The organism is Pseudomonas sp. LM13, from assembly GCF_041381355.1.
GTDB classification, from domain to species: Bacteria; Pseudomonadota; Gammaproteobacteria; order Pseudomonadales; family Pseudomonadaceae; genus Stutzerimonas; species Stutzerimonas frequens.
The window spans coordinates 56,619-113,409 of record NZ_JACBXH010000010.1 but is presented as its reverse complement, the minus strand read 5'-3'; the positions used below and the strand labels follow the sequence as shown (position 1 = coordinate 113,409).

Below are 56,791 nucleotides of genomic sequence, written 5' to 3'. Positions count from 1 at the left end.
TCGCATATGCTGGTCGGGGGTTTGCTTTTGGGGCGCGGAAAGGCTGCAGGATCACCGATTTTTTGATGCCGACAAGTTACCGCAGCTGCTCCCTTTGGCGGTGACTGCCCTGCGTAGCAACCTCTGTGCATGAATCACGCGAGCAAAGCGCGTAAAATTGCGCGCTTCGTCGCGATCAGATTACGAGTGCATACAGTGGAAATATTCAAAGAATTCACATTCGAGTCGGCGCACCGTTTGCCGCACGTACCGCAAGGACACAAATGCGGGCGGCTGCATGGCCACTCCTTCCGTGTTGCCTTGTATATAAGTGGGCCAGTGGATCCACATACTGGTTGGATTCGGGATTTCGGTGAGCTGAAATCCATCTTCAAACCGCTCTACGAGCGTTTGGATCACAACTATCTGAACGACATCCCCGGTCTGGAAAACCCCACCAGCGAGAACCTGGCGAAATGGATCTGGAACGAGCTGAAGCCGCTGCTTCCAGAGCTTTCCCGCGTCCGCATTCACGAGACCTGCACAAGCGGTTGTGAATACCGTGGTGAGTGATCATCGCGTTGGGTTTTGTCTGCTCAGTAAAAAGCTGGTACCGCTAACGCCGAGCCAGTGATAGGGAACGGCTACTGACAACTCAGATTACGCTCATTCGTCTTGAATGTGCCGTTCCGATTTTGACAGTTCCGCGCAGTTGCTGCAGAGTGCGGCGCTTTTCTACGCGACTTGGTCGATTATACGGAGATTTGAAATGAACGCAGTTGTTGCGGCGGTCGGCATCATGCTGGTCTTGAGCCTTTGCCGCGTGCACGTGGTCGTTGCACTTATTGCCGGGGCCATGGCCGGTGGGTTGATTGGCGGGTTGGGTATCGAAGGCAGCCTCGCCGCTTTCAACAAGGGCCTGGGTGGTGGAGCGACAGTGGCGTTGTCATATGCTCTGCTTGGTGCGTTCGCCGTAGCCATCGGCAAGAGCGGTCTGGCCCACGCGCTTGCCGACAAGGCTCTGGCTTTGGTCGGAAAGCAAGGCGGCCAGGGCACCGGTGCGGTGAAGTGGATGATGATCGCACTTCTGCTGGCGGTAGCTATCTCGTCCCAGAACATCCTGCCGATTCATATTGCGTTTATTCCTTTGCTGGTTCCGCCGCTACTTTACGTACTGTCGAAGATGAAGATCGACCGGCGCCTGATTGCCTGTGTGCTCGCGTTCGGGCTGATCACTCCTTACATGTTTCTTCCGGTTGGGTTCGGCAACATCTTCCTCAATGAGATTCTGCTGGCCAACGTTGCCAAAAGCGGTGTGGATGTAACCGGCATCAAGGTCACCCAGGCGATGCTGATCCCAGCTTTGGGCATGTTGTCGGGGCTGGCGATCGCCTTCTATAGCTACCGCAAGCCGCGTGAATATGACCTTGCTCGCATCGAGCAGGTAGAGCCCAGTTCGGTACGTTACAGCCCTTTGACCTTGGTGGTGGCAGGCATTGCCGTTGCTGCGGCGTTCGTTATTCAGCTGTGGCTGGACTCGATGATTCTCGGCGCACTCGCAGGGTTCGTGATCTTTTCGGTTTCCGGTGTGGTGCGCTGGCGGGAAGCGGATGACCTGTTTACCGACGGCATGAAAATGATGGCCATGATCGGCTTCATCATGATTGCTGCTGCCGGTTTCGCTGAAGTGATGCGTGAAACCGGTGAGGTGGCACTGCTGGTAGACGCATCCACCGCGTGGATCGGCGACAGCAAGGCCATTGGCGCTTTGTTGATGCTGCTGGTCGGCTTGCTGGTGACGATCGGTATCGGTTCGTCGTTTTCGACCGTGCCGATCATTGCTGCCATCTTCGTGCCGCTTGGTGTCGAGCTGGGATTCAGTCCGCTGGCGATTGTGAGTCTCGTTGGCACTGCAGGCGCGTTGGGTGATGGCGGGTCTCCGGCATCCGACTCCACGCTAGGGCCCACGGCCGGGTTGAATGCCGATGGCCAGCACAACCACATCTGGGACACCGTCGTACCGACATTCCTGCATTACAACCTGCCGCTGCTCGCATTCGGCTGGCTGGCTGCGATGACACTGTAGCGATAAAGCAAGTGGGCCGCCGTCAGGACAACGACGGCCCTATCCCTGATCATCTGTCTGGCCCGCACTCGCGCGCTCGCTCGTTGACTAAACAGTACGAAACGCAGCGACAGGGTCAATAATGGTCAACTCGACGCTCGAGCATAAAGTCTTCCTCGTCCTGCTGGTGGTGGTTTCCCTTGCATTCGGCTGGATCCTTTTGCCGTTCTACGGGGCAGTCTTCTGGGCGGTCATTCTCGCCATCCTCTTCGCGCCTCTGCAGCGCTACCTCTACCGGCGATTCAGGCAGCGCCGTAACCTGGCGGCGCTGTTTACCTTGCTGGTTTGTCTGCTGGTTGCCGTACTGCCGGTCATCTTGATTACGGGCATGCTGGTCCAGGAGGGCGCGACGCTCTACAAGCAGATCGAGAGCGGCGAGTTGGACATCGGCCGTCTGGTATCGGGCCTGAGAGAGCTGTTACCACCATCGGTGCAAATGCAGCTGCAGCGTTTTGGTTTCGGTGACCTAGACTCCATGCGCGAGCGGCTGGCGTCGGGCGCACTCGAGGGCAGTCAGTTTCTCGCAACCAAGGCATTCAGCTTCGGCCAGGGAACATTCCAGTTCCTAGTGAGCTTTTTCGTCATGTTATATCTGCTGTTCTTTTTTATCCGGGACGGCAGAGAACTGGTTGCGCGGATCAGGCAGGCCATTCCGCTCAGCGAGGCGCACAAGCGACGGCTTTTCAACAAGTTCACTCGGGTGGTGCGGGCAACCGTCAAGGGCAATATCGTCGTGGCCGTAACTCAAGGTGCTCTGGGCGGCATCATATTCGCCGTGCTCGGCATCTCCGGCGCGTTGCTCTGGGGCGTACTAATGGCGTTTCTATCTTTGCTGCCTGCAGTAGGCGCTGCGTTGATCTGGACGCCCGTAGCGATCTATTTCCTGATGAGCGGTGCCATCCTGCAGGGAGTGATACTCACCCTTTACGGCGTTCTGGTGATTGGCTTGGTAGACAACATCCTTCGTCCTATCCTGGTTGGCAAGGATACGAAGATGCCAGATTATGTCGTGCTGATTTCAACCCTTGGCGGCTTGGCGTTGTTTGGCCTGAACGGCTTCGTTATTGGCCCGCTTGTCGCCGCGCTGTTCATATCGACCTGGGGATTGTTCACTGCGCCGGATGAAACTGGCGCCGAGCGGGCGTGAAAGCGAGGGGCGGGCTCGCAGCCCGCCCCCCCCATTGCTACATCAGGCGTTTCCCATCTTCGCGACTGATGATGACCGTGGCCGACCTTGGCCTGCGGCCCGTTCCATCCGGCCAGCTGCTGGTGAAATTTGTCGATGTGGAGCCTTCACCAGGATGTTGTATGTTCACGAATAGTGTTCTGAAGTCCGGAGTTGCCGTTATTCCTGTCACTTCAGCGCCCAAGGGGCCGACGAGAAAGCGTCTTGTCTCACCATTCCTTGGATCCGAAACCAACATCTGATTATTGCCAAAAGGCCCTGTGCGCAGCTGACTGCCGCTCATATCGGTCTGAATCCACAAGCGGCCCTCATCATCGAACCACAGGCCATCCGGGCTGGCCATGATGTTGCTGCCGTCGAGAGCGCGGCCTGCAGGGGAACGGCTATCGCTTTCCGGACCGGCGAGCAGATAGAGGTCCCAGTTGAATCGGGTGCCGGCGAAATCCCGACTGGCTTCGCGCCAACGGATGATATGGCCGTAAGCATTAGGCGTCCGTGGGTTGGACGGAATGGCCTGCTCGCGACTGCTGTTGTTGGTCAGGGTGAAATAGACATCGCCGGTATCTGGGTGGACCGCGCCCCATTCTGGCCGGTCCATCTTGGTCGCGCCGACAATGTCGGCAGCCAGCCGCGTATTGACCAGTACTTCTCCCTGGTCCGCGAATCGGATGCCGGCCGCTTCGCAAGCGCGTTGGAAGTCCAGGTTGTCACAGTCCAGTGCCAGCCAGTCGCCACTGCCATCGGGGTTGAAGCGCGCAACATAAAGAGTGCCGTCGTCCAGCAGGCGACCATCGCTACGCTGTGGCCGATAACGATCTCGGCTGACGTACTTGTAGATGTACTCGTTCTGCGAGTCATCTCCGGAATAGCAGACAACGGGACGGCCAGGCTTTACTGGGGCGAACACCAGGCCTTCGTGAGCGAAGCGGCCTAAGGCGGTGTGCTTGACGGGAGTAGCGGTAGGGTCGAATGGGTCGATCTCCACGATCCAGCCGAAGGTGTTCGGCTCGTTTCGATAATCACCACTGGCGTCTGCTGCGGTCCGCGTTGCGTTGAAGCGCTCGAACTCGTCGCCCGCGACCGTCTCCCATCCGTAGCGGCCACTACCACGCACGCCGTAGCGGCTGAGCTCACGTGGAAGCTCGGAATCAGCACTGGCGAAGTAACCGGCCCAGTTTTCTTCGCAGGTCAGGTAGGTGCCCCAAGGTGTATGGCCATTGGAGCAGTTGTTGAGCGTGCCACGGGTTGATGTCCCACTCGGGCTGTAGCGAGTTCGCATCAAGGCATGGCCTCGTGCAGGTCCTTCGATGCGCATCGGCGTCGCACCGGTAATACGTCGATTGCGTGAGCTGGGCAGCACGGACCAATCGCCCCGGGGACCACGACGAATCTCGACTACCGAGACGCCGTGGGCATTGATCTCCTTGCGAACCTCGTCGACATTAGCGCGCTTGCCATCCACGACGGTCGGACCGTTAGGGTGGAGCAGGGGGGCATCGATGTACTCGTGATTGAGGACCAGCAAGCCGTGGTCGCTCTGCCGACCGCCCAGCCTCGCATTCATGGGGAAGAAGTGCATTCCGTCGTGGTGCATGCCGACCTGTTGGGCCTGATCTTCCGCACTGTTGCTGGCGTCTTCCAGCCAGGCTGGGTAGAGCCCGGTAATAGGGGTACCCCAGGGAATGAAGGTGGTCGCGGTATAGCCAGCGGGTACAGTGATGGTGTCGGCCCGGGTAACAGCCACTGGCGCAAAGGGCAGGCGGGTACGACGTCTGAACGGAACATCCTTGATGCCACGGGCCATCGGCTCTGCCGCTTGCGCGAGGCCGGGAAGGGATGCGCCGAGAAAGGCCAGGGCGCCCATGGCTGCGCCGCCCGCGAGGACTTTGCGTCGGCCGAGGGAAATCACATCCTGGATATGCGGATTCGTCGAATGGTTACTGGGCAACTCGTCCCCGTTGCCGAACAGAATGTCGTTGTTCTCAGTAATCACGGCGCAGCTCCATAACGATTGTTGTCGGAGCCATGACGCTAAGGTTCGTATGCGACAAGAGAATGACAGTGGGGCGCGGGCCGACGAAGCGTAACCGTACATTACTCAACCAGTCGAAAAAAAAAGCCCCGGCGAATGCCAGGGCTTCTTCACACCTGCAGCCTGTGAGGCTGCGAACCGGTTCTTAGTGGAACTGGTTCATGGTGTTGTCTTTACCGCTCGCCTTCAGAGCAGCTTCGCCAGCGAAGTACTCCTTGTGGTTGTCGCCGATGTCGGAGCCCGCCATGTTCTGGTGCTTGACGCAGGCGATACCCTGACGCAGTTCCTGACGCTGCACGCCCTTCACGTAGGCCAGCATGCCTTCTTCGGCGAAGTAGCCCTTGGCCAGGTTGTCGGTGGACAGCGCGGCGGTGTGGTAGGTCGGCAGGGTGATCAGGTGGTGGAAGATGCCGGCGTGAGCGGAACCGTCCTTCTGGAAGGTACGGATCTTCTCATCAGCGATCTGAGCCAGTTCGGTCTCGTCGTACTCGACGCTCATCAGCTTGGTGCGATCGTAGGCGGACACGTCCTTGCCTTCGGCAACCATGGCATCGAATACCTGCTGACGGAAGTTCAGGGTCCAGTTGAACGACGGGCTGTTGTTGTAAACCAGCTTGGCGTTCGGGATGACTTCGCGGATGCGGTCAACCATGGCCTTGATCTGGCCAACGTGCGGCTTCTCGGTTTCGATCCACAGCAGGTCAGCGCCGTTCTGCAGGGAGGTGATGCAGTCCAGGACGCAACGGTCTTCGCCAGTGCCCTTGCGGAACTGGAACAGGTTGGACGGCAGACGCTTCGGACGCAGCAGCTTGCCTTCACGCTTGATGACGACGTCGCCGTTGCCCAGTTCGGCTTCGGAGATCTCTTCGCAATCCAGGAAGGAGTTGTACAGGTCGCCCAGGTCGCCCGGCTCTTTGGTCACGGCGATCTGCTTGGTCAGACCGGCGCCCAGGGAGTCAGTACGAGCAACGATCACGCCATTGTCGATGCCCAGCTCGAGGAAGGCGTAACGAACGGCAGCGATCTTGGCGAGGAAGTCGGCGTGCGGAACGGTCACTTTACCGTCCTGGTGGCCGCACTGCTTCTCGTCGGAAACCTGGTTCTCGATCTGGATGCAGCAAGCGCCTGCTTCGATCATGCGCTTGGCCAGCAGATAGGTGGCTTCTGGGTTGCCGAAGCCAGCGTCGATGTCTGCGATGATCGGGACGATGTGAGTTTCGTAGTTGTCGATCTGGCTCTGGATCTCAGCAGCCTTGGCGGAATCGCCGGCCTCACGAGCAGCATCCAGAGCGGTGAACAGCAGGTCCAGCTCACGGCTGTCAGCCTGACGCAGGAAGGTGTACAGCTCTTCGATCAGGTCGGAAACGGCAGTCTTCTCGTGCATCGACTGGTCCGGCAGCGGGCCGAACTCGGAGCGCAGAGCAGCAACCATCCAGCCGGACAGGTAGAGGTAACGCTTGTTGGTGGTCTTCAGGTGCTTCTTGATGGAGATCAGCTTCTGCTGACCGATGAAGCCGTGCCAGCAGCCGAGGGATTGCGTGTAGACGGACGAGTCGGCGTCGTACTCGGCCATGTCCTTGCGCATGATGTCGGCGGTGTACTGAGCGATTTCCAGACCGGTCTTGAAGCGGTTCTGGGCGCGCATGCGAGCGACGGACTCAGGGTTGATGGCGGCCCAGCTGCTGCCGTATTGCTCTTTCAGGGCGGCAACTGCCTTGATGTCGTCTTGATATGCGGACATGTTCAATCCTTCAAAAATAAGTGTGGTTGAGCACCGACTTTTTCCCACCGAACCTACGTTGCTATCGCTGATCAGTGCGGGCAACACGCGGCAGAGCGTCGAAATATCGACCGGGACGAGGATTGAACCAAGGAGAAGGGGAGATACGACCGCCGGGCTGGCTGGTTCCGGTTGCTGCGCCCACAGCCGGCGTGGCTGCCGTGTGCGCTACAACAACTAGAAGCTGGTCAGACTGGCTGATGCGTCAATCGCTACCCCGTCCCTCGGGACGACTCGTTCCAGTCGCAACCTCGTCAGTCCGCCTTGTGGGCAGTACAGTCACGGAACGGCTCGGCTGGTTGGCTGGAGCACGCCCCGGAGACCCTTGCCAGGGCCCCTGGTTAGCGGGAGCGGGCCAATAATGCGCCGCTGTTTTTTCACCGTCAATGGTTTTGTAGTGTTTTTTTTAGGCCACTACATTCTTCTGCGCGTCAGCAGTGTTTCAGTCGAGAACATCCACTTTCAGGCGCATCGAAAGGTTCTGGCTGCCCTGGGTGGAATAGCGACGCAGCGTGCCGCGCTGATCAGAACTCGCGCTTTCATCGACACCGCCCACGGTGATCCATTCGCCGACGCGCCCACTGACGCGGGTATCGGCATTCTGCACTTCGACGACGCCACTGCGGCCCTGAGCGAGTCGGTCGCGGCTGCTGCTGATACTGATCTGCACGCGATCGCCATGCACCGTGGCGGTGGCGTAGAAGCCACGCAGCACATCACGATACTGGGTTTGCTGATAGATCTGGCCATAGCCATCGATGCCCTGAGTCGTCAGCGGAACACTCTGGCCAACCTGAATGAGCGCCGGATAGCCCTCGCTGGCCTGGATCTGCTGAATGCCACCGTCCCGGCTGTTGGTAGTGCGACGAATGATGCGAACCTGGTCTCTGCCTCCGAACTCGCCGCGGCCCGTTTCGAACTCCACGTCGCCGGCGCGTACCGAGCCGTCTACCCGATATCCTCCCGTCGCGCTGCTAGCCGAGTCTTGGGTATCGACGCTGATCAACAGGCGTTTGGGGGCTACATCCAGCTGATCGACCACTTGCCGCAGCTCGCGGATTAGGGAATCCGGTGCGTTGACGATGAGTTGATTGCCGTATGCGGTGACGCGGCCCTGACCGCCCAGTACCGATTCGGCGACCGGCAGCACATCCTCGGCCATGCGGTTGTTGAGCTGAATGACTTCGGTTGCCGCTTGCAGTGGCAGACAGATGCTGAGCGCGACGGCCAGCAGCGCGATACGAGGGTTCATAACAGGAAACTCCGCAGATTTGCGTCCGATAGGCCATGATCCCATGCCTTGTCGAACTCCGACTGGCGTATACGCACGCGGGCAGGGTCGTGGTACAGGGCAAAGCCAGCATACTGGTCAGTCTTGGGGCGCTCCAGCAGGCCACAACTGTCGACGATCAGATAGGTACCATTTTGCTCGGGATAGTCGGGGTTCAGCTTGCGGATATGTACATTGCTGGTCAGCCGACGGGCAAGCTGAAGAAAGCGATGGCCGTCTTTCACTGCGCGAGTGGGATCGCCGACGAGGATGCGCAGTTGGTTGCGGGGATGGGCCAGCAGGAGACGAGTGCAGGCGTGCTGGATGGTGCTGTGGTGATAGAGCCAGGGTTCGAGATCGGTGCTGTAGATACACACCGAGCGGCTCGCCTGTTGCAGCATGGCCAGGGCATGCTGACGAACCTCGCTCGCTTTGTCGAAACGCTGTATGCCGACATCTTGTCCGAGAAGGAAGGCAGCCGCCATCCAGGCTTCGGGCTCGGGTAGGTCGGTGGGTGGATTGTGAACGGCGAAGCGTCCCGGGGAGTGAAAATCGATAGCCGGCAGCTCGATCTGCTCACTTCGCTCTTCCGGGACGTCGTCGCTCATTTTGCCTCACTGGCTCCGGCGGAGCATGTCCACGTGGGGAATTCCAGCTTCGATGAACTCGTCGCTGACGACTTCGAAGCCGAGACGCTCGTAGAACGCGGTGGCATGAACCTGCGCAGTCAGCGTTTGCTCGGTCAGGCCGCGACGCTCAGCTTCGGCAATGACCGCATGCATCAGCGCGTCGCCGACGTTCATGCCGCGCCAGTCGCGCAGTACCGCTACGCGACCGATCTGCCCGTCGGCCAGAAGCCGTGCGGTACCGATCGGATACCCTCCCTCGAGCGCGAGGAAGTGCACTGCTTCGGCATCGTCGGCGTCCCACTCCTGCTCGGGCGGAACGGCCTGCTCGGCAATGAACACGGCCTCGCGGATGCGCCGTAATTCGGCATTGTCCTGCTGCCAGTCGGCGATCCGTACCTGAACGCTATTCATCAGCAAACTCCAGACTTCCTTGCTTGACCAGCTCGCACAAGAGGCTGCGGCCATCCTCATCCCCCAGCCACTGACCGACGTTGTCGACATGCAGCGCGTCGGCCGAACAAAGCAACCTCAACAGTTCGCGCAGCTTAGAGGGAAGCAGGCGGCTCTGACCACTGGCGAACAGTAGCAGGCCGATATCCACTTCGCTCCAGGCCAGGCGGGCCGCCGGATTGCGTACCAGTATCGCGCCGTCCTCCAGTGCCGACAGAAGTTCCTCCTCGCCGAGCTCCGGGCCTTCGACACGCTCCGGATAGCGTGGCTCGGTCATGAACTGGCCGAACCAGGTGAGCAGCAGACGCTCATCGCTCATATGCTCCGCGAGTAGAGCCTTCAGCCGATCCAGGGCATCGCTCTGGATCTGGAAAGGATCATCGCTGGGTTGTAGGTCGGCATCACTGTACCGCTCTTCGTCCGGCAGGAACTGTGCGAGGAAGTCGGTGAAGTGGGTCAGGACTTCGGCGGCGCTTGGGGCGCGAAAGCCGACCGAATAGGTCATGCAGGCATCCTCGGCGGTGCCGAAGTGAGCGAGGCGGGGCGGCAGGTAAAGCATATCGCCCGGTTCCAACACCCATTCATCAGTTCCCTGGAACTCGGCGAGGATGCGCAGATCGCCATGGGCGAGCATCGGGCTTTCGCTGTCGCACATCTGCCCGATGCGCCAGCGGCGCTGGCCGTGGGCCTGCAGCAGGAATACATCGTAGTTGTCGAAATGAGGCCCTACGCCGCCGCCTGGGGCGGCATAGCTGATCATCACATCGTCGATGCGCCAGTTCGGCAGAAAGCGGAAATGTTCGATCAGTTCGGCGACGTCCGGTACGAGCTGATCGACCGCCTGCACCAGCAATGTCCAGTCACGCTCCGGCAGTTGCTGGTAAGTGTCCTCGCTGAACGGACCGCGGCGCAGCTCCCAGGGGCTTTCGCCGTGCTCGATGACCAGGCGGGACTCGACGTCTTCCTCGAGCGAGAGACCAGCCAGTTCGTCGGGCGAAATGGGGCTCTGAAAACCCGGGATGGCCTGGCGGATCAGCAACGGCTTCTTCTGCCAGTAATCGCGCAGGAATTCCCGGGCACTGATGCCGCCCAGAATTTGAAGTGGAATATCAGAAGTCATGCGTAACACCTTGCTCTATATGGCAGAGCTGAAAATAAAAACGCCCGGCACAGCCGGGCGTGCAGGCATGGGGGCGATCAGATGCGCTTGGCCTGAGCGGCAGCGTTGCCGATGTAGCTTGCCGGCGTCAGCTTGCGCAGCTCCGCCTTGGCTTCGGCCGGAATGTCGAGGCCGTCAATGAAGGCCTGCAGCGCGTCGGGCGTAATGCCTTTGCCGCGGGTCAGATCCTTCAGCTTTTCGTAGGCATTCTCCACGGCATAACGACGCATGACGGTCTGTACCGGCTCGGCCAGCACTTCCCAGCAGGCATCGAGGTCTTCGGCGATGCGGGCAGCGTTGAGCTCCAGCTTGCCGATGCCTTTGAGGCTCGCCTCGTAGGCGATGACGCTGTGGGCGAAGCCGACGCCCAGGTTGCGCAGGACGGTGGAGTCGGTCAGATCGCGCTGCCAGCGGGAAATCGGCAGCTTGCTGGCCAGGTGCTGGAACAGTGCGTTGGCGATGCCGAGGTTGCCTTCGGAGTTCTCGAAGTCGATTGGGTTGACCTTGTGCGGCATGGTCGAAGAGCCGATCTCGCCGGCAACGGTCTTCTGCTTGAAGTAACCGAGAGAGATGTAGCCCCAGATGTCGCGATCGAAGTCGATGAGGATGGTGTTGAAGCGTGCAATGGCGTCGAACAACTCGGCGATGTAGTCGTGCGGCTCGATCTGTGTGGTGTAGGGGTTCCACGACAGGCCCAGATCACCCTCGATGAATTCACGGGCGTTGGCTTCCCAGTCGACGTCGGGGTAGGCGGACAGGTGGGCGTTGTAGTTGCCCACGGCGCCGTTGATCTTGCCCAGCAGCGGCACGGCGGCGACCTGAGCGATCTGCCGCTCCAGGCGATAGACCACGTTGGCCAGTTCCTTGCCAAGGGTAGTCGGGGAGGCCGGCTGACCGTGGGTGCGCGACAGCATCGGCACGTCGGCGAACTGCACGGCCAGGCCGCGGATGGCGTCGGCGAGCTGGCGCATCAGCGGCAGCAGAACAGTGTCACGGCCTTCGCGCAGCATCAGCGCGTGGGACAGGTTGTTGATGTCTTCGCTGGTGCAGGCGAAGTGGATGAATTCGTTGACCTTGGCGAGTTCAGGCAGCTGCTTGGCCTGCTCCTTGAGCAGGTACTCCACGGCTTTTACATCATGGTTGGTGGTGCGCTCGAATTCCTTGACGCGCTCGGCATGCTCCAGCTGGAAGTCCTCGGCAAGCTGATTCAACAGCGCATTGGCTTCGGCGGAGAAGGGCGCGACTTCCGGAACGCCCGGGTGGGCTGCCAGGCGCTGTAGCCAGCGGACTTCGACCTGGACACGGCAACGAATCAGGCCGAATTCGCTGAAGATCGGGCGCAGGGCGCTGGTTTTGCCGGCGTAGCGGCCATCGACGGGGGAAACCGCCGTGAGCGAGGAAAGCTGCATAGAGGGCATTCTCGGACAGTCGGGCAACGAAAAGGGCGCAGATTATACACGAATGTAGCGGCACATCCCGGTCCATTCTCCCCGGTTATCGGTCTTCGCTCTGTGTCGAGCGCAGTCGAGGATAGAGTGCATCGAGCAGCTTGCGCCGGCTGAAAATCAGCTGCCAGCGGTGCCCGCCAAGCTGGCGCCAGAGGCGGGCGGAGCGGATGCCGGCGAGCAGCAGCGCGCGAATCTTGGCGGCATTGTCGGTCTGCTGCAGGTGGCGCATGTCGCCTTGGACCTGGATGCGCTGACGGAAGGTGCTCAGCGTGTCCTGATAGAGCCCGCCGAACGAGGCGACGACATTCTCGTGGGTGATGCCGAAGTGCTCGACCTGCTGTTGAATCTGATCCAGCCGGCTTCCGATGACCTGCAGCATGTCGTCGCGTTTGTCGAGCTGCCGCTCAAGGCCGATCATCGCCAGGGCATAGCGCAACGGCTCTCGCTGCAGGCTGCTGCTGTCGCGTTCCAGCGCGCCGACCAGCGCGCGGTAGCCGTCACGCAGGTTAAGGTCGTCGCCGCCATAGATTTCCAGCGTAGTCTGCGGGTTGCGCGCCAGCAGACTGCCGAGCATGCAGCCGAGCGCGGCATTCGGCACCTGGCCGGTTCGGGCAATGCGGTCGACCAGCGTGGCGGCTTCGAATACCGCCCCAAGCGCGATCAGCTGTTCATCCAGATTACTCATGGGCGGCCCTCGAACCAGGGTTCTGCCTTTTCGATGACGCCGCCGCCGAGACAGACTTCGCCATCGTAGAACACCACCGACTGGCCAGGCGTGACGGCGCGTTGCGGCGCTTCGAACACTGCGCGATAGCCATCGGGCGTCCGTTCCAGCGTGCAAGCCTGGTCGCTCTGGCGATAACGAACCTTGGCGGTCAGCTTGAGCGGGGCGCTGAGGTCCACGGGATTCACCCAGTAGATCTCGGAAGCCAGCAGCGCGCGGGAGAACAGCCACGGGTGGTCATTTCCCTGGCCGACGATCAGCACGTTGCGCTGCAGATCCTTGCTCAGCACATACCAAGGCTCGTCGGAGGCATCTTTGAGGCCGCCGATGCCGAGCCCCTGACGCTGGCCGATGGTGTGATACATCAGGCCGTGGTGACGGCCGATCACCTCGCCGTCGACCGTTTCGATGTTTCCCGGTTGGGCCGGCAGGTACTGCTTGAGGAAATCACTGAATCGCCGTTCGCCAATGAAGCAGATGCCGGTGGAATCCTTCTTCTTTGCCGTGGCCAGACCATGCTTCTCTGCAATCGCGCGGACCTCGGGCTTCTCCAGCTCGCCGACGGGAAACAGCGTCTTGGCCAGTTGCTCGCCTCCGACGGCATGCAGGAAGTAGCTTTGGTCCTTGTTGGGGTCGAGGCCCTTGAGCAGTTCGCTGCGGCCATCGCGGTCACGTCGCTGCACGTAATGGCCAGTGGCGATGAGGTCAGCACCGAGCATCAGGGCGTAATCGAGGAACGCCTTGAACTTGATTTCCCGGTTGCAGAGGATGTCCGGGTTCGGCGTGCGCCCGGCCTTGTATTCGGCGAGGAAGTGCTCGAACACGTTGTCCCAGTACTCGGCAGCAAAGTTGGCGGTGTGCAGCTTGATGCCGATGCGGTCGCACACGGCCTGGGCATCGGCCAGGTCTTCCTTGGCGGTGCAGTACTCCGTGCCGTCGTCCTCTTCCCAGTTCTTCATGAACAGGCCTTCGACCTGATAGCCCTGTTCGAGCAGCAGGAGAGCGGAAACGGACGAGTCGACGCCGCCGGACATGCCAACGATAACGCGGGTGTTTTCCGGGGCGGAGAGGGTCGCAACAGACATAGAAGTACGCCAAGGTTTTGCAAAGGGGCGAATTCTATCAGCTGACGCTGGCGTGACGAAGGTGAGATCAGTTTCGAATGACGTCAAGCGGATGCAGCGGCCCGGCCAGGTAGTCATCGATGCAGCGCGGAACCAGTTCGCTGCGCCAGCGCTCGGGTTGCTGGGCCAGCTCCTCGCGGCTCAACCAGCGGGCTGCGACGATGCCATCGTCGAGTGATCGTTGCGCATCGTGGCGCAGGGCCTTGGCGGCAAAGCACACGCGCTGATAGGTGACGCCGTTGCTCGGAGCGGTATACAGGTAGATGCCGATCAGGCCGGTGAGCTCGACCTCCCAGCCCGTTTCCTCCAGCGTTTCCCGAATGGCGGCCTCGCGCAGATTCTCATTGGCCTCCAGGTGGCCGGCGGGTTGGTTGAGCACCAGACGGCCTGCCTTGAGCTCCTCCACCAGGAGGAAGCGGCCCTGGTCTTCGATTACGGTCGCGACGGTGATGTGGGGTTGCCAATCCATGGAGATGCCTTGTGCAAATGAAGCGATCATAGCAGCAGCTAGACCGCTGAAAGCACGAACCCCGGCGCAAGGCCGGGGTTCGTATCGACGCTCAGGTGTCGACTCAGGCGTTCAGCGCGGCCAGGGCGGCGTTGAAGGTGGCGCTGGGGCGCATCACCTTGCTGGTCAGCTCCGGGTTGGAGCGGTAGTAGCCGCCGATGTCGACCGGCTTGCCCTGCACGGCTGCCAGTTCGGCGACGATGGCCGCTTCCTGCTCGGTCAGAGTCTTGGCCAGCGGAGTGAAGTGAGCCTTCAGCTCGGCATCTTCGTCTTGCGCGGCCAGAGCTTGCGCCCAGTACAGTGCCAGGTAGAAGTGGCTGCCGCGGTTGTCGATCTGGCCAACCTTGCGCGCCGGGGACTTGTTGTTGTCCAGCAACTTGCCAGTGGCCTGGTCCAGGGTTTTGCCGAGGATCTTCGCCTTGCTGTTGCCGGTCTTGATGCCAGTCTCCTCCAGCGAAACCGCCAGGGCGAGGAACTCACCCAGCGAATCCCAGCGCAGATAGTTTTCTTCCACCAGTTGCTGGACGTGTTTCGGTGCGGAGCCACCAGCGCCGGTCTCGTACATGCCGCCGCCGGCCATCAGCGGAACGATGGACAGCATCTTGGCCGAGGTGCCCAGTTCCATGATCGGGAACAGGTCGGTCAGGTAGTCGCGCAGCACGTTGCCGGTGACGGAGATGGTGTCCTTGCCGCGGATCATGCGCTCCATGCTCAGGCGAATGGCCTCGTTGTAGCCCATGATGCGAATGTCCAGGCCGCTCAGGTCGTGCTCCTGCAGATAGGTTTCGACCTTCTTCTGCAGTTGCATGTCGTGGGCACGCTCCGGGTCCAGCCAGAACACGGCCGGGGTGTTGGACTGGCGGGCGCGGGTAACGGCCAGCTTGACCCAGTCGCGGATCGGCGCGTCCTTGGTCTGGCAGGCGCGCCAGATGTCGCCTTTCTCGACCTCGTGCTGCATCAGAACGGTGCCATCGGCCAGTACGACGCGCATGGTGCCGTCGGCGTGCATTTCAAAGGTCTTGTCGTGCGAGCCGTATTCCTCAGCCTTCTGCGCCATCAGACCGACGTTCGGCACGCTGCCCATGGTGACCGGGTCGAAGGCGCCGTTGGTTTTGCAGAAGTTGATCATTTCCTGGTAGATGCGGGCGTAGGTGCTCTCCGGCATCACCGCCTTGGTGTCCTTCTGCTTGCCATCCTTGCCCCACATCTGGCCGGAGTTGCGAATCATCGCCGGCATTGAGGCGTCGACGATCACGTCGCTCGGGATGTGCAGGTTGGTGATGCCTTTGACCGAGTCGACCATCGCCATTTCCGGACGGTGGCTGTAGACCTCATGGATGTCATGCAGGATTTCTTCCTGCTGCGAAGCGGGCAGGGACTTGATCTTGTCGTAGACGCTGCTGATGCCGTTGTTCGGGTTGACGCCCAGCTCCTTGAACAGATCGCCGTACTTGTCGAAGACGTCCTTGTAGTAGACGCTCACGGCATGGCCGAAGACGATCGGGTGGGAGATCTTCATCATGGTCGCCTTGACGTGCAGGGACCACATCACGCCGGTTTCCTTGCAGTCCTGCAGGGTGTCTTCGAAGAAGGCGCGCAGCTTGTTGCAGCTCATGAACATGCCGTCGAGCACTTCGCCTGCCTGCAGGGCGAGCTGCTTCTTGACCTCGACCTTGCCGTCCTTGCCAACGAACTCGATGCGCACGTCACCGGCTTTTTCCATGGTGATCGACTGCTCGCTGGAGAAGAAGTCGCCGCCGCGCATGTAGTCGGCGTGCGACTGCGACGCCTTGCTCCACTTGCCCATCGAATGCGGGTGCTTGCGGGCATAGGCTTTGACGGCGGCCGGAGCGCGGCGGTCGGAGTTGCCTTCGCGCAGCACCGGGTTCACGGCGCTACCGAGCACCTTGCTGTAACGTGCGCGCGCATCTTTCTCGGCGTCGGTTTGCGGGTCTTCAGGGAAGTTGGGAATGTTGTAACCCAGGGCCTGCAGTTCAGCGATGGCTGCCTTGAGCTGCGGAACGGAGGCGCTGATGTTGGGAAGCTTGATGATGTTGGCGTCGGGCTGATTGGTCAGCTCGGCAAGCTTGGCCAGATCGTCTTCGACTTTCTTGTCGGCATCCAGCTGATCGGCAAAGCCCGCAAGGATGCGCCCTGCAAGAGAGATGTCGCGTGTTTCGACGGAGATGTCAGCGGAGGCTGCGAAGGCTTCTACAATGGGAAGAAGCGAATAGGTGGCCAGGGCTGGAGCTTCGTCGGTGAAGGTATAGATGATCTTCGAAGGGGTGGACATTTAGCGTTAACTCTCTTCTTGCTGGGCGTGCACAGAATCCCGAGTGCGCCGGGTAGGCGCCCTAGCTCTCCATCTAGTCGAGCCAGAAGGGGATTCGCCGCGGTGATGATGGATGCACCAATAGAGTGTCGAGCATTTGAACCGCCGAGCCGCGGTGGCAGCGTCAGGGTTCAAGGGGCGGGTCTGGTACAGGCTCGTCCCTTATGACTTGTGAGTCATCGCGGCAGTATACCATCGAGCCCCCCTCTGGCAGAACGGCATTGCACATACGACGAACGAACATGTAGTTTCAGGCGATTCGAGTGGGGTACCCTCGAACGACGATCGATGTCTAACCACGAAGACGGAGTCCAGCATGGGATACCAAAAGATCCAGGTGCCAGCCAGCGGTGACAAAATCACCGTCAATGCCGATAACACCCTGAACGTTCCCGACAATCCGATCATTCCTTATATAGAGGGGGACGGCATCGGCGTCGACATCAGTCCCGTGATGATCAAGGTTGTGGACGCAGCCGTGCAGAAGGCCTACGGCGGCAAGCGCAAGATCGCCTGGATGGAAATCTATGCTGGCGAGAAAGCCACTCAGGTCTATGACCAGGACACCTGGCTGCCAAAAGAAACCCTGGAGGCGGTGCGCGATTATGTGGTTTCCATCAAAGGACCGCTGACCACGCCGGTTGGAGGCGGTATCCGTTCGCTGAACGTTGCGCTGCGTCAGGAACTGGACCTCTATGTCTGCCAGCGCCCGGTTCGCTGGTTCACTGGCGTTCCGAGTCCCGTGAAGAACCCAGGCGATGTGGACATGGTGATCTTCCGCGAGAACTCCGAAGATATTTACGCCGGTGTCGAGTGGAAAGCCGGCTCCCCTGAGGCGGAGAAGGTCATCAAGTTCCTCACCGAGGAAATGGGCGTCAAGAAGATCCGCTTCACCGAGAACTGCGGCATCGGCATCAAGCCCGTCTCGCTGGAAGGTACCAAGCGTCTGGTTCGCAAGGCGCTGCAGTATGCCGTGGACAATGATCGTGACTCGGTCACCTTCGTCCACAAAGGCAACATCATGAAGTTCACCGAGGGTGCTTTCAAGGAGTGGGGCTACGAAGTCGCTCGCGACGAGTTCGGCGCCGAACTGCTCGATGGTGGACCCTGGATGCAGTTCAAGAACCCCAATACCGGCAAGAACATCGTGGTCAAGGACGCCATCGCCGATGCCATGCTGCAGCAGATTCTGCTGCGTCCGGCCGAATACGATGTCATCGCCACGCTCAACCTGAACGGTGACTACCTGTCCGACGCTTTGGCTGCCGAGGTTGGTGGTATCGGCATCGCTCCGGGCGCCAACCTGTCCGACACGGTGGCGATGTTCGAGGCGACCCATGGCACGGCGCCCAAGTATGCCGGTCAGGACAAGGTCAATCCTGGTTCGTTGATCCTTTCAGCGGAAATGATGCTGCGTCACATGGGGTGGGTCGAAGCTGCCGACTTGATCATCAAGGGCACTGAAGGTGCCATTGCTGCCAAGACCGTCACTTATGACTTCGAGCGGCTGATGGATGGCGCGCAGCTGATGTCTTGCTCGCAGTTCGGCGATGCAATGATCAGCCATATGTAAGCGAGCGCAAGCAAAAAAGGCCGATCGACTGATCGGCCTTTTCATTTGCCCCGGAAGACGTCAGGCGTCGACCGTGGAAGCACCTTGGGCAGCAGCAGGAGTCGTCGCTTCGGACATGGCCTGCTGGGGCCGAATGTCGGTTGCGTGGAGGCCTTTCGGACCCTGCAGGATATTGAACATGACCGCTTGCCCAGCTTTCAGCGTTCTGTAGCCGTCCATCTGGATGGCCGAGTAGTGGGCGAACAGGTCCTCATCGCCGCCGTCTGCTACGATGAATCCGTAGCCTTTGGCGTTGTTGAACCACTTGACCTTACCGCTTAGCATGCTGTTATCCCTCTGCAAAGGAGTCCATTACTGGAGTAACATCCATTTCATTCCGCGCTTATGCAGCCCGAGGCCTCATGTTGCGCAACCCGTTTGCCGTTGTAGGCACTTACTGTTTGTATCACCGTTTTGCCGATAGTCAAGGCGACTCGTCAGCTGGCTGCGAAGCTGTCCATATTTATCTGGCCCCCACGCCACGACCTAGAACCGTTATGCGCATGCATGCATTTGCTCAGATTCGACTAACATTCAATCAGGATCGCCCCTTGGGGGACGAAGACGACGCCTCTGGCCTGGCGGTTCAAGAGGCCAAGCCGGAACTCAAGGCACCACCGATGTATAAAGTTGTCATGTTCAATGACGACTACACGCCGATGGATTTCGTCGTCGAGGTACTGGAAGGCATTTTCAATCACGGCAGGGAGCAGGCGACCAAGATCATGCTCGCCGTTCATACTGAGGGGCAGGCCGTCTGTGGGATATACACCCGCGACGTGGCCGAAACCAAAGCGATGCAAGTGAATCAATATGCAAGGGAATGCCAGCACCCGCTGCTTTGTGAGATCGAGAAGGACGGTTAACTCCGACTGCTGGGGATGAGGTGAAAGCTATGTTGAACCGTGAACTCGAAGTCACTCTGAATCTGGCTTTCAAAGAGGCACGTACCAAGCGTCATGAGTTCATGACGGTTGAACACCTCCTGTTGGCCCTACTGGACAATGAAGCGGCTGCTACCGTACTCCGCGCCTGTGGTGCGAGCCTGGATAAGCTCCGGCACGACCTGCAGGAATTCATTGACTCCACCACACCACTCATTCCACAGCACGATGAAGAGCGCGAAACCCAGCCAACCTTGGGTTTTCAGCGCGTTCTGCAGCGTGCCGTATTTCATGTGCAGAGCTCCGGCAAGCGTGAAGTGACCGGTGCCAATGTTCTGGTCGCCATCTTCAGCGAACAGGAAAGCCAGGCGGTCTTTCTGCTCAAGCAGCAGAACGTGGCGCGTATCGATGTCGTCAATTACATCGCCCACGGCATCTCCAAGGTTCCGGGAAGTTCCGGCAGCCCCGAGAACGATGCCGACATGCAGGACGAGGATGGTGGCGAGACGGGTGCTTCCAGCAATCCGCTGGATGCCTATGCCAGCAACCTGAACGAGCTGGCACGCCAGGGACGGATCGATCCGCTGGTCGGGCGCGAGCACGAAGTCGAGCGAGTTGCGCAGATCCTGGCGCGTCGGCGCAAGAACAATCCCTTACTGGTCGGCGAGGCCGGTGTCGGCAAGACGGCCATTGCCGAGGGGCTGGCGAAGCGGATCGTAGATAACCAGGTGCCCGATCTGCTGGGTGATAGCGTTGTGTATTCGCTGGATCTTGGTGCACTGCTGGCTGGCACCAAGTACCGCGGCGATTTCGAGAAGCGCTTCAAGGCGCTACTCGGGGAGCTGCGCAAGCGGCCTCATGCCATCCTGTTCATCGATGAGATCCACACGATCATCGGCGCCGGTGCGGCATCTGGCGGTGTGATGGATGCGTCCAATCTGCTCAAGCCGCTGCTGTCGTCGGGCGAGATCCGCTGCATCGGTTCCACTACATTCCAAGAGTTTCGCGGCATCTTCGAGAAGGATCGCGCCTTGGCGCGCCGTTTCCAGAAGGTCGACGTCACCGAGCCTTCGGTCGAAGATACCATTGGCATCCTGCGCGGGCTCAAGGGGCGTTTCGAGCAGCATCACAAGATCGAGTACAGTGACGAGGCGTTGCGTGCGGCTGCGGAGCTGGCTTCGCGCTATATCAATGATCGCCATATGCCGGACAAGGCCATCGATGTAATCGACGAGGCTGGTGCCTATCAGCGTCTGCAGCCGGAAGGGCAGCGGGTCAAGTGCATCGACGTCGAGCAGGTTGAGGATATCGTAGCGAAGATCGCGCGAATTCCTCCGAAGCACGTCAGCAGCTCCGACAAGGAATTGCTGCGTAATCTTGAGCGCGACCTGAAGCTCACGGTGTTTGGACAGGACGATGCGATCGACTCGCTGGCGACTGCCATCAAGCTGTCTCGTGCTGGACTGAAGGCACCGGACAAGCCGGTGGGTTCCTTCCTCTTCGCCGGCCCGACGGGGGTCGGCAAGACCGAAGCGGCACGCCAGTTGGCTCGTGCCTTGGGGGTCGAGCTGATTCGCTTCGACATGTCCGAGTACATGGAGCGCCATACGGTCTCGCGCCTGATCGGTGCGCCTCCGGGATATGTCGGATTTGATCAGGGCGGTCTGTTGACCGAAGCTATCACCAAGCAGCCACATTGCGTGCTATTGCTGGATGAGATCGAGAAAGCCCATCCGGAAGTCTTCAATTTGCTGCTGCAGGTGATGGACCACGGCACGCTCACCGACAACAACGGGCGCAAAGCCGATTTCCGCAACGTGATCATCATCATGACCACCAATGCTGGGGCGGAAACCGCGGCGCGGGCGTCCATTGGCTTCACCCTGCAGGATCACGCGTCCGATGCCATGGAAGTCATCAAGAAGAGCTTCACGCCAGAGTTCCGCAACCGTCTGGACACCATCATCCAGTTCGGCCGTCTGAGCCATGATGTCATCAAGAGCATCGTCGACAAGTTCCTGATCGAACTGCAGGCGCAGCTCGAGGACAAGCACGTGACGCTGGAGGTGTCGGATGCCGCCCGCGGCTGGCTGGCGGAGCACGGCTATGATGCCCAGATGGGCGCCCGGCCGATGGCCAGGCTGATCCAGGACAAGATCAAGCGGCCGCTGGCCGAAGAAATCCTGTTCGGAGAGCTGGCCGAACACGGCGGTGTGGTGCATATCGATATTCGTGACGGCGAGCCGTTCTTCGAATTCGAAACCACTGCAGAGCTGGCCTGACGGCCATTGAGACGAGCGCCCGGCCTCTGTCGGGCGTTTTCGTTTGTGCGGATTGCTGGCGGTGCGCAATGGCTGGCACAAACAAAAAAGCCCGGTAAGACCGGGCGTTTTTTCTCGCGACTCGCTTAGCGGGCGCGGTAGGTGATGCGACCCTTGCTCAGATCGTAAGGGGTCAGCTCCACGCGAACCTTGTCACCGGTAAGAATCCGGATGTAGTTCTTGCGCATCTTTCCGGAGATGTGCGCAGTAACGACGTGCCCGTTTTCCAACTCCACGCGAAACATGGTGTTGGGCAGGGTGTCGACGACAGTACCTTCCATTTCGAAGCTGTCTTCTTTCGACATTCAGTAAAGTCCTCGGTATTCAGGTAATTGGCCCGTAGATGCACGGGCAAAAGCGGCAAGCATTGTGCCCGAAATGGGTCGATGAGCCAAGGACTTCAGCTGAGCGTTACCCAGCGCTGGTTGACCAAGAGTTCGATGGGCCGATATTCGGTCTTGTAGTTCATCTTCCGGCAGTTCTTGATCCAATAACCGAGATAGACGGCCTTCAGGCCAAGGCGCGCGGCTTCGCCCATCTGCCAGAGAATCGCGTAGCGCCCTAGGCTGCGGCGCTCTTCGTCCGGATCGTAGAAGGTGTAAACAGCAGACAAGCCATTGGGCAGGACGTCGGTAACGGCGACGGCCAGCAGCCTGCCGTCGAGCCGGAATTCATAAAAGCGCGAGAATGGCAGGTCGCGCACGAGGAAGGTGTTGAACTGCTCACGGCTGGGTGGATACATGTCGCCATCGGCGTGGCGTTTCTCGATGTAGTTGGCGTAGAGCGCGTACAGTTCTTCGCTGAATGCCGGGCGTACGCCGCGGACCTGCAGGTCGGCGTTGCGCTTGAGGATTCGCTTCTGTTGGCGATTGAGTTCCGGTGCGCTTACCGGGATGCGTGCCGGAATGCAGGCCGAGCAGCGCTGGCAGTGGGGGCGATAGAGATGATCCCCGCTGCGGCGAAAGCCCATCTCCGAAAGCTCCGCATACACCTGCACGTCCATCGGTTGGCTTGGATCGAGGAACAAGGTGGTGGCCTGTTCATCGGGCAGGTAGCTGCAAGCGTGAGGCTGGGTGGCGTAGAACTTGAGGCGAGCCAGTGAAGTCATGGTCAACTCTCAGAAATCATGAACCCAGTGTAGGCCAGCTTGCCGAGGTCGACTAGGCGCGCCAGTCGGCTGCGCTGGGGCGATCCAGATGCGTTGCGAGTGCCTCGGCGAATGCCGCGCGTGGGATGCTGCGAGCGCCGAAGCTCTCCAGATGACGGGTCGGCATCTGGCAGTCGATCAGCGCAAAGCCCCATTCGCGCAGCCGTTCCACCAAGGTGACGAAGCCGACCTTGGAGGCATCGGTGGCGCGGCTGAACATCGACTCGCCGAAAAATAGCTCACCCATCGCGAGGCCGTAGAGTCCGCCGACGAGTTGCCCTTGCTGCCAGACTTCCACCGAGTGCGCGACGCCCATCTCGTGCAGCCTGATATAGGCGTCTTGCATCGGTGTCGTGATCCAGGTGCCGTCTGCATAGCTCCGCGGGCCGGCGCATCCCTGGATGACCTCGGCAAAGGCCTTGTCGAAGGTCACCTGGTAGTCGCCGTGGCGCATGCGCTTGCGCAGGCTGCGCGAAACATGCAGCTCGTCAGGAAAGAGCACCGTGCGCGGATCGGGCGACCACCACAGCAGCGGTTGGCCTTCCTGATACCAGGGGAAACAGCCGTGGCGGTAGGCCGCCAGGAGTCGCTCTGGCCGCAAGTCACCGCCAGCAGCAAGCAGGCCGTTGGGTTCGCGCAGAGCCGTTTCGAGGGGAGGAAAGCTGAAGTCGTCGCGCTTTAGCCAGGTCAGCATGTCGGCACGCAGAGTAGGGGTGGGCGGGCCGAAGCCCGCCTGGGATCAGTTGTCCAGGTACTTCTCGGCATCCAGTGCCGCCATGCAGCCGGCGCCCGCGGAGGTGATGGCCTGGCGATAAACGTGGTCGGCCACATCGCCTGCGGCGAACACTCCGGGAATGCTGGTGCAGGTGGCATCGCCTTCACCGCCGCCGCGGATCTTCAGGTAGCCATCCTTCATCTCCAGCTGGCCCTGGAACAGGTCGGTGTTCGGCTTGTGACCGATGGCGATGAATACGCCGGCCAGGTCCAGCGTGTTCTCTTCACCGGTAAGGGTGCTCTTCAGGCGAACGCCGGTCACGCCACTGGCGTCGCCGAGGACTTCCTCGAGGGTGTGGTTCCAGTGCAGACGAATGTTGCCGTTGGTCGCCTTGTCCATGATCTTGTCCTGCAGGATCTTCTCCGAACGGAGCTTGTCGCGGCGGTGGATCAGGTGGACTTCCTTGGCGATGTTGGACAGGTACAGCGCCTCCTCGACCGCGGTATTGCCGCCACCGATCACCGCGACGACCTGGTTGCGGTAGAAGAAGCCGTCACAGGTGGCGCAGGCGGATACGCCGCGACCGGCGAACGCTTCTTCGGAGGGCAGGCCGAGATACTGCGCTGAAGCGCCCGTGGCGATGATCAGCGCATCGCAGGTATAGACACCGCTGTCGCCGCGCAGGGTGAACGGGCGCTGCTGCAACTCGGCGGTATGGATGTGATCGAAGACGATCTCGGTGTCGAAGCGCTCGGCGTGTTTCTGCATGCGCACCATCAGATCCGGGCCGGTCAGGCCTTCGACGTCGCCAGGCCAGTTGTCGACCTCGGTGGTGGTGGTCAGCTGGCCGCCGGGCTGGATGCCGGTGATCATCAGCGGCTTCAGGTTGGCGCGGGCAGCGTATACCGCAGCGGTATAACCGGCCGGGCCGGAGCCGAGGATGATCAGACGCGAATGCTTGACTTCACTCATAAAAAGCCCTCATAAGCCTTTGTTGCAAATAGAGAAGCGTGCTCCAGTCGAGCCGCGCCGGGAAATCGGGCGTTTATGCTACACCGAAGCATCGGCAAAAGCCCAAGCCGCCGCGGAACCCGCATGCCATCGAATCGACAAACCCGTACAATGCCGGGGTTCTGGCTGACTACGGTTCATCGCGCCGCAGGCGCAGGAAAGAAAGCGTTTTGAAGAATTCCTCATCTACCGCGCCGGCAACCGTCTGGCGACAACAATTGCACTATCGCCTCAAGGAAGGCGCGTTGATAGCGCTCGGTGCGCTCTGCGTCTACCTGTGGATGGCGCTATTGACCTACGATCCGGGCGATCCGGGCTGGACCCACACGAGCAACGTCGATCAGGTGCGCAACGCCGCGGGCCGCGCGGGCGCCTGGTTCGCCGATGTGCTGTTCATGGCGCTGGGTTACTTCGCGTACCTCTTCCCGCTACTGCTGGGCGTCAAGACCTGGCAGGTATTCCGTGCGCGTCACCAGCCCTGGGTGTGGAATGGCTGGTTGTTCTCCTGGCGGCTGATCGGCCTGGTGTTCCTGGTGCTGTCCGGTTCGGCGTTGGCCTATATCCATTTCCAAGGCGGCGAAGCCTTGCCGGCATCCGCGGGCGGTGCGCTGGGCGAGAGCCTTGGCCAGCTGGCGGTGCAGATGCTCAACGTGCAGGGCAGCACGCTCGCGTTGCTGGCGTTCTTTCTGTTCGGGCTGACGGTCTTTACCGACCTGTCCTGGTTCAAGGTGATGGATATCACCGGCAAGATCACGCTCGACCTGCTGGAACTGATCCAGAGCTTTTTCAGCCGCTGGTGGAATGCCCGCGCCGAACGCAAGCAGCTGGTTGCGCAGCTGCGCGAGGCGGACGATGTGGTAAGCGAGGTGGCCGCGCCAATGGTGCGCGATCGCCGCGAGCAGGCCAAGGTCAAGGAGCGCATCATCGAGCGCGACGAGGCACTGGCCAAGCACATGAGCGAGCTGGGGAAGCGCCAGGCTCCTGTGATCACCCCGCCCGCACCGGCAAAGCCGGCAGAGCCGAGCAAGCGCGTGCTCAAGGAGAAGCAGGCGCCGTTGTTCGTCGATACCGCGGTCGAAGGCAGCCTGCCGCCGATTTCCATCCTCGACGTCGCGGAAAAGCAGCAGAAGCAGTATTCGCCCGAGTCCCTCGAGGCCATGTCGCGGCTGCTGGAGATCAAGCTCAAGGAGTTCGGCGTCGAGGTTGTGGTCGAGTCGGTTCACCCGGGCCCGGTGATCACCCGTTTCGAGATTCAGCCTGCGGCCGGCGTCAAGGTCAGCCGCATCTCCAATCTGGCCAAGGACCTGGCGCGTTCGATGGCCATGGTCAGCGTGCGCGTGGTCGAGGTCATTCCGGGCAAGACCACCGTGGGTATCGAGATTCCCAACGAGGATCGGCAGATCGTCCGTTTCTCCGAGGTGCTGTCGTCGGCGCCTTATGACGACGCCAAGTCGCCGGTCACCCTGGCGCTCGGTCACGATATCGGCGGCAAACCGGTTATCGCCGATCTGGCGAAGATGCCGCATCTGCTGGTGGCCGGTACCACCGGTTCCGGTAAGTCGGTGGGGGTCAACGCGATGATCCTGTCGATCCTGTTCAAGTCGACGCCGGAAGAGGCGCGGCTGATCATGATCGACCCGAAGATGCTCGAACTGTCGATCTACGAAGGCATTCCGCACCTGCTCTGCCCGGTGGTCACCGACATGAAGGAGGCGGCCAACGCACTGCGCTGGAGCGTGGCCGAGATGGAGCGGCGCTACAAGCTGATGGCGGCCATGGGCGTGCGCAACCTGGCGGGCTTCAACCGCAAGATCAAGGAAGCGGAAGAGGCCGGCACGCCGCTGCACGACCCGCTGTACAAGCGCGAGTCGATGGATGACGAGCCGCCGTATCTGAAGAGCCTGCCGACCATCGTGGTGGTTGTCGACGAATTCGCTGACATGATGATGATCGTCGGCAAGAAGGTCGAAGAACTGATTGCCCGTATCGCGCAGAAGGCACGTGCGGCGGGCATCCATCTGATCCTTGCCACCCAGCGTCCATCGGTGGACGTGATCACCGGTCTGATCAAGGCCAACATCCCGACCCGCATGGCCTTCCAGGTGTCGAGCAAGATCGACTCGCGCACCATCCTCGACCAGGGCGGCGCCGAGCAGTTGCTCGGTCACGGTGACATGCTCTACCTGCCGCCGGGCACCGGCCTGCCGATCCGCGTGCATGGTGCGTTCGTCTCCGATGACGAGGTGCATCGTGTGGTCGAAGCCTGGAAGGCTCGCGGAGCGCCCGACTACATCGAGGACATCCTCGCCGGCGTGGAAGAGGCTGGTAGCGGCTTCGAGGGCGGTGGTGGCGAAGGCAGCGGGGAAGGTAGCGAAGAAGACCCCTTGTACGACGAGGCCGTTCGCTTCGTGACCGAAAGCCGCCGCGCGTCGATCTCCGCGGTGCAGCGCAAGCTGAAAATCGGCTACAACCGCGCCGCACGCATGATCGAAGCCATGGAAATGGCCGGCGTGGTGACATCCATGAATACCAACGGCTCGCGCGAGGTCATCGCGCCGCCACCCATGCGCGATTGAATCGCTTCGAGGGCTACATGCAATTGATCCGTTTGCTGTGTGCATCTGTCCTGATGGTCGCTCTGGTACCGGCCCACGCCGACCAGGCGGCTTCCACCAAACGCCTGACCGGCCTGCTCAATCAGGCCGAAACCCTGACTGGCCGCTTCTCACAGCTCTCGCTCGACGGCAGCGGCACCCAGCTGCAGGAGACCTCCGGAGAGCTGGCACTCAAGCGCCCCGGCCAGTTCCGCTGGCACACCGATGCGCCGATGGAGCAGCTCTTGGTGTCCAACGGCAAGAAGGTGTGGCTGTATGACCCGGATCTCGAGCAGGTCACCATCCAGGAGCTTGATCAGCGCCTGACTCACACACCGGCTTTGCTGCTGTCCGGCGACGTCTCCACCATCAGCGAGAACTTCGAGGTCTCGCACAAGGAGGCCGGGGACGTGGTGGACTTCACCCTCAAGCCCAAGGCCAAGGACACCCTGTTCGACAACCTGCGGCTGTCCTTCCGCGGCGGCGTGATCAATGACATGCAGCTGATCGACAGTGTCGGTCAGCGCACCAATATCCTCTTCATGGGGGTGAAGATGAATCAGCCGCTCAAGGCCGACCTGTTCACCTTCGAGATTCCCGAGGGTGCCGACGTCATTTCCGAGTGAGCCTAATCTGACATTCGTATCAGGCGGCCTGCGCAGCGGCGGGCCGCTGCAATCGAGGTAACCGTCCGCAATGGACCTGTTCAGCCGCGAACCTGTCGCCCAGCCACTTGCCGCGCGTCTGCGCGCAGCCAGCCTCGACGAATACGTCGGGCAGGAGCACCTGCTCGCGCGCGGCAAGCCGTTGCGCGAGGCGCTGGAGCAGGGCGCGTTGCACTCCATGGTGTTCTGGGGGCCGCCCGGTGTTGGCAAGACCACTCTGGCGCGGCTCCTGGCTAAGGTCTCCGATGCCCATTTCGAAACGGTTTCCGCCGTGCTTGCCGGGGTCAAGGAGATTCGCCAGGCGGTGGAGATCGCCAAGCAGCAAGCGGCGCAGTACGGCCGGCGGACCATTCTGTTCGTCGACGAAGTGCATCGCTTCAACAAGTCCCAGCAGGACGCCTTCCTGCCTTACGTCGAAGACGGCACGCTGATCTTTATCGGCGCCACCACCGAAAACCCCTCTTTCGAACTCAACAATGCCTTGCTCTCGCGGGCTCGCGTTTATGTGCTGAAAAGCCTGGACGAAGCGGCCTTGCGCAAGCTGGTGGCGCGCGCGCTGACCGACCCCAAGGGCCTGGGCGAGCTCCATCTCACGCTGCCGGAGGACAGCTTCCAGATGCTGCTGGCGGCAGCCGATGGTGACGGTCGTCGGTTGCTCAATCTGCTGGAGAACGCATCGGACCTGGCCGAAGAGGGCGGTAGCATCAGCACCGACCTGCTGCAGGATCTGCTGGGTGACAGTCGCCGTCGTTTCGACAAGGGCGGCGAGGCCTTCTACGACCAGATATCGGCGCTGCACAAGTCCGTGCGCGGCTCCAATCCGGACGCGGCGCTGTACTGGTTCGCGCGCATGCTCGATGGCGGCTGCGACCCGCTGTACATCGCCCGACGTGTCGTGCGCATGGCCAGCGAGGAAATCGGTAATGCCGACCCCCGCGCGCTGCCGTTGTGCCTGAACGCCTGGGACGTGCAGGAGCGCCTGGGTAGCCCGGAAGGGGAGCTGGCCGTGGCGCAGGCCATTGTCTATCTGGCCTGCGCACCGAAGAGCAACGCCGTCTACACCGCGTTCAAGGCAGCCATGCGCGATGCTGCAGAGAACGGCTCGCAGGAAGTGCCGCTGCATTTGCGAAACGCGCCGACCAAGCTGATGAAAGAACTCGGCTACGGCAACGAATATCGCTACGCCCACGACGAACCGGATGCCTACGCGGCAGGCGAGGATTACTTTCCCGAGTCCATGGAACCGCGCCGCTACTATCACCCCGTACCACGCGGCCTGGAAAGCAAGATCCGCGACAAGCTCGAACACCTTGCCCGGCTCGACCGCGAAAGCCCCATCCAACGGAGAAAGGAATGATCCGCATGGCCTTCGCCGTCGCTTGTGGCGGCGTGATAGGGACCCTGTTGCGCTTTGCCCTGGCGACCTGGGTCAGCGCCCAATGGCCGCGGCATTTCTATCTGGCCACGTTGGCCGTGAATCTGCTGGGCTGCCTGCTGATAGGCTATCTCTACGCTACCTTTCTCGCCCGGCCGGATATCTCGCCGGAGCTGCGTGGTGCACTGATCATCGGCTTTCTTGGAGCACTTACGACGTTCTCTAGTTTTTCGCTGGATGCACTGCGCCTGCTTGAAAGCGGTCAGCTGGCGACTGCCTTCGCATATGTCGGCGGCAGCGTGTTCGGTGGCCTGTTGGCGGCCTGGGCCGGTCTGGCGCTCGCCAGGTTATGAACCGGCGCGCGTTCACAGTAAACTTCGCTCCCTCTTCGCCCTTCATCCAAGCTTTCACAGACGAGACCCACCATGCTTGATTCGAAACTGGTACGCACTCAGCTACAGGACGTGGCGGCCCGCCTGGCCACCCGTGGCTACCAGCTGGACGTGGCGCGCATCGAAGCGCTGGAAGCTCAGCGCAAGACCGTGCAGACCCGCACCGAACAACTCCAGGCCGAGCGCAACGCGCGCTCCAAATCCATCGGCCAGGCCAAGCAGCGCGGTGAGGACATCGCGCCGTTGCTCGCCGACGTGGATCGCATGGGCTCGGAACTCGAATCCGGCAAGCAGGAGCTGGACCGCATCCAGACCGAACTCGACCAGCTGATGCTGAGCATTCCCAACCTGCCGCACGAGTCGGTGCCGGTCGGTGCGGATGAGGACGAGAACGTCGAGGTTCGCCGCTGGGGTACGCCGAAGACCTTCGACTTCGCCGTTCAGGATCACGTCGCCCTGGGCGAGCAGCATGGCTGGCTGGACTTCGAGACCGCGGCCAAGCTGTCCGGTGCCCGCTTCGCCCTGATGCGCGGCCCGATCGCCCGCCTGCATCGCGCGCTGGCGCAGTTCATGATCGACCTGCACACCCGAGAGCATGGCTACGAAGAGGCCTACACGCCGTATCTGGTACAGGCCCCGGCGCTGCAGGGAACCGGTCAGCTGCCAAAGTTCGAGGAAGATCTGTTCAAGATCAGCCGGGAAGGCGAGGCGGACTTCTACCTGATCCCGACCGCCGAGGTGTCGCTGACCAACATCGTGGCCGGCGAGATTCTCGATGCCAAAGAGCTGCCGCTGAAGTTCGTCGCCCACACGCCCTGTTTCCGCAGCGAGGCCGGCGCCTCCGGGCGCGATACCCGCGGCATGATCCGTCAGCACCAGTTCGACAAGGTCGAGATGGTGCAGATCGTCGAGCCGTCGAAGTCCTTCGAGGCGCTGGAAGAGCTGACCGGCAATGCCGAGAAGGTGCTGCAGCTGCTGGAACTGCCTTACCGCGTGTTGTCGCTGTGCACCGGCGACATGGGCTTCGGCGCGACCAAGACCTATGACCTGGAAGTCTGGGTGCCGAGCCAGGACAAGTATCGCGAGATTTCTTCCTGCTCCAACTGCGGTGATTTCCAGGCGCGGCGCATGCAGGCGCGTTATCGCAATCCGGAAACCGGCAAGCCGGAGCTCGTGCACACCCTCAATGGTTCGGGCCTGGCGGTCGGTCGTACCCTGGTCGCCGTACTGGAGAACTACCAGCAGGCCGACGGAAGCGTTGTGGTACCCGACGTGCTGAAACCATACATGGGTGGTATCGAAGTCATCGGCTGAGGCTGCGGCGCTGCGTCATCGCGGTTCGGCATCAGGCCGGATCCTTGATATTCGACAAGGGGCATCGCGGCCGTAATGGCTGTGATGCCCTTACCACCAACGACCCTCCAGGATTCGCCCATGGAATACCTCCCGCTGTTCCACAACCTCAAAGGCCGCACGGTACTGATTGTCGGGGGTGGCGAGATCGCGCTGCGCAAGGCGCGGCTGCTGAGCGAAGCCGGAGCTCGGCTGCGGGTGGTGGCGCCGAGCATCGAGCCGCAACTGGCCGAACTGGTAGAGGCAGGCGATGGCGAATGCCTCGATCGTGGCTATGACCCGCAAGACCTGCAAGGTTGTGTGCTGGCCATCGCCGCCACCGATGACGAGCCGCTGAATGCCGCGGTTTCGCAGCACGCCAACGCGCTGGGCATGCCGGTCAACGTGGTCGACTCGCCGCAGCTGTGCAGCGTGATCTTTCCGGCGATCGTCGACCGCTCGCCGCTGGTGATTGCGGTTTCCAGTGGTGGCGATGCACCGGTGCTGGCGCGGTTGATCCGCGCGCGCATCGAGACCTGGATTCCCGCGGCCTACGGCCAGCTGGCCGGTCTGGCCAAGCAGTTCCGCGCTCAGGTCAAAGCCAAGTTTGCCAACGTTCAGCAGCGGCGGGTGTTCTGGGAGGAAACCTTCCAAGGACCGATCGCCGAACAGGCGTTGGCTGGGTGCAGCGCCGAAGCCGAGCGCCTGCTGGCGGAGAAGCTTGCCGGTGCAGCGCCGCGCGCGCTGGGCGAGGTTTATTTGGTAGGCGCTGGCCCGGGCGATCCTGACCTGCTGACTTTCCGTGCCTTGCGCCTGATGCAGCAGGCTGATGTCGTGCTCTACGATCGCCTGGTAGCGCCAGCGATCATCGACCTGTGCCGGCGCGATGCCGACCGCATCTACGTTGGCAAGCAGCGTTCGGAACACGCGGTGCCGCAGGAGCAGATCAACCAGAAACTGGTGACCCTGGCCAAGGAAGGCAAGCGCGTGCTGCGGCTCAAGGGCGGTGACCCGTTCATCTTTGGCCGCGGTGGTGAGGAGATCGAGGAACTGGCAGCCAACGGTGTGCCGTTCCAGGTCGTGCCGGGTATTACTGCCGCCAGTGGCTGTGCCGCTTATGCCGGCATTCCGCTCACCCACCGCGATCATGCGCAATCGGTGCGTTTCGTCACCGGTCATCTGAAAGACGGCAGCTGCGATCTGCCCTGGGCGGAACTCGCCGCGCCGGCACAGACGCTGGTGTTCTACATGGGCCTGGTGGGCTTGCCGGTGATCTGCCAGCAACTGATAGCCCATGGGCGTTCGGCGGATACGCCGGCGGCGCTGGTGCAGCAGGGCACCACCAGCAACCAGCGTGTCTTCACAGCTACGCTGGGGATACTGGCCGAGCGCATCGCACAGGAAGACGTGCAGGCACCGACGCTGCTGATCGTCGGCGAAGTGGTGCAGCTGCGCGAGAAGCTCGCCTGGTTCGAAGGGGCGCAGGCGGCGGGATAGGGCTGGCTGCTGCCTGCGCCGTTTCAGCGGCGCAGATAGGCAGTGAAATCGATGTCCCCGGCAGAAAGGATCGCCTGGACGCGGTTGTGCACGTTGAGCTTGCGCAGAATCGCCGATACGTGGGCCTTCACGGTGGTCTCGGCGATGTCGAGGTTGTAGGCGATCTGCTTGTTGGATTCACCCTTGGTCATGCGCTCGAGCACAAGCAGCTGCTTGCGCGTCAGCGCCTGCAACAGTTCCGGCGGGATCGATGGCTCGTTGTGATGGGAGTGGCGGCTGCTCGGCTTCTGGCTGCGGATGATGTCCGAAGGCAGGTAGACGTTGCCGTTGAGGATCTGCTCGATGGCGTCGGTCATCTGCGCCCGCGGCGAGGATTTGGTGATGAAGCCGACCGCGCCGTAGGTAATGGCCTGCAGCACGATCTGCTTGTCCTGCTCGGCCGAGACGATCACCACCGGAATGGTCGGTGCTTCGTTGCGCAGATTGATCAGGCCGTTGAGGCCGTGCATGCCGGGCATGTTCAGGTCCAGCAGCACCAGATCGAGATCGTCGTGTTCCAGGGTAAGCGCCAGCGCGCTGTCGAGGTCGGCAGTTTCAAGGATTTCGCTGTCGGGGAAGCCGTCGCGAATGACGTTATGAATGGCTTCACGGAACAGCGGATGGTCGTCCGCAATCAGGATCTTGTACAAGGCCGGTCACCTCTTTGTTGTGATTATGGTGGGGGCATGCTGGTCAGGTGATGCTACTCGTCGCCAGGCAGCGGTTCCGGAGTAGCCGGGTGCAAGGGCAGGCCCGCCTGTTCCCAACCGTCCACCCCATCTCGATACCAGTACAGTCGTGTGTAGCCCAGCCCATGGGCGCGCTTGGTCGCGTTCCAGCCGAGCCAGCAGTCCGAGCGGCAGTAGAAGACCAGTGGCCGCTGCAGGTTGCCCTGGCTGACGCGGGCAAGGTTCTCGCTGAAGTAGCTTGCCCATTCGGGTTGCAGATTGCCATCGCCGGTGTTCGCCAACCAGATGCTGCCGGGCAGGTTTGCGTGGGGTTCGCTGTCGATGAACCGGCCGGCGAGCCACTGGCTCCGATAGACATCCACCAGCACAAGGTCCGGTTCTTGTGCGATCAGCGTCTGCAGAGCCGCGGTGTCCAGGGTCTGCGCACCTTCCGCGGACGCAGGTGTCGGGCTGCGGTACTGCGTCTGGCGATAGCCTTCAGGCGAGAACAGCGCGAGCTGTTCTTCGGCCGCGGCAACCGTGGGTATACAGAACCCAGGCAGCGCGGCGATCAGCAGGGGCAGCAGCGACCTGAACATAGTCCGTATTCCATGGCGTTTCGATAGCTCGATTACAGAGCAATGGGCCTGTCTTTTAAATCCTACGATGGAGGGGAAAACCGGTACCAAAGTAGTAGATCGCTCAGGCTGAGCGGCGCAAGGCTGCGTGTTGTGGGTTGAAACTGAGTACCGCCAGAAGGCTGAACAGCAGGGTCAGCCCCAGGCAGACCATCAACGCGGTCGGTGCCAGGCGCAGATAAAGCGCATGACGGACCAGCTCCACGGCGTGGGTGAAGGGGTTGAGGGCGCAGATCCAGTACAACCACTCGCTCGCCTCGCGCATCTTCCACAGGGGGTAGAGCGCCGAGGAGAGAAAGAACATCGGAAAGATCACGAAATTCATCACTCCGGCAAAATTCTCCAGCTGTCGAATGCCGTTGGATAGCAGCAAGCCCAGGGCGCTGAGCAGCAGCGCCACCAGCAGCAGGGCGGGCAGGGCGACGACCAGTCCCAGCGCTGGAGGCTGTACGCCGTAGAACCAGGCGATGGCGAGAAAGGCATAGACCTGTAGCAAGGAGATCAGCGCCGTAGCGACGAGTTTGCTGGCCAGCAGAAAGCTGCGCGGCAGCGGGCTGGTCAGCAATACGCGCATGCTGCCCATCTCGCGGTCGTAGACCATCGACAGGGAACCCTGCATGCCGTTGAACAGCAGGATCATGCAGGCCAGCCCCGGCACGATGTAGGTTTCGTAGGTGATGTAGGTATCGTACGGCTCGATGATGGCGATTCCGAGCGCTGCGCGAAAGCCTGCGGCAAACACCACCAGCCAGAGCAGCGGCCGCACCAGGGCGCTGAAGAAGCGCGAACGCTGCTGCACGAAGCGCAGCCATTCACGCAGAACGATACCGCGAAGGCATTCCCAGTAGATGATCATGAGCTCCTCCGCCCGGAATCGAGGGACGTGCGCGCGCTGCGAGCCTCTGGGTGGGAAGCAGGCGCTGCCGCCTCGTGTGGGGGCTCGATTGCACCCGGCGTACCGTCTAGCACCGCAGGCCGGTGGCCGAGGCTGCTACCGACCCCGTGGGTATCGTTGCCGGTCAGGCGTGCAAAGCTCGCGGCCAGGTCTTCACCGTCGGTGGCCAGCTCCGCGGCACGGCCCTGAGCCACCAGACGGCCGCGATTGAGCACCAGCAGATCGTCATCGGCCTGGACCTCATCGAGCAGGTGAGTGGTCCAGAGCACGCTCATACCCTCGTCACGGCAGAGCGCTCGCACATGCTGGTTGAGCGCCTGGCGGCTGGCGGGATCGAGGCCGGCGCTGGCTTCATCGAGCAACAGCAGCTCAGGCCGGTGCAGCAGGGCACGGGCGATTTCCACTCGGCGACGGTGACCACCATTGAGTTCGCGGACCTTGCTGCGTCGCCGCTCGCCGAGCTGCTGGCGCTGCAGTTCCAGTTCGATGCATTCGTTCGCCACGGCACGTGGCATACCATGCAGCGCCGCGTGGTAGCGCAGGTTCTGTTCGACCGTGAGGTCCAGGTCCAGCGTGCTCTGCTGGAACACCACGCCCAGGCGCGCAAGGGCCTTGCGCGGCGTTTCGCGCAGATCGAAGCCGGCGATACGGATCTGCCCCTGCTGCAGGTCGTACAGCCGGGTCAGCAGCGCGATCAGGGTCGACTTGCCGGCTCCGTTCGGCCCGAGCAACGCCGTGAAACGTCCCTGCGCTGCGGTAAAGCTCACTCCGTCCAGCGCGCGCCGCTCACCGTAGGCGAACGCGATGTCGCCCACCTCCAGCGCGTTCATGGGGCGACCACCACGCCCCACGGATAGCGGCCGACCTTGATTGACTTGGTCACCTTGAGCTTGTCCACGTCGATCACCGAAACGTCGCCGCTGACGCCGTTGGTGGTCAGCAGCAGGCTTTCGTCAGGGTTGAATGCCATGTGCCAGACGCGGCGACCCACCAGCAGGTAGTCGAGCACCTCGTAGGTTTTCGCATCCACTACGGCGATGTGGTTGGCCGGGCCGAGCGCGACGAAGGCGTACTTGCCGTCGGAGGTGAGCTTGACGCCCACCGGTTGAACCTTGTCCGGGTGCACGCCCTTGATCTTGAAGGTCAGCGTCTTGAGGATCTCGCGCTTGTCCACGTCCACCACGCTGACCGTTCCGCCGATCTCGGCCGAGGCCCAGAGCAGCTTGCTGTCCTTGGTGAATTCCACGTGGCGAGGGCGCTGGTCGACCAGGGTGTTGTCGACCAGTTCGTTGGTACTGGTGTCGATCCAGTGCAGCATGTTGGTGGTTTCGCTGGTGTTGACTGCCCATTTGCCGTCCGGGCTGACCGCCATGCCCTCCGGCTCGACGCCGACATCGATCTGCGCCAGCACTTCTTCCTTGTCGACATCGACCACGGTTACCAGTGCGTCGTCCTCGTTGGAGATGTACAGCCACTTGTTGTTCGGGTGCAGGGCGAACTGCTCGGGATCGGCGCCCGACGGCAGCTGCTTGATGATCTGCCGCGTGGCCAGGTCCATCACCTGCACGGTGTCCGAGTCGCTGGCGCAGATGTACAGCAGCTTGTTGTCATGGGAGAGTGTGAGGCCGCGCGGGCGCATGCCGACTTCCAGCGTCTCGACGGTTTCCATCGTGTCCAGGTTGATCACGCTGATGCTGTCGTCTTTCTCGTTGGAGACGTAGGCGGTGGCGGCGACAGCAGAGCTTGCGGCAAGGCTGAGTGCAATGGCGATGGCAGAGGCAAGGGCAGTTCTGGGCATGGTTGGATTCTCTTGTCGTTATTGTGTGATGGGGGCAGTGGCGTCGCTGCTGTCCAGCTGACGCAGATAGTCTTCGGCTTCTTCCTGGCCGCCGGCGGCTGCGCGCCGGAGCCAGTGGCGTGCAGCGACCTGATCGGCTTCGACGCCACGACCTTCGGCCAGCGCGACGCCCCAGTGGTAGCGCGCCAGGCTGACGTAGCTGGCGTCGTCCGGCTGCTCCGCGCCTTGCTTCAGCAGCTCGGCGGATTTGCGCAGGTCCGGCTCCATGCCGCTGCCGCTCTCGTACATCTGTGCCAGCGAGATCATCGAGTAGACGTCGTTCCAGCGCGTCACGCAGTCTTCGAAGATCGCCTTGGCTGCATCGAAGTTGCCGGTCTTCGCCGTCACGTAGCCGTAGAGGCATTTGATGCGCTTGGGGCTGTCGACATAGGCCTCATAGCCCAGTTCGTCGGCGCTGACGGGCAGGGTGGCAAGGCCGAGAAGCGCGGCTGCAGCGAGACGAATCATGGGCGCGCCTCGTTCAGGCGGCAGCTGCTTTCCGGTGCGTCGAAGCCGAGGGTGTCCAGTTCGCTGGTGGGATGCAGAAAGCCGTCTTGCGGCGAGTTCGATACCAGTGCCCGCGGGTGTACCAGCGGGATCGGCTGGCGCAGCTGGCCATTCCAGGGGCGGAAGCTCAGCTTGCGACCCTTGAAACCATCCAGCGGCAGCTCACCGCTGAGCGACAACTGACGGATTGCTGCAGCGTCCGCACTGCGCAGGCGGGTGACCGCCGCTGCGAGGCTGCGCACGCCCATCCAGGCGGCGAAATCGCGGTCGTTCATCCAGCGCTTGGCATGCGCCTCGAAGCGTTTCTGCAACTGCGCCGCGCCGTAGGTTTCCACCGTCTTGTGCCAGCCGGTGGCGGTCAGGCCCTGGGTGCCGGCCACCGGGCGCGGCAACCAGGTGTGGTACGGCACGTACTCACCGAAGTCGCCGCGCTCGTCCGCCACCAGCACCACGTCGTATTCGGCGCCCTGGGTGAACAACGGCATCTCGGCCTGGGCGCTGCGGCGCTGGTCGTTATCGAAGCTCCAGGGCTTCTCCTCGACGATGCGGTGACCGAAGCGCTTGGCCGCGCGGCGCAAAGCCTCGGCATAGGCCTGGTCCTCAGCAGTCGGACCGACGATCAGCATCCAGCGATTCCAGCGACGTGCCGCAAGAAACTGGCCGAGCGCATCGGCGAGCATGCTGCGGCTCGGCAGGGTGTGCAGGACATTCGCCAGGCAACGCTGGCTGCGCAGTGCATCGTCGGCACTGCCTGCGTTGATCAGCAGCGCTTCCGGCATGGCGTCCGACAGCTGGCGCAGGGACTCGGCCGGCGCGTTGACCACGAACAGGCGCAGGCCGTCGGCGTACTGCTTGCCGGCCTGTTCCAGGAGTTCTTCCGGCGTTTCGCTGGTGGCCGCTTCGACCACATAGCTGTGCTTGAGAAAACGTCCCGTGCTGTTGCTGTCGGTGATGGCCAGTTCGGCGCCGCGCAGGCCGGCGTCTTCAGGTTCGGGAATGACGTTAGAGAGCACAGGGCCGGTGTCTGGACGATAACCGAGATAACCGATGCGTATCGCCAGCTCCTGGCTGGACGCCGCTGCAGCGAACTGTGTACAGCAGGTGAGGGCGATCAGGAAACCGGCTCGTCGTAATGCGTGGCTCATGGGCAGCTCCTGTGACGTTGCAGGCAGCATAGGAACCATGGCCGAGCGGGGGAATATGCAGAAAGTACCGCTCGGGCGGTACCAAGGTAGTAGGTAAGCGAACGACGGCTACCCCTAGCATGAGTCCGTCCGATAACAATAACGAGGCCATCCCTATGCCCACATATAAAGCTCTGCTGCTCAACCTGCTGTTCGTTGGCAGCCTGGTCGGGTTCGATCACAGCCACGCCGCTGGCGATCTGACCCGTCGTACCCAGGCCTTGCCGGATCTGAAGTTCGGTTCTGAGCAGAGCGATTACGCCGTGTCGCAGAAGGAATATCAGCTGGAGACCGGTGTCGCCTATCAGCTCAAGGTCAGCTCCGATGGCCAGAAGGAGTGTGCGTTCCAAGCGCCCGAATTCGCCAAGTCGATCTTCTTGCGCAAGGTCGAGGCCGGTGGGGTGGAGATCAAGGCGATCACGCTGGTCGAGCTGGAGTTCGAGGATGCCGGCGAGGCGGAAATCTTCTTCCTGCCCGTCAAGCCGGGCAGCTACCCGTTCTACTGCAAGGGGCTGCAGAACAAGGGCATGGAAGGCCGGTTCGTGGTCAAGTGAAGCGGACTGGCGCTCGGCGCTGATCTCCGGGAGTTGCCGATATGTCCGCACTCTGGCGAATCAATCTGCTGGTCACGCTGTTCTTTGCCGTTGTGACCGTGGTCTGTCTGGCCGTGTTGCTGCGCCAGGCCGCCCACGATGTACAGCGCGAGCTCGATGCCGCGGCGGCGGTGGTTGGCTATCTCGGCGAGATGGCCGAGCGTGATCCCGACTCCCTCAGCCCGGGCCTGACCGATAGCCTGCGCCACATTCGCGTGCGCTGGCTGGACGCCACCGAATCGATGCCCGTCGGGGGCGATCCGGCGCTCGACGACTGGCTCGGGACCTGGCTGTACCCCGCCGAGCTGTCGTCGCCCAGCGTCCTTCAGCTAACCAATGGCCAGCGGCTGCATATCAGCGTCGATCCGCATGACGAAGTGGAAGAGGTTAGGGATTCGTTGCTGCAGCTGCTGGTGCTGTTCGGCCTGGCGCTGCTGCTTTGCCTGCTGGCGATCCGCTGGGCCGTGCGCCCAGGCATGCGTGTGCTCGGCGAATTGCTTGGTGCGCTTGTGCGTATCGCTGATGGCCGCCTCGATACCCGTCTGCCATCGCATCGCTTCGCCGAGTCGCGCAAGCTCGCCGAGCGCTTCAATCACATGGCCGCTGCACTCGAAGATGCGCGGGCCGACAACGAGCAACTGACCCAGGCGCTGCTGGCGCTGCAGGAACGTGAGCGCACCCGGCTGGCGCAGGCGCTGCATGACGACCTCGGCCAGTATCTGGCCGGCATTCGCGCGCGGGCGTGTCTGCTGCGCGTCCAGGCAGAGCAACCCGACGCCGTTCGCGAAACCGCGGCGCACCTCGAGCAACACAGCCTCGATCTGCAGAACGGTTTTCGCACGCTAGTGCGAGACCTGTATCCGGTGATGCTCGATCACCTGAACCTGGAAGACGCCATCGGGCAACTCGCCGAGCAGTGGCAGAGCACCCAGGGCATCGAGTGCGAGCTCCGGCTGCGCGGGCCGATTCCAGCGCTTTCGATGGACGCCAAGGTGCATCTCTATCGCATGGTGCAGGAGGCGCTGACCAACGTGGCGCGGCATGCGCGCGCGACTCGCGTGTGCCTGCATCTGTGTGGCGGTCACAACGGGCTGCGCCTGCTGCTGCGGGACGATGGCCATGGGTTGCCGCCAGAACGGCCGGGGGTCGGCCTGCGTTCGATGGTCGAGCACGCGCGCTGCCTGGGTGCCCGGCTGCGTATGCGCCACCGCGCCGGAAAGGGCTGGGCGCTATATCTCAAGTTGCCTTTGCAAGGAGCCACGTCATGAAGATTCTGCTGGTGGATGACCACGCGGTAGTGCGTCAGGGCTATGCGAGCCTGCTCAAGGCATTGCTTCCGGAAGTGACAGTCAGTGAAGCCGCCAGTGGCGAGCAGGCGCTGGAACAGGTGCAGGAATCGATTCCCAGCCTGGTCGTGCTCGACCTCGGCCTGCCGGGCATCAGCGGTCTGGAAACCTGTCGACGCCTGCGTCAGCGGTTGCCGTTGTTGCCGGTGCTGGTGTTCAGCATGCATGACGAGTTGGCACTGGTCCGGCAGGCACTGGATGCTGGCGCTTCCGGCTATCTGACCAAGCGCTGCGCGCCGGACGTATTGGTGGAGGCGGTGCGCAAGGTGCTTGCCGGGCAGACCTTCATCGAGCAGCCGCTGGCGACCGAGCTGGCGTGCCAGCGGCCGTCGCAGTCGCCAATTAAGGGGCGACTGGCCGAGATGACGCCGCGCGAGATGGAAATCTTCATCATGCTTGCGCGTGGCATCGGCAATCGGGAGATCGCCGAGCGGCTGTGCATCAGCAGCAAGACCGTTTCGAACCATATGGCCCTGCTGAAAAGCAAGCTGGAGGTCAGCTCCCAGGCCGAACTCGTGCACCTGGCCATCGATCAGGGTTTGCTCCGCGTCGGTGACCGCATGTTGTGCGAGGCCTGATCGGCCTCTTTCCTTCTCTCCTGCTTCGATGCAGCGCGACATGACTGTGTGCTGAGTCCAAAGCATCTCTCCAATTTTTCCAGAACAGCAGCTGCGCGCCTGTACCAGGCGAGCGGGGCGCCTGTGCCTTGCGAAAGTCGCGGGCCGAGTTAGTGCGCTGGTCGTAAGACCAATCTCCACGCGGTCGGGAATTTTTCCCGCCAGAGCCGGGAATTCTTCCCTGTCGGCACCGCGCCACGGCTCACGATAATCGCGTCTGGCAGGTTGCCAGCATGCGGTTGCCCGCGGTTCTCGCCGCGTCGCGAATGCCGGTGGCCTGGCCAGACCGATTGGCCAACAAGAACAAGGACCACCCATGCCGTATCAGCTCTGTTGCAGCGCGATGCCCCGCCGTACGCTGCTGTCCCTCGCCATCGCCGCGCTGTTGCCGGCGTCCGTTCATGCCGAGCAGACGCTCGATCTCGGCAGCCAGGAGGTGGTCGGTACCACGCCGCTGCCGGGCATCGAGCTGCCAAAGGATCAGGTGCCGTCCAACATCCAGTCGCTGGATGACGAGGACCTGCGGCGGCTCGGCGGCCAGTCGCTGGCCGAGAAACTGCAGCGCGGATTGCCGAGCGTCAACATCAACGAGATCCAGGGCAATCCTTACCAGGCGGACCTCAACTATCGTGGCTTCACCGCCTCGCCGCTGCTCGGTACGCCGCAGGGCCTTTCGGTTTTTCTCGACGGCGTGCGGGTCAATGAAGCGTTCGGCGATGTGGTGCACTGGGACCTGATCCCGAACACTGCCATTGCCAACATGGCCCTGGTGCCGGGCTCGAACCCGCTGTACGGCCTGAACACTCTCGGCGGCGCGCTGGCGCTGCAGACCAAGCGTGGCGATACCCATCCCGGTGGCTCGGCGGAGGTCTACGGCGGCTCGTTCGGACGCCAGGGTGGTGCCATCGAACAGGGTGGCAGCCATGAGGAATTCTCCTGGTACCTGGCCGCCGAGGGCATGGACGAGGACGGCTGGCGTGACCATTCGCCATCCGAGGTCCGCCAGCTGTTCGGCAAGTTCGCCTGGACCACCGACACCACCGATCTGGCACTGACGCTGGCACACGCCGACAACGACCTGATCGGCAACGGCCTGATCCCTGAAAGCATGTACGACCAGCGGCGCGAGACGATCTTCACCCATCCCGACCAGACCGAGAACCGCAACCACCTGATGGCCTTGTCCGCGAGCCACTGGCTGAACGACAACGATCGGCTGTCCGGCACGGTCTATCTGCGCCGCACACGTACTGCGACGCTCAATGGCGACGGCAACGATGAGTACGAGGATGAATACGAGGCGTGGGAAGACGGCGGCTTTATCGGCGAAGGGCCGGAGAGCGGTGTGTTGAACCGTACCCGCACGGCGCAACGAGCCTTTGGTCTGGCGCTGCAGTGGGCGCGGCACGTCGGCGCGCATCAGTTCGCCTTCGGACTGTCCCATGACAACACCCGCGCCAGCTTCCACCAGAGCGAGCAGGGCGGCGAGCTGACCGACGAGCGCGGAATCGCCGCCAGCGAAGAGGAGGAGCAGGCCAACAGCTTGCTGGGGCGCACCCGTACTTCCAGTCTCTATGCCACCGACACCTGGGCGCTGACCGACGCACTGCAGCTGACCGGCTCGCTGCGCTACAACCGCACGCGCGTGGTCAATACCGATCGCATGGGCGATGCGCTGAATGGCGACTTCACCTATCGCAAGCTCAATCCCGCGCTAGGTTTTGCCTGGCAGCTGCAACCGGCGGTCACCGTCTACGGCGGCTTCTCCCAGGGCAACCGCGCGCCGACGCCAATCGAGCTGGGCTGCGCCGATCCGGCGAACCCGTGCAGCCTGCCAAACGCCATGGCGGCCGATCCCTTCCTCGAGCAGGTGGTCACCCGCACGCTGGAACTCGGTGTACGTGGCGAACTGGCGGGCGGCACCCGCTGGAACCTCGGGGCCTTTCGCAGCGTGAACCATGATGACCTGCTGTTCGTCGGCACCGGCGGCAGCATGGGCTACTTCACCAACTTCGGTCGCACCCGCCGCCAGGGCATCGAACTGGGGCTGGCCGGCACGCAAGGGGCGTTCGACTGGCGAGTGGACTACACCTATCTGCATGCGACCTTCCGCTCCGCGGCCTGCATCCTCGCCGAAAACAACAGCACCGAAGGCGAGGGCGGCTGCCCGGACGATGAGATTCGCGTGTCCAGCGGCGACTATCTGCCAGGCCTGCCGAAGCACAACCTCAAGCTGGGGCTGAACTGGAACCTCAACGAGCGGCTGCGAGTCGGCACCAGTGTCTTGGCGTACTCGTCGCAGTACGTGCGCGGCAACGAGAACAACCGTCATCAGCCCAACGACGAGGTAGAGGGCAGCGGCAAGCTGCCAGGTTACGCGGTGGTCAACCTAACAGCCGATTACCGCTTCGCTCGTGACTGGACGCTGTTCGGCCGGGTCGACAACCTCTTCGACAAGCGTTACGCCACCGGCGGTGCGCTGGCCGAGAATCCCTTTGTTGGCGCCGGCAACGCCTTCGAATCGGACCCGGACGAATGGCGTCACGAGCAGTTCATCGCCCCTGGCGCGCCGAGGGCGGGCTGGGTGGGCGTGCGTTATCGCTGGGATGCGCTATAACCGATCAGTCGCAGCAGCACCGAGCATGCCGGGCCTTTGTGCCCGGCATGTTCGCGTTCGGCCACACTGCAGTGTTCGGCTTGCCGGGTCCGAGGTATCTGACGCGAAATCGTCACGGCCGATTGCGTATCCTGGCGAGCTTGGCCGATTGGTTGACGGCAACACGGAGCACGGATGAAGCGCGTCCATCACCACATCCTCGTCTCGCAGCGTAGCGCTGGCGGGTGCCGCTGAGCATGCCGTCACGCCTGCGCATCGTTCTCGCTCTCGGCAGCGCACAGACCCTCGCCTGGGGCTCGACCTACTACCTGCCGGCCATTCTCGCCGAGCCGATGGCGAGCGAATTGGGCATCTCCACCGGCAATGTATTCGCCGCGTTTTCCCTGGCACTGATCGTCACCGCCGTCCTCGGCCCGCTGTCGGGCAAGCGCATCGACCATCACGGCGGGCGTGATGTGCTGGCGCTTTCCAACGTCGTTTTTGCCCTCGGCCTGGCCATGCTCGGTGTGGCCAACGGACCGCTGCTGCTCTGGCTCGGCTGGTTGGTGATCGGCATCGGCATGGCGCTCGGCCTTTACGAGTCGGCCTTCTCCACGCTTGCCGGCATCTACGGTCGCGATGCGCGCGGCGTGATCACCGGCATCACCTTGCTCGCCGGCTTCGCCAGTACGGTGTGCTGGCCGATCAGCGGCTGGCTGAACGCCGAGTTCGGCTGGCGCGCCACATGCCTCACATGGGCCGGGGCGCATCTGCTGCTCGGGCTGCCATTGAACCGGCTGCTGATTCCGGTTGGCGTACAGCCGGCTCCGTCCGCGGCAGAGCAAGCGCAGACAGACGGGCGTTCGGGGGCGGGATTGACCATGGCGTTGCTGGCTTTCGTCTTCGCCGCCACCTGGTTCACCAGCACGGCGATGGCGGCGCACCTGCCACGTCTGCTGCAGGAGTCCGGACTGTCACCGGCCGCGGCCATCACGATCGCGGCGCTGGTCGGACCGGCTCAGGTCGGGGCGCGCTGCCTGGAGTTCGTCCTGCTGCAGCGCTTCCATCCGCTGATCTCGGCCCGCCTCGCCGCCATTGCCCATCCCATCGGTGCGGCTGGCGTGATGCTGGCGGGTGCGCCTGCCACCACCGCATTCGTGCTTCTGCATGGCGGCGGCAACGGCATTCTGACCATTGCCAAAGGCACCTTGCCGCTGGCGATATTCGGTCCCCATGGCTATGGCCTGCGCCAGGGTCTGCTGATGGTGCCGGCACGCTTCGCCCAGGCGTTGTCGCCGCTGGTTTTCGCGCTGCTGATCGACGACTTCGGTATGCGGGCGCTGTGGCTGTCGGCGGGGCTGGGGGTGCTGGCGTATGCCGCGCTGACCTTCCTGCAACGTCGGACGCATGGGCTGGCCTGACTCCGTCGAGCGCCGCCGAAGCCTTGTCAGCGCGGTAGCGCCGCGAGCAGCATTGCCTGCTGCTTTGCACTCAGACCGAGGAACACGCGCAGCGCGGCGTAGGCATCGTTGGCCGCGTAGGCCTGCTGTGCCTCGGTCAGCGTGGGGTTCGCCCAGTTCGAGGTGGCCACGCTGCGGGATTTTTCGATCCGAGCGTCGAGCACCGCGGCCACCGCACCGCGCAGGCCGACCTGGCCCTTCTTGCCCTGATAGCGAAGCACCGAGCCCAGGTCCAGCAGGCTGGCCGGCCGGATGCCCAGCTTGCCGTGCAGCCTGGAGCGATCCGACTTCAGCCCGAAACCGATCTTCGCCAGCGCGGGCGCTTGCAGGATTGCGCTGGCCGCTTCGATGCAGCCGGGCACGCCGATCCTGAACAGGTAGGCCTTTGCCGGGGTGGCGAACTGGATCAAGCGCGGACCGCTGGAGGCTTCGCCCTCCTTGAAGGTGGGTTTGGATTCGGTATCGAAACCGACGCAGGCAAAGCCCATGATCTCGTCCACCGCCGCGCGAAACTCGTCCGCCGTCGCGGGGGTGTCGATGTTCGCCGAGGTCAGCCCGACGAAGCGCGGCAGCCCGTCGATGTTCGGATGCTGGCGGATATGAATGATCAGCTTCTGCGTCAAGCCTGCGTCCTCCGCACGCTGGTGATCGAGTCAGCCTGAGGCAGCGGTGCCGGTTCGGCTGTAGCGCTCATGTGCCGATCTGCTGTGGACTGGCTCGCCATCAGTTCTTCAACTGGCTGGCGAACTGCCCGACTGCGCTGACCACGCGCTGCGCGCCGTCCTGGATCTCGACGATCACCGCGCCGGCCTGGTTGGCGAATTCCAGTCCCTGCTCGGCCTGGTCGCGGCTCGCGCTCATGCTCTGTACGGCAGCTTGCGCCAGGTCCTGGTTTTTCTGCACGACGCCGACGATTTCCTCGGCAGCCTTGCTGGTGCGGGCCGCCAGCTGGCGAACCTCGTCGGCCACCACGGCAAAACCACGGCCCTGATCGCCGGCCCGTGCGGCTTCGATGGCGGCGTTGAGGGCCAGCAGGTTGGTCTGATCGGCAATACCGCTGATGGTCTTGAGGATCGCGCCGATCAGCTGCGACTGCTTGTCCAGCGCCTCGATACCGTCGGAGGCTTCCTGCATCTGCTGGGCGATGCGATGCATCACTTCGACCGTCTGCTGGACCACTTGCGCGCCGCGCTGGGCGCTGAGGTCGGTGTGCTGGGAGGTGTCGTAGGCAATCGTTGCGGCCTCGGCCACGGCCATCTCCCGGTTGACCTGGTCGGTGATGACGGTGGCGAACTTGATCACCTTGTACAGCTTGCCGTAGGCGTCGAGCACCGGGTTGTAGGATGCCTCGAGCCAGACGGTCTGACCGTGGGCATCGATACGCTTGAAGCGTTCGGCGACGTACTCGCCTCGGTTGAGGCTAGCCCAGAATTCGCGATAGGCCGGCGACTCGCTTTCCTCCCGTTCACAGAACATGCGGTGGTGCTTGCCCTTGATCTGCTCGAGGCGGTAGCCCATGCCGTCGAGAAAGCGCTGGTTGGCGGTGATGACATGCCCGCCGAGGTCGAATTCGATCACCGCGGTGGAGCGCAGCAGCGCGTTGACCACGCTCTCGTGTTCGCGCGAGGTTTCGATGGTACGGGTTAGGTTGGTGGCGCACAGGGTGTAGTGGTGCAATGTGTCATCCGAGCCCTTGATCGGCTGCCAGATCGAACGCAGCCAGGCTTCCTTGCCGTCGGCCCGCAGCAGTCGGTAGGCACCGCTGAGATGCTCGGTACGCTGCATGGCGGTCTTGAGGCGGGCGTAATTCGGTTCGGTACGAAATTGCTGGCTGAAGAAGTCGTCGACGGAGCGGCCGATGAGATCGTCGCGGCGATAACCCATTTCGCTGAGGAACAGCTCGTTGGCGTGCTGAATGCGTCCTTGCGGGTCCAGTTCCAGGACCATCATCTCCCTGTAAAACGAGTTCTTGATCTGCTGATTGATTGCGGCTTCCTCGCGCAATTCAGCCAGTTCCTGTTTCAGGTTCTTGTTGAACATTTATTGGCATCCAGTGAAGGGCAAGACCGCCCAGTCACTTGATCGGCGCAGGACTCATTTTCCTGAGGTCGAAGGCCAATGGTTTGTTCTATACCGGCGATTGAACTGGCCTATCGCCGGCGCCTTCATTTTTCCCAATCGACTGGGCAGTCCTTGCAGCCTTCCATGTTGGTGCCCTGGAAGGTCGCGTAATGCCGACGCGCGCCGGTCAGAACGGCGTTGCCCAGGTTGGCGTCGTTGAGCTTGGCTTCCTGCAGGTTGGCGTCGGTGAGATCGGCGCCCAGGAGGTCGGCCTTGCTCAGCCAGGCCATTTCCAGGTCGGCGGCGTGCAGCGTGCTGTCGTGCATCCGGGCGCCGCTCATGCGGGCGAACTCGAGATAGGCACCGGTGAGGTCAGCCCCCTTGAACTGGGCGGCCTGGGCAAACAGGCCCCAACCCTGGATGGCGAGCAGACGGGCATCTGTGAAATTGGCCAGGCGCAGGTTGGCCTGTTGCAGGCTAGCGCGGTTAAGCGTGGCACCAGTGAGGTCGGCTTTTTCCAGATTGGCCAGGTCGAGGTTGGCGTGGCGCAGGTTGGCGCCGGCCAGGTTGGCACCGGCGAGGTTGATGCGGCGCAGGTCCTGATTGCTGAGGTCGGCGCCACGCAGGTCGGCGTTGGCACACTGGCTCTCGGGCTGGAGTACGCAGCCGTTGATCGTCAGGGGAGCGTCGTCTGCGGCGATGGCGGACGCGCTGGCCAACAGGATCAGTGGCAGAAGCAAGCGGTTAGCGGTGTTCATGGGAAGTCACCTGGGGCAGGGCGGGGGAGAAAAAGCAGTCGCGCGGCGTCCCTGGGCCTGTCGACGAGAGCGCCAACCCGCAGCCGGCCAGGCCAGGCGCGCCGCGCGAACCGCTGTATTTTCAGAACATGAGGCGTGCCCGCGCGATGGCGGGCACGGCTCGACTCATCGCTTGGCGGTCTTCTTCTCCCAATCCGGCAGTTTGAATACCCAGAACGAACCACCCTGGGCGACCGGCTTGGTCAGTACGGCCATGTCGCCGCCCCACAGCGGCACGGCACCGCCGTAACCGACCGTCACGCCGATGTACTGCTCGCCGTCCTGTTCCCAGGTGATCGGCGGGGAAATCACGCCGCTGCCGGTCTGGAATTTCCACAGCTCGTCACCGGTTTTCGCGTTGAAGGCCTTGAAGTAGCCGTCGCTGGTGCCGGTGAAGACGAGATTGCCCTTGGTCGCCAGCACCCCGGCCCACAGCGGGAGTTTTTCCTTGTGCTCCCAGGCTACCTTGCCGGTGGTCGGGTCCATGGCGCGCAGGATGCCGACGTGATCGTCGTACATGCGCTTGATGCGGAAGCCCTGGCCGAGATAGGCGGAGCCTTTCTTGTAGCTGACTTCCTCGGTCCAGTAGTCCTCCTTCCAGTGGTTGGCCGGTACGTAGAACAGGCCGGTGTCCTGGCTGTAGGCCATTGGGTTCCAGTTCTTGCCACCGAGGAAGGGTGGGGAGACTTCGACCGACTTGCCGTGCTTCTCGCCCGGCTCCGGTTTGGGTGGGCGCTGGCCCTCGTTCTCCACCGGCCGACCGGTTTTCAGGTCGATATGGCTGGCCCAGGTGATGCCGTCGACGAAGGGGAAGGCGTTCTGCAGCTTGCCGTCCTTGCGGTCGACGACATAGAAGAAGCCGTTGCGGTCGGCGTGGGCCGTGGCCTTGACGGTCTTGCCGTTCTTGTCCTTGTAGTCGAACAGCACCAGCTCGTTGTTGCCGGAGAAGTCCCAGGCATCGTTCGGGGTGTGCTGGTAGAACCACTTCACCTCGCCGGTGCTCGGATCGACGCCGACCTGCCCGGAGGTGTAGAGGCTGTCGTAGTCCTTCGGATCGCCGCCATCGCTGGTGCGCTCCCAGCCGTTCCACGGGGCGGGGTTGCCCGCGCCGACGATGATGGTGTTGGTCTCCGGGTCGAAGCTCGCACTCTGCCATGGCGCGCCGCCGCCCTGACTCCAGGCTTCCTTCTTGCCGGTCGGGTGGTTGGGATCGTCCGGCCAGGACGGCGCCTTGATGTCGCCGGTCGGCGTGCTGTCCTTGCCGTTGAGGCGGCCCATGTGGCCCTCGACGAAGGGGCGCATCCAGACTTCTTCGCCGGTATCCGGGTCGCGGGCGAACAGCTTGCCGACGACGCCGAATTCGTCACCCGAGCTGCCGTGCACCAGCAGCACCTTGCCGGTCTTGGCATCTTTGACCAGTGTCGGTGCGCCGGTCATGGTGTAGCCGGCGCCGTGATCGCCGAACTTCTTGTTCCAGACGACCTTGCCGGTGTCCTTGTTCAGGGCCACGACACGGGCGTCGAGGGTGCCGAAGTAGATCTTGTCGCCATAGATGGCCGCGCCGCGGTTGACCACGTCGCAGCACGGGCGGATGTCATCGGGCAGGCGATGGGAGTAGCTCCACAGGCGCTTGCCGGTCTTGGCATCGAGGGCGAAGACGCGCGAGTAGGAGCCGGTCACGTAGATCACGCCGTCATGGACGATGGCCTGGGATTCCTGGCCGCGCTGCTTCTCGTCGCCGAAGGAGAACGACCAAGCCGGGGTCAGCTTGAATACGTTGCTCTCGTTGACCTGCGCCAGGGGGCTCCAGCGCTGTGCATTGGTGCCCATGCCGTACTGCAGGACGTTTTCGGTGGACAGATGATCCTTGGCGATGTCTTCCCAGCTGACCGGCTTGGCCTGGGCGGCAGCGGCCAGCGCCAGGCTGCCAGCCAGCGTCAGGCATTGCACAGCGAGGGCGAGCGGACGGGGTGTGCCGGGGTGCGATCTTGTTGTCATGGTTGCGATTCCCTTGGTCGATTCGAACGAGGCCGCCGCATCCGGCTGGCCTGGCGATTCGATTATTGGGAGCGCGCCACGGGTGCGGACACGGAAAACGTCCCGCGAATGCCGGGAATACTTCCCAAGCCCCACTGATTTGGCCTTGCTACCAGTGGAGTGCCGAAGGTGGTAGTAAAACCTAGTACCAAGGGAGGAGATGCAGGCACCCAAAGCAGGATTCTGCCAATCCGTCCTCGCCGCCAACATGACCACCATGCGCTCCGATGGGGCTGCCTTGCACAGGTTCTCGAATAGAGGGTGGTAGTCATGAATAACAAGATCTTTTTGCGCTCACTGCTGGCAGCGGGTGTTCTCGGTATGTCCGGCCTGGTTCTGGCGCATGGCGACGTGACGCCGCAAGCGGTCAACACCAAGGGCCTGCCGGATCTCGGTGAAGAATGGCTGGACGAGAACCCCTATCGTGCGCCCAGCGAGCACCACGACCTGGCCGTGGAAATCGGTTCTTCCGCCTACAACCAGAACTGCGCACGTTGCCACGGTCTGGAAGCCATTTCTGGCGGTATCGCGCCCGATCTGCGTGAGCTTGAAGCCAGCTACGACGGCGACGAGTGGTACAAGGAGCGCGTGATCAATGGTGCGGTCCGTGACGGTGCCGTGTACATGCCGCGTATGGCCGACACCCTCAGCCAGGAAGCGCTGTGGGCGATTCGCACCTATATTGAAAGCGAAGCGGCCAAGCAGTGATGAACGCCGTCCGGCTGGTTCTGTCGCTGTGGCTGGCTCTATGCTGCGCACTGGCGCAGGCGGACGTGGTCAAGGTACGCGCCTTCGATGACATCATCGAATCCGGCGTGCTCAAGGTGGCGATGTACGAGAACTTCCCGCCGTACAGCTACCAGCAGGATGGCCAGCCACGCGGTGTCGATGTGGAACTGGCGCGCAAGCTCGCCGAAGGGCTGGGCCTGAAGCTGGAAGTGCTGTGGGTGACGCCGGACGAAACCCTCGACGACGACCTGCGCAACTTCATCTGGAAGGGCCACTACCTGCGGCCTGGCGTGCTGGCTGACGTGATGCTGCGTGTGCCGTACGACCGCGAGTTCGCCTACAAGCGCAACGAGCTGGGTGAAATGATCAACGAGCTGGTGGTGATGTTCGCACCCTATCAGCGCGAGCGCTGGCAGACCGCGTATGACGATCGCCGGATCGACGAGGTGCCGAGCGTGGCGGTCTTTCAATACCACCCGATTGGCGTCGAAGTGGACAGCGTGCCCTCGTTCTACCTGTCTTCGGTATTCGAGGGCCGGCTGGCGAAGCACACCCATCATTACCCGAGCATCCGCGAGGCATTCGCTGCGCTTCAGGACGGCGAGGTGGACGCGGCCATGGCCATGCGCGCGGAGATCGAGTGGCTGCTCGACCAGGCCGACGACGAGCACCTGAAGCTCGCCGAGAACGCTTACCCGAACATGGGCAAGCAGGTATGGGATCTCGGCATGGCGGTGCATGAATCCAACCGCCAACTGGCCTATGCGCTGGAAGGGGTGTTGGAGCCGCTGATTCTTGAAGGCGAGCTGGAAAAACTCTACGCCAGCTACGGCTTGAGCTACGAGTTGCCCGGGTTGTACCAGGATGTGGAGAGCGACGTGGCCGGGCGCTGACCGGCTGCGCCATGCCGATCCCGCTGCGGATCGCCGTTCGAGGAGTCGACATGAGCGTCCGAATCTTGCTGCTGATGATGGTCCTTCACGCCTCGGGCGCCCTGGCGGCCGAGGCCGATCCACTGCAGTCGGTGATGTGGGAATACCACCACAAGGGCTTGCTCAACAGCGAGCCCTACGTGTTCGACGAGCGCGTAAAGGTCCAGGTGCCGCCATTCGCCGAGGACTCGCGACAGGTGCCGGTGCACATCGATGCCAGAGCCCTCGGTGACGAGGTGGTGCGTATCGAGGCCTGGGCCGACCTCAATCCCATCCCACGGATTTTCACCTTCACGCCCGGCGAGCAGGTCGTGCCGCTGGTCGCCATCCGCATACGCGTGGAACAGGCGACACCGATCCGCGCGGCGGTGCTGACCCGTGATGGTGTCTGGCACATCGGCTCGGCCAAGGTCGATGCTGCTGGTGGCGGCTGTACGGCGCCTAGCGTGGTGCGTGCCCAGCCAGGCTGGGAAGACCGCCTCGGTGAAGTCATCGGTGGGCGCTTCGCCCGCGGCGATTTCAGTCGTTTGCGCCTGCAGGTCTCCCACCCGATGGATAACGGTCTGGTCGGCGGCATTCCCGAATTCTTTCTCAACCAGGCCGAGTTGCGCGATGCCGACGGTCAGGTCCTGGCGGAGCTGGAACTGTATCCGGCGGTCGCCGAAAACCCGAGTCTGAGCTTGGAAGTGAAGAACCTGGAAGTGAAGGGCGCGCAGGACACTCGCCTGTGGCTGCGTGACAACAATGGCAACGAGTTCGAAGCCGCGCTCTGAGCTGACCAGCCCGCGTTTTCTCCGAAAGCCAGCAACCAAGCCAAGGAGGCGTCATGCGCCTGTTGCTCCTGATGTTCGCGTTCTGTCTGACCCTGCCCTCACACGCCGAGCTGCGTTACACCCTGCAGCCGCGGCAGATCGCCGATGACGTGTGGCTGCTGGAAGGCTCGACGGACAACTTCGACAAGGCCAACGGCGGCAATATCGTCAACACCGGCTTCATCGTCACCGAGAGCGGTGTGGTGGTGATCGACAGCGGCCCGTCGCGGCGTTACGGCGAGGCGATGCGCGCGGCCATCGCGAGCGTGACCGATCGCCCGGTCATTAAGCTGTTGCTGACGCATCATCATCCTGATCACGTCCTCGGCAACCAGGCATTTACCGATGTGCCCATCGCCGCGCTCGCCGGCACGACCGAGCTGTTGCGCGAGCAGGGCAACGCCATGGCCGAGAACATGTACCGCCTGGTTGGTGACTGGATGCGCGGTACCGAGGTGGTGTTGCCGACCGAGACTCTGGCGCCCGGCACGCTGGAGATCGGCGGACGTGCCCTGCGTCTGCTCGCTCTGCGCGGTCACACCGGTGCCGATCTGGCCATTCTCGACGAACGCAGCGGCGTGCTCTTCGCCGGCGACATCCTGTTCTACCAGCGCGCGCTGACCACGCCGAATAGTCCAGGCCTGGATGTCTGGCTGGAAGATCTGGATACGCTAGAGGCATTGCCCTGGAAGCGCCTGGTCGCTGGCCACGGCCCGGTGGCCGATGATGCCGCGCCGTTCCTGCAGATGCGCGACTACCTCGGCTGGCTGGACGGCTTGCTGCGAGAAGCCTCCAATGGCGGGGCGGACATGAACGAGGTGATCCAGAGCCCGATCCCCGAGCGCTTCGCCGGCATCAGCCTGACCCGCTATGAGCTGATCCGCAGCGTTAGCCATCTGTATCCGCGTTACGAAGCGATGGCGCTGCAGCGCGTCGACGAGTGAAGGCGCGCCCGCGGCGCGCCGGTTGATGTTCCACTCCAGTCGAAGCCTTCAATCACTGCAGCTGTAGCTGATCGCCACGTTCCTGCTGCCAGTCGTCCAGGCTGGGTGCGGCTTCCTCGCCATCCATGCGGTGGATGATGGTGAAATAGTCCTGCTTGAAGCGATCCTGCATGATCTCGCTGCGATTGCGAACCTTTACCGCATAAATGCTCTGGACGTTCTGGTGGTCGAAGTCGCGCCAGTACTGCTCGTCCTTCAACAGGCTATAGCGATGGTTCTCCAGCTCGGCGATGACGGCTTCGCTATCCAGTCGGCCGGCCCGCGCCACGGCATCGGCCCACTGCCGGACGATGCCGTAGGCTGACGCTGCGGTGCTGCCGGGGTAGGCCTGATGCAACGCGATGTAGCGCTCGACGAACGCCTGGCCGGTTTCGCTTTTCTCTCGCTGCGGTACCCGCCAGGTCCAGGCTTCGGTGCCGATCACGTTTTCCATCACCAGCGGTCCGGCCTGCTCGACGATGCTCTGGGTGAGGTTGGGCGCGATGATCTGCATGCGCTTGCCCAGTTCCAGGGTGTGCGCCAGGCGCATGGTCTGCACCAGATCCTGACCGAGCAGGACGATCACCAGCACATCCGCGTCGCTGGCGGCAGCCTTCTGCAGTGCGCTCAGGTAGTCGTCGCGACGGGCACCTCGCGCAGCGATCTTCGAGTAGCCATGGCGTGCGCGGTCGCGGCTCTTGGTCGCTTCACGCAGGGCCTGCTCCATGCTGTGGCCCCAGGCATCGTCGAGGCTGATGTAGTGGTAGCGGCGATTGGGCATGTGCCAGCTCAGGTATTCGCCGAGTACCCGGGCGCTCATCCAGGCACTGTTGGACTCGCGGAACAGGTGGCGATGGCCGTCCCGCCCGGTGATCTCGTTGGCGTAGCCGAGGGTGGGGAAGTACAGCAGTCCAAGTTCGCGGGCGCGCTGGCCGGCGCTCAGCGCCTCTTCGCTGTTAGCGCCGCCGAAGATCATCGCTGCGCCCTGTTTGGCGAAACGGTCGACGTTGGCACGCGCCTTTTCCGCGCGGGCCGCCGAATTCAGGCTGACCAGCTCCAGACGCCGGCCCAGCAAGCCGCCATCCTGGTTGATCTGGTCGACGGCGAGCAGGGCGCCACGGCGCAGTTCCAGACCTTCTGACTTGTAGTTGCCGGTGCTCGGGTAGTTGAGACCCAGCCGGATCGGTTCGGACGCGTGGGCGCTTTGTAGTGTGAAGACGAGGAAGGCGATGATCAGGGTTGGGCGAAGCATGGCTCTTATCCTTCTGAGCGAGGGGGCGTCCGTTGTAGGTCGCGGAGCGGGCTCAGCGGAATAGTCTTTTCCGGCCATATGGGTGCGACTTTCGGTGCCGCCCGGCATTGACGGCGGGCCGAATCACGCGTCTTTCGTGGCCTGCGGAGGCGTATTGCTACCAAGGGAGGAGGAAAATCGGTACTGCGGGCAATTGTTGGCGAGGCGGTGCAAACCAAGAATCACCCACAGACCGGGAAAATTTCCCGGCATAACAATGAACCCGCAGAGGTAGCCGCAATGAAGCACACCGGTCTTCGCAAGCCCTTCGCCGTGACGGCGCTATGCGCCGCGGTGGCGATGTCCAGCCTGCACGCCTGGGCCGTAACCGACCAGGAAATCCTCAACGACGCCAAATCCACCGATCAGATCGTCACCAACGGTCTGGGTTTGCAGGGCCAGCGCTATAGCACGCTGGACACGTTGAACACCAATAACATCAATCAGTTGCGACCGGTTTGGGGCTTCTCTCTCGGCGGTGAAAAGCAGCGCGGTCAGGAAGCGCAGCCGCTGATCAAGGACGGCGTGATGTACATCACCGGTTCCTACTCGCGCGTATACGCACTGGATGCCCGGACCGGCAAGGAACTTTGGCAGTACGATGCCCGCCTGCCCGACGGCATCATGCCGTGCTGTGACGTGATCAACCGCGGTGTGGCGCTGTATGGCGATCTGGTGATCTTCGGCACCCTGGATGCCAAGCTGGTCGCCCTGAACAAGGACACCGGCAAGGTGGTCTGGAAGAAGACTGTCGCCGACTACAAGGCCGGTTACTCGCTGACCGCCGCACCGCTGGTAGTCAACGGCAAGCTGATCACCGGCGTTTCCGGTGGTGAATTCGGCGTGGTCGGCAAGATCGAAGCCTACGACGCGAAGAACGGTGAACTGCTGTGGACCCGTCCGACCGTGGAAGGCCACATGGGTTACGTCTGGAAGGACGGCAAGAAGGTCGAGGCCGGCATCTCCGGTGGCGAAGCGGGCAAGACCTGGCCGGGCGACCTGTGGAAGACCGGCGGTGCAGCTCCGTGGCTGGGTGGCTACTACGATCCGGATACCGACTCGCTGCTGTTCGGCACCGGCAACCCGGCGCCGTGGAACTCGCACCTGCGCCCTGGCGACAACCTGTATTCGTCCTCGCGTCTTGCTCTGGACCCGAACGACGGCTCGATCAAATGGCACTTCCAGTCCACCCCGCATGACGGTTGGGACTTCGACGGCGTCAACGAGCTGATCTCCTTCGACTACAAGGAAGGCGGCAAGACCATCAAGGCTGCCGGCACTGCCGACCGCAACGGCTTCTTCTATGTGCTCGACCGCACCAACGGCAAGTTCATCCGTGGCTTCCCGTTCGTTGACAAGATCACCTGGGCCAAGGGTCTGGACAAGAACGGCCGTCCGCTCTACGACGAAACCCACCGTCCGGGCAATCCTGGCGACGCGGACAAGGGCAAGTCGGTGTTCGTCGCACCGTCCTTCCTGGGTGGCAAGAACTGGATGCCCATGGCTTACAGCCAGGACACCGGCCTGTTCTACGTGCCGTCCAACGAGTGGGGCATGGACATCTGGAACGAAGGCGTAGCCTACAAGAAGGGCGCGGCCTACCTGGGTGCCGGCTTCACCATCAAGCCGCTGAACGAGGACTTCATCGGTGTGCTGCGCGCCATCGATCCGAAGACCGGAAAGGAAGTGTGGCGCTACAACAACTACGCTCCGCTGTGGGGCGGCGTGCTGGCCACCAAGGGTAACCTGGTGTTCACCGGCAACCCCGAGGGCTACCTGATGGCCTTCGACGCCAAGACCGGCAAGAAGGTCTACGAGTTCAACACCGGCTCGGGCGTAATCGGTTCTCCGGTCACCTGGGAAATGGATGGCGAGCAGTACGTCTCCGTTCTCTCCGGTTGGGGTGGTGCGGTACCGCTGTGGGGCGGCGAGGTCGCCAAACGCGTGAAGGACTTCAACCAGGGCGGTATGGTCTGGACCTTCAAGCTGCCGAAGGATCTGGTCGCCAAGCGCTGATCAGCCTGCGTTACGCAAACCCGGCGGTCGTCGGGTTTGCCAGAACAGAACCCCGGTCGCCATGGCCGGGGTTTTGTCGTTCTGGCGTTAGGCAAAGGCAGTTCATGCCTGGCGATAGGCGCTGGGCGTGACGCCCACCTCGCGGCGGAACACCTGGGAGAAGTGGCTCGGGCTCGAATAGCCCACTTCCAGCCCGATATCGATGACGCTGCGCTGCGTTTCGATCAGCAGCCGACGCGCCCGCGCCATGCGCAGGCCGATGAAATACTGCGACGGCGAAAGCCCGGTCGCGCGCTTGAACATCCGGCTGAAGTGGTACTCGCTCAGCTCGGCGGTCCGGGCCAGCTGCGCAAGGCTGAAATCGTCGGCCAGCTGCGCATCCATCGCCTCGATGACCCGGCGCAGCTTGTAAGCCGGCAAGGCGTTGCAGCGGCGGACGACGTCTTGCCGATCCCGATAGTG

51 protein-coding genes (1 of these 51 running past the window's edge) are annotated in these 56,791 nt (G+C 62.4%); 22 read left to right on the top strand and 29 right to left on the bottom strand.

What is annotated here, in order from left to right; translation table 11 throughout:
• The first annotated feature begins 195 nt into the window (after window positions 1-195).
• The 3 genes from queD (at window position 196) to HZR81_RS09610 (ending at window position 3,251) form a co-directional block, all read left to right on the top strand.
• Complete coding sequence (queD, locus tag HZR81_RS09620) at window positions 196-552, top strand: 6-carboxytetrahydropterin synthase QueD (protein WP_026006452.1); 357 nt, start codon at window positions 196-198, stop codon at window positions 550-552.
• Between the two features lie 196 nt (window positions 553-748).
• On the top strand, window positions 749-2,065 hold the full coding sequence (locus HZR81_RS09615; protein WP_500127961.1) for a Na+/H+ antiporter family protein: 1,317 nt from the start codon (window positions 749-751) through the stop codon (window positions 2,063-2,065).
• Window positions 2,066-2,186: 121 nt separating this feature from the next.
• Complete coding sequence (locus HZR81_RS09610; protein WP_326428440.1) at window positions 2,187-3,251, top strand: AI-2E family transporter; 1,065 nt, start codon at window positions 2,187-2,189, stop codon at window positions 3,249-3,251.
• A gap of 37 nt (window positions 3,252-3,288) precedes the next feature.
• Here HZR81_RS09610 and HZR81_RS09605 read toward each other — a convergent pair whose 3' ends face one another.
• The 11 genes from HZR81_RS09605 to HZR81_RS09555 form a co-directional block, all read right to left on the bottom strand.
• Window positions 3,289-5,283 carry a PhoX family protein gene (locus HZR81_RS09605; RefSeq protein ID WP_500127959.1) on the bottom strand — a complete coding sequence of 665 codons (1,995 nt, stop codon included), beginning with the start codon at window positions 5,281-5,283 and terminating at the stop codon, window positions 3,289-3,291.
• Window positions 5,284-5,467: 184 nt separating this feature from the next.
• Window positions 5,468-7,063: an isocitrate lyase gene (locus HZR81_RS09600; RefSeq protein WP_063541741.1), complete on the bottom strand. Its 1,596-nt coding sequence runs from the start codon at window positions 7,061-7,063 to the stop codon at window positions 5,468-5,470.
• A 481-nt stretch (window positions 7,064-7,544) separates the two neighbouring features.
• On the bottom strand, window positions 7,545-8,354 hold the full coding sequence (locus HZR81_RS09595; protein WP_500127958.1) for a secretin N-terminal domain-containing protein: 810 nt from the start codon (window positions 8,352-8,354) through the stop codon (window positions 7,545-7,547).
• A complete protein-coding gene (locus HZR81_RS09590; protein ID WP_500127957.1) occupies window positions 8,351-8,980 on the bottom strand; it encodes a DUF7931 domain-containing protein in 630 nt (209 codons plus the stop codon). The genes HZR81_RS09595 and HZR81_RS09590 overlap by 4 nt, the downstream gene beginning before the upstream one ends.
• 6 nt (window positions 8,981-8,986) lie before the next feature.
• Window positions 8,987-9,412 carry a GNAT family N-acetyltransferase gene (locus HZR81_RS09585; RefSeq protein ID WP_063541735.1) on the bottom strand — a complete coding sequence of 142 codons (426 nt, stop codon included), beginning with the start codon at window positions 9,410-9,412 and terminating at the stop codon, window positions 8,987-8,989.
• The gene (locus HZR81_RS09580; RefSeq protein ID WP_500127956.1) at window positions 9,405-10,571 is read right to left on the bottom strand and encodes a ribosomal protein uL16 3-hydroxylase; all 1,167 of its coding nucleotides are present in this window, start codon (window positions 10,569-10,571) and stop codon (window positions 9,405-9,407) included. The genes HZR81_RS09585 and HZR81_RS09580 overlap by 8 nt, the downstream gene beginning before the upstream one ends.
• Window positions 10,572-10,648: 77 nt before the next feature.
• Window positions 10,649-12,019: an adenylosuccinate lyase gene (gene purB / locus HZR81_RS09575; protein ID WP_102840968.1), complete on the bottom strand. Its 1,371-nt coding sequence runs from the start codon at window positions 12,017-12,019 to the stop codon at window positions 10,649-10,651.
• Between the two features lie 85 nt (window positions 12,020-12,104).
• Window positions 12,105-12,743, bottom strand: coding sequence for a high frequency lysogenization protein HflD (hflD, locus tag HZR81_RS09570; protein ID WP_102840969.1), 639 nt, complete (start codon window positions 12,741-12,743; stop codon window positions 12,105-12,107).
• Window positions 12,740-13,867, bottom strand: a complete 1,128-nt coding sequence (mnmA, locus tag HZR81_RS09565) for a tRNA 2-thiouridine(34) synthase MnmA (protein ID WP_500127955.1) — start codon at window positions 13,865-13,867, stop codon at window positions 12,740-12,742. Before mnmA ends, hflD begins: the two co-directional genes overlap by 4 nt.
• A 67-nt stretch (window positions 13,868-13,934) precedes the next feature.
• Complete coding sequence (locus HZR81_RS09560; protein WP_063541725.1) at window positions 13,935-14,375, bottom strand: NUDIX hydrolase; 441 nt, start codon at window positions 14,373-14,375, stop codon at window positions 13,935-13,937.
• Between the two features lie 103 nt (window positions 14,376-14,478).
• Window positions 14,479-16,707 (bottom strand): NADP-dependent isocitrate dehydrogenase, encoded by a 2,229-nt coding sequence (locus HZR81_RS09555; protein ID WP_152481333.1) that lies wholly within the window; start codon window positions 16,705-16,707, stop codon window positions 14,479-14,481.
• Window positions 16,708-17,062: 355 nt separating this feature from the next.
• Here HZR81_RS09555 and icd point away from each other — a divergent pair, with 355 nt between their 5' ends.
• Window positions 17,063-18,319, top strand: coding sequence for an NADP-dependent isocitrate dehydrogenase (icd, locus tag HZR81_RS09550; RefSeq protein ID WP_063541722.1), 1,257 nt, complete (start codon window positions 17,063-17,065; stop codon window positions 18,317-18,319).
• 60 nt (window positions 18,320-18,379) lie between these two features.
• On the opposite strand, the gene cspD is transcribed toward icd, so the two are convergent.
• Window positions 18,380-18,643 (bottom strand): cold shock domain-containing protein CspD, encoded by a 264-nt coding sequence (cspD, locus tag HZR81_RS09545; RefSeq protein ID WP_063541720.1) that lies wholly within the window; start codon window positions 18,641-18,643, stop codon window positions 18,380-18,382.
• Window positions 18,644-18,861: 218 nt separating this feature from the next.
• Here cspD and clpS point away from each other — a divergent pair, with 218 nt between their 5' ends.
• Both clpS and clpA read left to right on the top strand, forming a co-directional pair.
• Window positions 18,862-19,224 (top strand): ATP-dependent Clp protease adapter ClpS, encoded by a 363-nt coding sequence (gene clpS, locus HZR81_RS09540; RefSeq protein ID WP_063541749.1) that lies wholly within the window; start codon window positions 18,862-18,864, stop codon window positions 19,222-19,224.
• A 29-nt stretch (window positions 19,225-19,253) separates the two neighbouring features.
• Window positions 19,254-21,524, top strand: coding sequence for an ATP-dependent Clp protease ATP-binding subunit ClpA (gene clpA, locus HZR81_RS09535; protein WP_125869157.1), 2,271 nt, complete (start codon window positions 19,254-19,256; stop codon window positions 21,522-21,524).
• Between the two features lie 125 nt (window positions 21,525-21,649).
• Here clpA and infA read toward each other — a convergent pair whose 3' ends face one another.
• From infA to trxB, 4 genes are all read right to left on the bottom strand, one after another.
• Complete coding sequence (gene infA, locus HZR81_RS09530; protein ID WP_002553999.1) at window positions 21,650-21,868, bottom strand: translation initiation factor IF-1; 219 nt, start codon at window positions 21,866-21,868, stop codon at window positions 21,650-21,652.
• A 95-nt stretch (window positions 21,869-21,963) separates the two neighbouring features.
• Complete coding sequence (locus HZR81_RS09525; protein ID WP_102840973.1) at window positions 21,964-22,671, bottom strand: arginyltransferase; 708 nt, start codon at window positions 22,669-22,671, stop codon at window positions 21,964-21,966.
• A 52-nt stretch (window positions 22,672-22,723) separates the two neighbouring features.
• Entirely contained in the window at window positions 22,724-23,404 is a 681-nt protein-coding gene (gene aat, locus HZR81_RS09520) for a leucyl/phenylalanyl-tRNA--protein transferase (protein WP_053527633.1), read from the bottom strand.
• 45 nt (window positions 23,405-23,449) lie between these two features.
• Window positions 23,450-24,397, bottom strand: a complete 948-nt coding sequence (gene trxB, locus HZR81_RS09515; RefSeq protein WP_013982938.1) for a thioredoxin-disulfide reductase — start codon at window positions 24,395-24,397, stop codon at window positions 23,450-23,452.
• 161 nt (window positions 24,398-24,558) lie between these two features.
• Between trxB and ftsK the strand changes: the two genes are divergently transcribed.
• The 6 genes from ftsK to cysG all read left to right on the top strand — a co-directional run bounded on the left by ftsK (window position 24,559) and on the right by cysG (window position 32,291).
• On the top strand, window positions 24,559-27,012 hold the full coding sequence (gene ftsK, locus HZR81_RS09510; protein WP_500127963.1) for a DNA translocase FtsK: 2,454 nt from the start codon (window positions 24,559-24,561) through the stop codon (window positions 27,010-27,012).
• Window positions 27,013-27,029: 17 nt separating this feature from the next.
• Window positions 27,030-27,656 (top strand): outer membrane lipoprotein periplasmic chaperone LolA, encoded by a 627-nt coding sequence (gene lolA / locus HZR81_RS09505; protein ID WP_102841436.1) that lies wholly within the window; start codon window positions 27,030-27,032, stop codon window positions 27,654-27,656.
• 70 nt (window positions 27,657-27,726) lie between these two features.
• Window positions 27,727-29,052, top strand: a complete 1,326-nt coding sequence (locus HZR81_RS09500; RefSeq protein WP_125869160.1) for a replication-associated recombination protein A — start codon at window positions 27,727-27,729, stop codon at window positions 29,050-29,052.
• Entirely contained in the window at window positions 29,049-29,423 is a 375-nt protein-coding gene (gene crcB / locus HZR81_RS09495) for a fluoride efflux transporter CrcB (protein WP_003298843.1), read from the top strand. Before HZR81_RS09500 ends, crcB begins: the two co-directional genes overlap by 4 nt.
• A 72-nt stretch (window positions 29,424-29,495) precedes the next feature.
• Window positions 29,496-30,776 (top strand): serine--tRNA ligase, encoded by a 1,281-nt coding sequence (gene serS / locus HZR81_RS09490; RefSeq protein WP_230724816.1) that lies wholly within the window; start codon window positions 29,496-29,498, stop codon window positions 30,774-30,776.
• A 120-nt stretch (window positions 30,777-30,896) separates the two neighbouring features.
• Window positions 30,897-32,291, top strand: a complete 1,395-nt coding sequence (gene cysG, locus HZR81_RS09485) for a siroheme synthase CysG (protein ID WP_500127954.1) — start codon at window positions 30,897-30,899, stop codon at window positions 32,289-32,291.
• 23 nt (window positions 32,292-32,314) lie between these two features.
• Here cysG and HZR81_RS09480 read toward each other — a convergent pair whose 3' ends face one another.
• The 7 genes from HZR81_RS09480 to HZR81_RS09450 all read right to left on the bottom strand — a co-directional run bounded on the left by HZR81_RS09480 (window position 32,315) and on the right by HZR81_RS09450 (window position 38,020).
• A complete protein-coding gene (locus HZR81_RS09480; protein ID WP_003298847.1) occupies window positions 32,315-32,980 on the bottom strand; it encodes a response regulator transcription factor in 666 nt (221 codons plus the stop codon).
• Between the two features lie 53 nt (window positions 32,981-33,033).
• Window positions 33,034-33,597, bottom strand: coding sequence for a PQQ-dependent catabolism-associated CXXCW motif protein (locus HZR81_RS09475; protein ID WP_500127953.1), 564 nt, complete (start codon window positions 33,595-33,597; stop codon window positions 33,034-33,036).
• A 103-nt stretch (window positions 33,598-33,700) separates the two neighbouring features.
• Entirely contained in the window at window positions 33,701-34,492 is a 792-nt protein-coding gene (locus HZR81_RS09470) for an ABC transporter permease (protein ID WP_125869164.1), read from the bottom strand.
• The gene (locus HZR81_RS09465) at window positions 34,489-35,361 is read right to left on the bottom strand and encodes an ABC transporter ATP-binding protein (protein WP_500127952.1); all 873 of its coding nucleotides are present in this window, start codon (window positions 35,359-35,361) and stop codon (window positions 34,489-34,491) included. Before HZR81_RS09465 ends, HZR81_RS09470 begins: the two co-directional genes overlap by 4 nt.
• Entirely contained in the window at window positions 35,358-36,329 is a 972-nt protein-coding gene (locus HZR81_RS09460; RefSeq protein WP_500127951.1) for a YVTN family beta-propeller repeat protein, read from the bottom strand. Before HZR81_RS09460 ends, HZR81_RS09465 begins: the two co-directional genes overlap by 4 nt.
• Before the next feature lie 18 nt (window positions 36,330-36,347).
• On the bottom strand, window positions 36,348-36,836 hold the full coding sequence (locus tag HZR81_RS09455) for a tetratricopeptide repeat protein (RefSeq protein WP_316957990.1): 489 nt from the start codon (window positions 36,834-36,836) through the stop codon (window positions 36,348-36,350).
• On the bottom strand, window positions 36,833-38,020 hold the full coding sequence (locus tag HZR81_RS09450) for an ABC transporter substrate-binding protein (RefSeq protein ID WP_500127950.1): 1,188 nt from the start codon (window positions 38,018-38,020) through the stop codon (window positions 36,833-36,835). Before HZR81_RS09450 ends, HZR81_RS09455 begins: the two co-directional genes overlap by 4 nt.
• A gap of 155 nt (window positions 38,021-38,175) precedes the next feature.
• Here HZR81_RS09450 and HZR81_RS09445 point away from each other — a divergent pair, with 155 nt between their 5' ends.
• From HZR81_RS09445 to HZR81_RS09425, 5 genes are all read left to right on the top strand, one after another.
• Window positions 38,176-38,613 carry a cupredoxin domain-containing protein gene (locus HZR81_RS09445; protein ID WP_102840986.1) on the top strand — a complete coding sequence of 146 codons (438 nt, stop codon included), beginning with the start codon at window positions 38,176-38,178 and terminating at the stop codon, window positions 38,611-38,613.
• A 41-nt stretch (window positions 38,614-38,654) separates the two neighbouring features.
• Window positions 38,655-39,920 (top strand): HAMP domain-containing sensor histidine kinase, encoded by a 1,266-nt coding sequence (locus tag HZR81_RS09440; RefSeq protein WP_500127949.1) that lies wholly within the window; start codon window positions 38,655-38,657, stop codon window positions 39,918-39,920.
• Window positions 39,917-40,576 carry a response regulator transcription factor gene (locus tag HZR81_RS09435; protein ID WP_003298864.1) on the top strand — a complete coding sequence of 220 codons (660 nt, stop codon included), beginning with the start codon at window positions 39,917-39,919 and terminating at the stop codon, window positions 40,574-40,576. The genes HZR81_RS09440 and HZR81_RS09435 overlap by 4 nt, the downstream gene beginning before the upstream one ends.
• A 355-nt stretch (window positions 40,577-40,931) precedes the next feature.
• Window positions 40,932-43,232 carry a TonB-dependent receptor gene (locus HZR81_RS09430; protein WP_326428424.1) on the top strand — a complete coding sequence of 767 codons (2,301 nt, stop codon included), beginning with the start codon at window positions 40,932-40,934 and terminating at the stop codon, window positions 43,230-43,232.
• A 236-nt stretch (window positions 43,233-43,468) separates the two neighbouring features.
• Window positions 43,469-44,632, top strand: coding sequence for an MFS transporter (locus tag HZR81_RS09425; protein ID WP_500127948.1), 1,164 nt, complete (start codon window positions 43,469-43,471; stop codon window positions 44,630-44,632).
• Window positions 44,633-44,658: 26 nt separating this feature from the next.
• On the opposite strand, the gene HZR81_RS09420 is transcribed toward HZR81_RS09425, so the two are convergent.
• The 4 genes from HZR81_RS09420 to exaA form a co-directional block, all read right to left on the bottom strand.
• Window positions 44,659-45,294: a 3'-5' exonuclease gene (locus HZR81_RS09420; RefSeq protein WP_500127947.1), complete on the bottom strand. Its 636-nt coding sequence runs from the start codon at window positions 45,292-45,294 to the stop codon at window positions 44,659-44,661.
• A 100-nt stretch (window positions 45,295-45,394) separates the two neighbouring features.
• A complete protein-coding gene (locus HZR81_RS09415; RefSeq protein WP_500127946.1) occupies window positions 45,395-46,711 on the bottom strand; it encodes a methyl-accepting chemotaxis protein in 1,317 nt (438 codons plus the stop codon).
• 125 nt (window positions 46,712-46,836) lie between these two features.
• Window positions 46,837-47,490, bottom strand: a complete 654-nt coding sequence (locus HZR81_RS09410; RefSeq protein ID WP_133457265.1) for a pentapeptide repeat-containing protein — start codon at window positions 47,488-47,490, stop codon at window positions 46,837-46,839.
• Window positions 47,491-47,655: 165 nt separating this feature from the next.
• Window positions 47,656-49,527 (bottom strand): quinoprotein ethanol dehydrogenase, encoded by a 1,872-nt coding sequence (gene exaA, locus HZR81_RS09405; protein WP_063540637.1) that lies wholly within the window; start codon window positions 49,525-49,527, stop codon window positions 47,656-47,658.
• Between the two features lie 309 nt (window positions 49,528-49,836).
• Here exaA and pedF point away from each other — a divergent pair, with 309 nt between their 5' ends.
• Genes pedF through HZR81_RS09385 form a run of 4 tightly spaced genes read left to right on the top strand, consistent with a single transcriptional unit; the run spans window position 49,837 to window position 52,983 of the window.
• Window positions 49,837-50,274, top strand: a complete 438-nt coding sequence (gene pedF / locus HZR81_RS09400) for a cytochrome c-550 PedF (protein ID WP_046618948.1) — start codon at window positions 49,837-49,839, stop codon at window positions 50,272-50,274.
• Entirely contained in the window at window positions 50,274-51,188 is a 915-nt protein-coding gene (locus HZR81_RS09395) for a substrate-binding periplasmic protein (protein WP_200594442.1), read from the top strand. The genes pedF and HZR81_RS09395 overlap by 1 nt, the downstream gene beginning before the upstream one ends.
• A 50-nt stretch (window positions 51,189-51,238) precedes the next feature.
• Window positions 51,239-52,000, top strand: coding sequence for a quinoprotein dehydrogenase-associated SoxYZ-like carrier (locus tag HZR81_RS09390; protein ID WP_500127945.1), 762 nt, complete (start codon window positions 51,239-51,241; stop codon window positions 51,998-52,000).
• 53 nt (window positions 52,001-52,053) lie between these two features.
• Window positions 52,054-52,983: a quinoprotein relay system zinc metallohydrolase 1 gene (locus HZR81_RS09385; RefSeq protein ID WP_500127944.1), complete on the top strand. Its 930-nt coding sequence runs from the start codon at window positions 52,054-52,056 to the stop codon at window positions 52,981-52,983.
• Between the two features lie 52 nt (window positions 52,984-53,035).
• Here HZR81_RS09385 and HZR81_RS09380 read toward each other — a convergent pair whose 3' ends face one another.
• The gene (locus tag HZR81_RS09380; protein ID WP_500127942.1) at window positions 53,036-54,274 is read right to left on the bottom strand and encodes a substrate-binding protein; all 1,239 of its coding nucleotides are present in this window, start codon (window positions 54,272-54,274) and stop codon (window positions 53,036-53,038) included.
• A gap of 279 nt (window positions 54,275-54,553) precedes the next feature.
• Between HZR81_RS09380 and HZR81_RS09375 the strand changes: the two genes are divergently transcribed.
• Window positions 54,554-56,329, top strand: a complete 1,776-nt coding sequence (locus HZR81_RS09375) for a PQQ-dependent dehydrogenase, methanol/ethanol family (protein ID WP_494320119.1) — start codon at window positions 54,554-54,556, stop codon at window positions 56,327-56,329.
• Window positions 56,330-56,431: 102 nt separating this feature from the next.
• On the opposite strand, the gene HZR81_RS09370 is transcribed toward HZR81_RS09375, so the two are convergent.
• On the bottom strand, window positions 56,432-56,791 hold the 3' end of the coding sequence (locus tag HZR81_RS09370; protein ID WP_500127940.1) for a helix-turn-helix domain-containing protein. It continues 570 nt past the right edge of the window; 360 of the gene's 930 nt are visible here — the last part of the coding sequence; its start codon lies beyond the right edge, outside the window — the gene reads right to left on this strand; it ends in the stop codon at window positions 56,432-56,434.

Bases quoted from the DNA above. Each gene is read 5' to 3' on its own strand.
- HZR81_RS09615 (WP_500127961.1), top strand. From the start codon at position 749: ATGAACGCAGTTGTTGCGGCGGTCGGCATCATGCTGGTCTTGAGCCTT.
- HZR81_RS09610 (WP_326428440.1), top strand. From the start codon at position 2,187: ATGGTCAACTCGACGCTCGAGCATAAAGTCTTCCTCGTCCTGCTGGTG.
- HZR81_RS09600 (WP_063541741.1), bottom strand. From the start codon at position 7,063: ATGTCCGCATATCAAGACGACATCAAGGCAGTTGCCGCCCTGAAAGAG.
- HZR81_RS09595 (WP_500127958.1), bottom strand. From the start codon at position 8,354: ATGAACCCTCGTATCGCGCTGCTGGCCGTCGCGCTCAGCATCTGTCTG.
- HZR81_RS09590 (WP_500127957.1), bottom strand. From the start codon at position 8,980: ATGAGCGACGACGTCCCGGAAGAGCGAAGTGAGCAGATCGAGCTGCCG.
- HZR81_RS09585 (WP_063541735.1), bottom strand. From the start codon at position 9,412: ATGAATAGCGTTCAGGTACGGATCGCCGACTGGCAGCAGGACAATGCC.
- HZR81_RS09580 (WP_500127956.1), bottom strand. From the start codon at position 10,571: ATGACTTCTGATATTCCACTTCAAATTCTGGGCGGCATCAGTGCCCGG.
- purB (WP_102840968.1), bottom strand. From the start codon at position 12,019: ATGCAGCTTTCCTCGCTCACGGCGGTTTCCCCCGTCGATGGCCGCTAC.
- hflD (WP_102840969.1), bottom strand. From the start codon at position 12,743: ATGAGTAATCTGGATGAACAGCTGATCGCGCTTGGGGCGGTATTCGAA.
- mnmA (WP_500127955.1), bottom strand. From the start codon at position 13,867: ATGTCTGTTGCGACCCTCTCCGCCCCGGAAAACACCCGCGTTATCGTT.
- HZR81_RS09560 (WP_063541725.1), bottom strand. From the start codon at position 14,375: ATGGATTGGCAACCCCACATCACCGTCGCGACCGTAATCGAAGACCAG.
- HZR81_RS09555 (WP_152481333.1), bottom strand. From the start codon at position 16,707: ATGTCCACCCCTTCGAAGATCATCTATACCTTCACCGACGAAGCTCCA.
- icd (WP_063541722.1), top strand. From the start codon at position 17,063: ATGGGATACCAAAAGATCCAGGTGCCAGCCAGCGGTGACAAAATCACC.
- cspD (WP_063541720.1), bottom strand. From the start codon at position 18,643: ATGCTAAGCGGTAAGGTCAAGTGGTTCAACAACGCCAAAGGCTACGGA.
- clpS (WP_063541749.1), top strand. From the start codon at position 18,862: ATGCATGCATTTGCTCAGATTCGACTAACATTCAATCAGGATCGCCCC.
- clpA (WP_125869157.1), top strand. From the start codon at position 19,254: ATGTTGAACCGTGAACTCGAAGTCACTCTGAATCTGGCTTTCAAAGAG.
- infA (WP_002553999.1), bottom strand. From the start codon at position 21,868: ATGTCGAAAGAAGACAGCTTCGAAATGGAAGGTACTGTCGTCGACACC.
- HZR81_RS09525 (WP_102840973.1), bottom strand. From the start codon at position 22,671: ATGACTTCACTGGCTCGCCTCAAGTTCTACGCCACCCAGCCTCACGCT.
- aat (WP_053527633.1), bottom strand. From the start codon at position 23,404: ATGCTGACCTGGCTAAAGCGCGACGACTTCAGCTTTCCTCCCCTCGAA.
- trxB (WP_013982938.1), bottom strand. From the start codon at position 24,397: ATGAGTGAAGTCAAGCATTCGCGTCTGATCATCCTCGGCTCCGGCCCG.
- lolA (WP_102841436.1), top strand. From the start codon at position 27,030: ATGCAATTGATCCGTTTGCTGTGTGCATCTGTCCTGATGGTCGCTCTG.
- HZR81_RS09500 (WP_125869160.1), top strand. From the start codon at position 27,727: ATGGACCTGTTCAGCCGCGAACCTGTCGCCCAGCCACTTGCCGCGCGT.
- crcB (WP_003298843.1), top strand. From the start codon at position 29,049: ATGATCCGCATGGCCTTCGCCGTCGCTTGTGGCGGCGTGATAGGGACC.
- serS (WP_230724816.1), top strand. From the start codon at position 29,496: ATGCTTGATTCGAAACTGGTACGCACTCAGCTACAGGACGTGGCGGCC.
- cysG (WP_500127954.1), top strand. From the start codon at position 30,897: ATGGAATACCTCCCGCTGTTCCACAACCTCAAAGGCCGCACGGTACTG.
- HZR81_RS09475 (WP_500127953.1), bottom strand. From the start codon at position 33,597: ATGTTCAGGTCGCTGCTGCCCCTGCTGATCGCCGCGCTGCCTGGGTTC.
- HZR81_RS09470 (WP_125869164.1), bottom strand. From the start codon at position 34,492: ATGATCATCTACTGGGAATGCCTTCGCGGTATCGTTCTGCGTGAATGG.
- HZR81_RS09465 (WP_500127952.1), bottom strand. From the start codon at position 35,361: ATGAACGCGCTGGAGGTGGGCGACATCGCGTTCGCCTACGGTGAGCGG.
- HZR81_RS09460 (WP_500127951.1), bottom strand. From the start codon at position 36,329: ATGCCCAGAACTGCCCTTGCCTCTGCCATCGCCATTGCACTCAGCCTT.
- HZR81_RS09455 (WP_316957990.1), bottom strand. From the start codon at position 36,836: ATGATTCGTCTCGCTGCAGCCGCGCTTCTCGGCCTTGCCACCCTGCCC.
- HZR81_RS09450 (WP_500127950.1), bottom strand. From the start codon at position 38,020: ATGAGCCACGCATTACGACGAGCCGGTTTCCTGATCGCCCTCACCTGC.
- HZR81_RS09445 (WP_102840986.1), top strand. From the start codon at position 38,176: ATGCCCACATATAAAGCTCTGCTGCTCAACCTGCTGTTCGTTGGCAGC.
- HZR81_RS09440 (WP_500127949.1), top strand. From the start codon at position 38,655: ATGTCCGCACTCTGGCGAATCAATCTGCTGGTCACGCTGTTCTTTGCC.
- HZR81_RS09435 (WP_003298864.1), top strand. From the start codon at position 39,917: ATGAAGATTCTGCTGGTGGATGACCACGCGGTAGTGCGTCAGGGCTAT.
- HZR81_RS09430 (WP_326428424.1), top strand. From the start codon at position 40,932: ATGCCGTATCAGCTCTGTTGCAGCGCGATGCCCCGCCGTACGCTGCTG.
- HZR81_RS09425 (WP_500127948.1), top strand. From the start codon at position 43,469: ATGCCGTCACGCCTGCGCATCGTTCTCGCTCTCGGCAGCGCACAGACC.
- HZR81_RS09415 (WP_500127946.1), bottom strand. From the start codon at position 46,711: ATGTTCAACAAGAACCTGAAACAGGAACTGGCTGAATTGCGCGAGGAA.
- HZR81_RS09410 (WP_133457265.1), bottom strand. From the start codon at position 47,490: ATGAACACCGCTAACCGCTTGCTTCTGCCACTGATCCTGTTGGCCAGC.
- exaA (WP_063540637.1), bottom strand. From the start codon at position 49,527: ATGACAACAAGATCGCACCCCGGCACACCCCGTCCGCTCGCCCTCGCT.
- pedF (WP_046618948.1), top strand. From the start codon at position 49,837: ATGAATAACAAGATCTTTTTGCGCTCACTGCTGGCAGCGGGTGTTCTC.
- HZR81_RS09395 (WP_200594442.1), top strand. From the start codon at position 50,274: ATGAACGCCGTCCGGCTGGTTCTGTCGCTGTGGCTGGCTCTATGCTGC.
- HZR81_RS09390 (WP_500127945.1), top strand. From the start codon at position 51,239: ATGAGCGTCCGAATCTTGCTGCTGATGATGGTCCTTCACGCCTCGGGC.
- HZR81_RS09385 (WP_500127944.1), top strand. From the start codon at position 52,054: ATGCGCCTGTTGCTCCTGATGTTCGCGTTCTGTCTGACCCTGCCCTCA.
- HZR81_RS09380 (WP_500127942.1), bottom strand. From the start codon at position 54,274: ATGCTTCGCCCAACCCTGATCATCGCCTTCCTCGTCTTCACACTACAA.
- HZR81_RS09375 (WP_494320119.1), top strand. From the start codon at position 54,554: ATGAAGCACACCGGTCTTCGCAAGCCCTTCGCCGTGACGGCGCTATGC.